Annotated in this window: 55 protein-coding genes, 1 tRNA gene and 1 riboswitch (2 of these 57 running past the window's edge); of the genes, 43 read left to right on the forward strand and 13 right to left on the reverse strand. The window is 63.8% G+C overall.

What is annotated here, in order from left to right:
* Nucleotides 1-217 carry the 5' end (the start) of an aldo/keto reductase gene (locus tag K3557_RS12705; RefSeq protein ID WP_259994274.1) on the reverse strand. 827 nt of this gene lie to the left of the window's left edge, so only the first 217 of its 1044 coding nucleotides appear in the window; the start codon lies at nt 215-217; its stop codon lies off the left edge, out of view.
* A 122-nt stretch (nt 218-339) separates the two neighbouring features.
* Between K3557_RS12705 and K3557_RS12710 the strand changes: the two genes are divergently transcribed.
* The 5 genes from K3557_RS12710 to K3557_RS12730 all read left to right on the forward strand — a co-directional run bounded on the left by K3557_RS12710 (nt 340) and on the right by K3557_RS12730 (nt 4594).
* The gene (locus tag K3557_RS12710; protein WP_259994276.1) at nt 340-741 is read left to right on the forward strand and encodes a rhodanese-like domain-containing protein; all 402 of its coding nucleotides are present in this window, start codon (nt 340-342) and stop codon (nt 739-741) included.
* A gap of 21 nt (nt 742-762) precedes the next feature.
* Nucleotides 763-1554 (forward strand): alpha/beta fold hydrolase, encoded by a 792-nt coding sequence (locus tag K3557_RS12715; RefSeq protein WP_259994278.1) that lies wholly within the window; start codon nt 763-765, stop codon nt 1552-1554.
* 95 nt (nt 1555-1649) lie between these two features.
* Nucleotides 1650-2444 (forward strand): hypothetical protein, encoded by a 795-nt coding sequence (locus K3557_RS12720; protein ID WP_259994280.1) that lies wholly within the window; start codon nt 1650-1652, stop codon nt 2442-2444.
* 211 nt (nt 2445-2655) lie between these two features.
* Nucleotides 2656-3261, forward strand: coding sequence for a YceI family protein (locus K3557_RS12725; RefSeq protein WP_259994282.1), 606 nt, complete (start codon nt 2656-2658; stop codon nt 3259-3261).
* Nucleotides 3262-3370: 109 nt separating this feature from the next.
* Complete coding sequence (locus K3557_RS12730) at nt 3371-4594, forward strand: MFS transporter (protein ID WP_259986313.1); 1224 nt, start codon at nt 3371-3373, stop codon at nt 4592-4594.
* A gap of 140 nt (nt 4595-4734) precedes the next feature.
* Here K3557_RS12730 and K3557_RS12735 read toward each other — a convergent pair whose 3' ends face one another.
* Together K3557_RS12735 and K3557_RS12740 are read right to left on the reverse strand one after the other, a co-directional pair.
* Nucleotides 4735-6447 carry a flotillin family protein gene (locus tag K3557_RS12735; protein ID WP_259994284.1) on the reverse strand — a complete coding sequence of 571 codons (1713 nt, stop codon included), beginning with the start codon at nt 6445-6447 and terminating at the stop codon, nt 4735-4737.
* A gap of 59 nt (nt 6448-6506) precedes the next feature.
* On the reverse strand, nt 6507-7250 hold the full coding sequence (locus K3557_RS12740; protein WP_259994286.1) for a YqiJ family protein: 744 nt from the start codon (nt 7248-7250) through the stop codon (nt 6507-6509).
* 233 nt (nt 7251-7483) lie between these two features.
* On the opposite strand from K3557_RS12740, the gene metG reads away from it, so the two are divergent.
* From metG to glpD, 12 genes are all read left to right on the forward strand, one after another.
* Nucleotides 7484-9202, forward strand: coding sequence for a methionine--tRNA ligase (gene metG / locus K3557_RS12745; RefSeq protein ID WP_259994288.1), 1719 nt, complete (start codon nt 7484-7486; stop codon nt 9200-9202).
* A gap of 367 nt (nt 9203-9569) precedes the next feature.
* Nucleotides 9570-9749 (forward strand): hemin uptake protein HemP, encoded by a 180-nt coding sequence (gene hemP, locus K3557_RS12750; protein WP_259986339.1) that lies wholly within the window; start codon nt 9570-9572, stop codon nt 9747-9749.
* 10 nt (nt 9750-9759) lie between these two features.
* A complete protein-coding gene (locus K3557_RS12755; RefSeq protein WP_259994290.1) occupies nt 9760-10239 on the forward strand; it encodes a hypothetical protein in 480 nt (159 codons plus the stop codon).
* A 28-nt stretch (nt 10240-10267) separates the two neighbouring features.
* The gene (locus K3557_RS12760) at nt 10268-11536 is read left to right on the forward strand and encodes an imelysin family protein (RefSeq protein ID WP_259994292.1); all 1269 of its coding nucleotides are present in this window, start codon (nt 10268-10270) and stop codon (nt 11534-11536) included.
* Between the two features lie 90 nt (nt 11537-11626).
* Nucleotides 11627-12640 (forward strand): porin, encoded by a 1014-nt coding sequence (locus K3557_RS12765; RefSeq protein ID WP_259994294.1) that lies wholly within the window; start codon nt 11627-11629, stop codon nt 12638-12640.
* 212 nt (nt 12641-12852) lie between these two features.
* Nucleotides 12853-13146, forward strand: coding sequence for a bacterioferritin-associated ferredoxin (locus K3557_RS12770; protein ID WP_129371629.1), 294 nt, complete (start codon nt 12853-12855; stop codon nt 13144-13146).
* A complete protein-coding gene (bfr, locus tag K3557_RS12775; protein ID WP_259986352.1) occupies nt 13094-13582 on the forward strand; it encodes a bacterioferritin in 489 nt (162 codons plus the stop codon). The genes K3557_RS12770 and bfr overlap by 53 nt, the downstream gene beginning before the upstream one ends.
* Nucleotides 13539-15101, forward strand: coding sequence for a di-heme oxidoredictase family protein (locus K3557_RS12780; protein WP_259994296.1), 1563 nt, complete (start codon nt 13539-13541; stop codon nt 15099-15101). The genes bfr and K3557_RS12780 overlap by 44 nt, the downstream gene beginning before the upstream one ends.
* Complete coding sequence (locus K3557_RS12785; protein WP_259994298.1) at nt 15101-16120, forward strand: imelysin family protein; 1020 nt, start codon at nt 15101-15103, stop codon at nt 16118-16120. The genes K3557_RS12780 and K3557_RS12785 overlap by 1 nt, the downstream gene beginning before the upstream one ends.
* A gap of 1 nt (nt 16121) precedes the next feature.
* Nucleotides 16122-17201 carry a DUF1513 domain-containing protein gene (locus K3557_RS12790; protein ID WP_259994299.1) on the forward strand — a complete coding sequence of 360 codons (1080 nt, stop codon included), beginning with the start codon at nt 16122-16124 and terminating at the stop codon, nt 17199-17201.
* Nucleotides 17202-17340: 139 nt separating this feature from the next.
* A complete protein-coding gene (locus K3557_RS12795) occupies nt 17341-18126 on the forward strand; it encodes a DeoR/GlpR family DNA-binding transcription regulator (RefSeq protein WP_259986359.1) in 786 nt (261 codons plus the stop codon).
* Nucleotides 18119-19696, forward strand: a complete 1578-nt coding sequence (glpD, locus tag K3557_RS12800) for a glycerol-3-phosphate dehydrogenase (RefSeq protein ID WP_259994301.1) — start codon at nt 18119-18121, stop codon at nt 19694-19696. The genes K3557_RS12795 and glpD overlap by 8 nt, the downstream gene beginning before the upstream one ends.
* 189 nt (nt 19697-19885) lie before the next feature.
* Here the strand turns inward: glpD and cobO are convergent, their stop codons facing one another.
* Entirely contained in the window at nt 19886-20521 is a 636-nt protein-coding gene (gene cobO / locus K3557_RS12805; protein WP_259986376.1) for a cob(I)yrinic acid a,c-diamide adenosyltransferase, read from the reverse strand.
* A gap of 51 nt (nt 20522-20572) precedes the next feature.
* Nucleotides 20573-20777: riboswitch (cobalamin riboswitch) on the forward strand.
* A gap of 95 nt (nt 20778-20872) precedes the next feature.
* Here cobO and K3557_RS12810 point away from each other — a divergent pair.
* The 7 genes from K3557_RS12810 (at nt 20873) to cobJ (ending at nt 29007) form a co-directional block, all read left to right on the forward strand.
* Nucleotides 20873-21283 (forward strand): DUF1636 domain-containing protein, encoded by a 411-nt coding sequence (locus tag K3557_RS12810; protein WP_259994304.1) that lies wholly within the window; start codon nt 20873-20875, stop codon nt 21281-21283.
* A 2-nt stretch (nt 21284-21285) separates the two neighbouring features.
* On the forward strand, nt 21286-22320 hold the full coding sequence (cobW, locus tag K3557_RS12815; RefSeq protein ID WP_259994305.1) for a cobalamin biosynthesis protein CobW: 1035 nt from the start codon (nt 21286-21288) through the stop codon (nt 22318-22320).
* Between the two features lie 157 nt (nt 22321-22477).
* On the forward strand, nt 22478-25723 hold the full coding sequence (gene cobN, locus K3557_RS12820; RefSeq protein WP_259994306.1) for a cobaltochelatase subunit CobN: 3246 nt from the start codon (nt 22478-22480) through the stop codon (nt 25721-25723).
* Entirely contained in the window at nt 25720-26883 is a 1164-nt protein-coding gene (gene cobG, locus K3557_RS12825; RefSeq protein ID WP_259994307.1) for a precorrin-3B synthase, read from the forward strand. Before cobN ends, cobG begins: the two co-directional genes overlap by 4 nt.
* Nucleotide 26884: 1 nt before the next feature.
* Nucleotides 26885-27514: a precorrin-8X methylmutase gene (locus K3557_RS12830; protein WP_259994308.1), complete on the forward strand. Its 630-nt coding sequence runs from the start codon at nt 26885-26887 to the stop codon at nt 27512-27514.
* Nucleotides 27515-27517: 3 nt separating this feature from the next.
* Complete coding sequence (locus K3557_RS12835) at nt 27518-28246, forward strand: precorrin-2 C(20)-methyltransferase (RefSeq protein ID WP_259994311.1); 729 nt, start codon at nt 27518-27520, stop codon at nt 28244-28246.
* Nucleotides 28243-29007, forward strand: coding sequence for a precorrin-3B C(17)-methyltransferase (gene cobJ / locus K3557_RS12840; protein WP_259994313.1), 765 nt, complete (start codon nt 28243-28245; stop codon nt 29005-29007). The genes K3557_RS12835 and cobJ overlap by 4 nt, the downstream gene beginning before the upstream one ends.
* Here cobJ and K3557_RS12845 read toward each other — a convergent pair.
* Nucleotides 29004-29744 (reverse strand): cobalt-precorrin-6A reductase, encoded by a 741-nt coding sequence (locus tag K3557_RS12845; protein ID WP_259994314.1) that lies wholly within the window; start codon nt 29742-29744, stop codon nt 29004-29006. The two genes, cobJ and K3557_RS12845, sit on opposite strands and share 4 nt — an antisense overlap.
* On the opposite strand from K3557_RS12845, the gene cbiE reads away from it, so the two are divergent.
* Genes cbiE through cobF form a run of 6 tightly spaced genes read left to right on the forward strand, consistent with a single transcriptional unit; the run spans nt 29743 to nt 34926 of the window.
* Nucleotides 29743-30927, forward strand: a complete 1185-nt coding sequence (gene cbiE / locus K3557_RS12850; RefSeq protein ID WP_259994317.1) for a precorrin-6y C5,15-methyltransferase (decarboxylating) subunit CbiE — start codon at nt 29743-29745, stop codon at nt 30925-30927. The genes K3557_RS12845 and cbiE overlap by 2 nt on opposite strands.
* Nucleotides 30924-31301 (forward strand): cobalamin biosynthesis protein, encoded by a 378-nt coding sequence (locus K3557_RS12855; RefSeq protein WP_259994319.1) that lies wholly within the window; start codon nt 30924-30926, stop codon nt 31299-31301. Before cbiE ends, K3557_RS12855 begins: the two co-directional genes overlap by 4 nt.
* Entirely contained in the window at nt 31298-32092 is a 795-nt protein-coding gene (gene cobM / locus K3557_RS12860; RefSeq protein ID WP_102854223.1) for a precorrin-4 C(11)-methyltransferase, read from the forward strand. The genes K3557_RS12855 and cobM overlap by 4 nt, the downstream gene beginning before the upstream one ends.
* A gap of 16 nt (nt 32093-32108) precedes the next feature.
* Nucleotides 32109-33428 carry a cobyrinate a,c-diamide synthase gene (locus tag K3557_RS12865; protein ID WP_259994328.1) on the forward strand — a complete coding sequence of 440 codons (1320 nt, stop codon included), beginning with the start codon at nt 32109-32111 and terminating at the stop codon, nt 33426-33428.
* Entirely contained in the window at nt 33425-34147 is a 723-nt protein-coding gene (cobA, locus tag K3557_RS12870; protein WP_259986407.1) for a uroporphyrinogen-III C-methyltransferase, read from the forward strand. Before K3557_RS12865 ends, cobA begins: the two co-directional genes overlap by 4 nt.
* Nucleotides 34148-34173: 26 nt before the next feature.
* The gene (gene cobF, locus K3557_RS12875) at nt 34174-34926 is read left to right on the forward strand and encodes a precorrin-6A synthase (deacetylating) (protein WP_259999633.1); all 753 of its coding nucleotides are present in this window, start codon (nt 34174-34176) and stop codon (nt 34924-34926) included.
* 56 nt (nt 34927-34982) lie between these two features.
* Here cobF and K3557_RS12880 read toward each other — a convergent pair.
* Nucleotides 34983-35072 (reverse strand) — tRNA-Ser (locus tag K3557_RS12880).
* A 240-nt stretch (nt 35073-35312) separates the two neighbouring features.
* On the opposite strand from K3557_RS12880, the gene K3557_RS12885 reads away from it, so the two are divergent.
* The 7 genes from K3557_RS12885 (at nt 35313) to K3557_RS12915 (ending at nt 41915) form a co-directional block, all read left to right on the forward strand.
* Nucleotides 35313-36224 carry an SPOR domain-containing protein gene (locus tag K3557_RS12885; RefSeq protein WP_259994329.1) on the forward strand — a complete coding sequence of 304 codons (912 nt, stop codon included), beginning with the start codon at nt 35313-35315 and terminating at the stop codon, nt 36222-36224.
* Nucleotides 36208-37422 carry a D-alanyl-D-alanine carboxypeptidase family protein gene (locus tag K3557_RS12890; protein WP_259994330.1) on the forward strand — a complete coding sequence of 405 codons (1215 nt, stop codon included), beginning with the start codon at nt 36208-36210 and terminating at the stop codon, nt 37420-37422. Before K3557_RS12885 ends, K3557_RS12890 begins: the two co-directional genes overlap by 17 nt.
* Entirely contained in the window at nt 37419-38066 is a 648-nt protein-coding gene (tmk, locus tag K3557_RS12895; RefSeq protein ID WP_259994331.1) for a dTMP kinase, read from the forward strand. The genes K3557_RS12890 and tmk overlap by 4 nt, the downstream gene beginning before the upstream one ends.
* Nucleotides 38063-39181 carry a DNA polymerase III subunit delta' gene (locus K3557_RS12900; protein WP_259994333.1) on the forward strand — a complete coding sequence of 373 codons (1119 nt, stop codon included), beginning with the start codon at nt 38063-38065 and terminating at the stop codon, nt 39179-39181. The genes tmk and K3557_RS12900 overlap by 4 nt, the downstream gene beginning before the upstream one ends.
* A gap of 41 nt (nt 39182-39222) precedes the next feature.
* Nucleotides 39223-40032: a TatD family hydrolase gene (locus K3557_RS12905; RefSeq protein ID WP_259994336.1), complete on the forward strand. Its 810-nt coding sequence runs from the start codon at nt 39223-39225 to the stop codon at nt 40030-40032.
* Nucleotides 40032-40829: an MBL fold metallo-hydrolase gene (locus tag K3557_RS12910; RefSeq protein WP_259992646.1), complete on the forward strand. Its 798-nt coding sequence runs from the start codon at nt 40032-40034 to the stop codon at nt 40827-40829. Before K3557_RS12905 ends, K3557_RS12910 begins: the two co-directional genes overlap by 1 nt.
* A gap of 153 nt (nt 40830-40982) precedes the next feature.
* Nucleotides 40983-41915, forward strand: coding sequence for an AEC family transporter (locus tag K3557_RS12915; RefSeq protein WP_259994338.1), 933 nt, complete (start codon nt 40983-40985; stop codon nt 41913-41915).
* Between the two features lie 87 nt (nt 41916-42002).
* On the opposite strand, the gene K3557_RS12920 is transcribed toward K3557_RS12915, so the two are convergent.
* The 3 genes from K3557_RS12920 to K3557_RS12930 all read right to left on the reverse strand — a co-directional run bounded on the left by K3557_RS12920 (nt 42003) and on the right by K3557_RS12930 (nt 44437).
* Entirely contained in the window at nt 42003-42737 is a 735-nt protein-coding gene (locus K3557_RS12920) for an aspartate/glutamate racemase family protein (RefSeq protein ID WP_259994340.1), read from the reverse strand.
* Between the two features lie 9 nt (nt 42738-42746).
* Nucleotides 42747-43439 carry a GntR family transcriptional regulator gene (locus tag K3557_RS12925; RefSeq protein WP_259994342.1) on the reverse strand — a complete coding sequence of 231 codons (693 nt, stop codon included), beginning with the start codon at nt 43437-43439 and terminating at the stop codon, nt 42747-42749.
* 95 nt (nt 43440-43534) lie between these two features.
* Entirely contained in the window at nt 43535-44437 is a 903-nt protein-coding gene (locus K3557_RS12930) for a LysR family transcriptional regulator (protein WP_259994343.1), read from the reverse strand.
* A 102-nt stretch (nt 44438-44539) separates the two neighbouring features.
* Here K3557_RS12930 and K3557_RS12935 point away from each other — a divergent pair, with 102 nt between their 5' ends.
* The 6 genes from K3557_RS12935 (at nt 44540) to K3557_RS12960 (ending at nt 50807) form a co-directional block, all read left to right on the forward strand.
* Nucleotides 44540-45667, forward strand: coding sequence for an enolase C-terminal domain-like protein (locus tag K3557_RS12935; RefSeq protein ID WP_259994345.1), 1128 nt, complete (start codon nt 44540-44542; stop codon nt 45665-45667).
* A complete protein-coding gene (locus K3557_RS12940) occupies nt 45664-46917 on the forward strand; it encodes an FAD-binding oxidoreductase (RefSeq protein ID WP_259994347.1) in 1254 nt (417 codons plus the stop codon). Before K3557_RS12935 ends, K3557_RS12940 begins: the two co-directional genes overlap by 4 nt.
* 49 nt (nt 46918-46966) lie before the next feature.
* Complete coding sequence (locus tag K3557_RS12945) at nt 46967-47941, forward strand: TRAP transporter substrate-binding protein (RefSeq protein WP_259994349.1); 975 nt, start codon at nt 46967-46969, stop codon at nt 47939-47941.
* A gap of 73 nt (nt 47942-48014) precedes the next feature.
* Nucleotides 48015-48548 carry a TRAP transporter small permease gene (locus K3557_RS12950; RefSeq protein ID WP_259994351.1) on the forward strand — a complete coding sequence of 178 codons (534 nt, stop codon included), beginning with the start codon at nt 48015-48017 and terminating at the stop codon, nt 48546-48548.
* A 5-nt stretch (nt 48549-48553) separates the two neighbouring features.
* On the forward strand, nt 48554-49864 hold the full coding sequence (locus tag K3557_RS12955) for a TRAP transporter large permease (RefSeq protein ID WP_259994353.1): 1311 nt from the start codon (nt 48554-48556) through the stop codon (nt 49862-49864).
* 4 nt (nt 49865-49868) lie between these two features.
* A complete protein-coding gene (locus K3557_RS12960) occupies nt 49869-50807 on the forward strand; it encodes a hypothetical protein (protein ID WP_259994355.1) in 939 nt (312 codons plus the stop codon).
* Here K3557_RS12960 and K3557_RS12965 read toward each other — a convergent pair.
* The 4 genes from K3557_RS12965 to K3557_RS12980 form a co-directional block, all read right to left on the reverse strand.
* Nucleotides 50791-51672 carry a hypothetical protein gene (locus K3557_RS12965; protein ID WP_259986450.1) on the reverse strand — a complete coding sequence of 294 codons (882 nt, stop codon included), beginning with the start codon at nt 51670-51672 and terminating at the stop codon, nt 50791-50793. The genes K3557_RS12960 and K3557_RS12965 overlap by 17 nt on opposite strands.
* Nucleotides 51673-51765: 93 nt before the next feature.
* Nucleotides 51766-53136, reverse strand: coding sequence for a hypothetical protein (locus K3557_RS12970; protein WP_259994357.1), 1371 nt, complete (start codon nt 53134-53136; stop codon nt 51766-51768).
* Nucleotides 53137-53279: 143 nt separating this feature from the next.
* Nucleotides 53280-54848: a cyclopropane-fatty-acyl-phospholipid synthase family protein gene (locus K3557_RS12975; RefSeq protein WP_259994359.1), complete on the reverse strand. Its 1569-nt coding sequence runs from the start codon at nt 54846-54848 to the stop codon at nt 53280-53282.
* Nucleotides 54849-54956: 108 nt separating this feature from the next.
* Nucleotides 54957-56247: the 3' portion of a glycosyltransferase family 2 protein gene (locus K3557_RS12980; protein ID WP_259994360.1), read on the reverse strand. It continues 953 nt past the right edge of the window; the window shows 1291 of its 2244 coding nt (coding positions 954-2244); the start codon falls outside the window, past its right edge; its stop codon occupies nt 54957-54959.

A 56247-nucleotide genomic window follows, 5' to 3' on the forward strand; every position in this document is an offset into this window, starting at 1 on the left:
AATTGCCGATGATCCGCTCGCTGTTGCCCAGGGTCTCCGCACTTACCGGGTTCACCGGATACATCTCGGCGGTATCAACAAAGTTCACGCCGCCCTCCAGCGCCCGGCCGATCTGCGCATGGGCCTCGGCCTCCGGCGTCTGGGTGCCGAATGTCATCGTGCCCAGGCACAGTTCGGACACCATCATGCCGGTGCGTCCCAATGGGTTCAGTTTCATGCCGCGCGCTCCCCTGTCCTGGATTTGCCTGCGACCCTAAGGCCCTGCCCGGGAAGTGCAAGCCGCTTGCACATAGGCGGCAAACCGGCCAGCCTCTGTGCAACTTAAGGAAAGGATACCCGATGCCGCAGACCATAACCAAGGGCGTCAAGGCGCTGCTGGCCGAGGCAAACAGGCTGGTGGAAACCATGGCTGTCGAGGAGGCCAAGCAGAAGGTTCTTGACGAGGATTACGTCTTCATCGACCTGCGCGACATCCGCGAGCTGCAGCGCAGCGGCATGATCCCCGGTGCGTTTTCCTGCCCGCGCGGCATGCTGGAATTCTGGATCGACCCGGACAGCCCCTATCACAAACCGGTGTTCAACCAGGACAAAACCTATGTGTTCTACTGCGCCAGCGCCTGGCGCTCAGCCCTCAGCGCCAAAGCCGCGATTGAGATGGGTCTGAAACCGGTGGTGCATCTGGAGGGCGGCTTTACCGAATGGGCCAAACAGGGCGGCCCGGTTGTCCCCCGCGAGGGTTAAGACCTGCCGGGGCCGCATGCAGTGAAACCTGTCATCGAGACCATCCGGCGGCATGGCCGCCCGCCTTTTCCGGTTGCTATGCTGCATGGCGGCCCCGGCGCGGCCGGAGAAATGGCGCCGGTTGCCCAAGAGCTGGCAACCCGCGGCTATGGCGTGCTGGAACTGTTGCAAACGGAAGCATCCATTGCCGGACAGATTTCCGAATTGCGGCAGCAGCTGGAGACCGCCTGTGGCGGCCCGGCGGTTCTGATCGGATTTTCCTGGGGCGCCTGGCTGGCCTGCCTGCTGGCAGCCCGGCATCCGGCGCGGGTCTCGAAACTGGTGCTGATTGGCAGCGGGCCGTTTTCGGATGAATTTGCCGCAGGCATACAGGCAGCCCGGCAGTCCCGGCTGCCGCCAGCGGAATGGCAGGAGCTGAGCGCATTGTTCCGCGGTTCCGGTCTCGATACCCCCGAGGGCCTGGAGCGCGCGCTGGAGCTGCTTGAAAAAGCCGAGGCCTATGCGCCTGCCGGGCTTCGCCCTGCGCCCATCGCCTTTGACCGCAGCATTTTCGAAGGCGTCTGGCCGGAAGCGGCCCGGATGCGGCGCTCTGGCGGACTCCTGCGCGCGGTTGCAAAAATCCGCTGCCCGGTCACAGCCCTTCACGGTGATCATGACCCCCACCCGGCAACAGGCGTGGAACTGCCGCTGCGGGGCGTCCTCCCGGATTTCACCTTTCGTCTGCTGCAGCGCTGCGGCCACAAGCCCTGGATTGAACGGCATGCCAGAGCCGACTTCTTCCAGGCGCTTGAGGACACGCTTGCCCTGGCCTGACGGCATCTGCACCGGCCCGCCGCAAGCCTGGCCCGCCGCAAGCCCGGCCTGGCTCAGCGCTTGAGAACAAAGTAAGAACGTGGCATACTGTTCTCATGCCGACTCACCTGCTCACCCGCCGCCGCCACAGATCCCGCCCGGCCCTGTCCGTGATGGAGGGGGTTGCGCTGGAGCATGGCCGCGTGCACGAGGCCTGCGGCCCTGCCCGCGGCAGTTTTGCGCTGTGGCTGGCCGCCGCCGCGCAGGACATCGCGCCGGGGCCGGTCCTGTGGCTGCCGCCGCCGCAGGGCGGCAAGCAGCTGAACCCGGACGGGATAGCGGAATTTGCCAGCCCCGCCCGCTTCCTGTTCGTACAGGCCGCCCGGGCCGAGGATCAGCTTTGGGCCATGGAGGAAGCCTTGCGCAGCGGTGCTGCGGCGCTGGTGGTGGCAGAACTGGCTGAGCCGCCCGCCATCACCCCGGTGCGGCGGCTGCATCTGGCGGCAGAGGCAGGCGGGCGCTTCGGCCCGGCGCCGTTGGGCCTGCTGCTGACCCCCGGCACAGGCGGCGCCCAGGGCATCGAAAGCCGCTGGCACCTGGCGCCTGCCCATCCCCCTTTGCCCCATGATCTCTTGCCCCCTGACGTGCCTGCACACAGCCCCCCGCCCGGCCCGGCCGGCGATGGCGCAGCAAAGACCCGGAAGTGCTGGACCTTGCAGCGCCTGCGCGCCCGCACCCTGCCGCCCCGCGGCTGGCAGATCACCCAGGCCGCTGGCAGCTGCCTGCTCCGCTCTGCTTCGTGCCGCCCTGCCACCCGCACCGCAGCCCCGTACGCCCAAGACGAGCCCCAGTGCCTTGACGATGCCCTCCCGCGCCCGCAGGCGGGCCTGGCTGCGCCAGCACCGCCTTAGCGGCCTTGGGCCCGGCACCGGGCTATGCCCGGTGCCGGGCCCAACAGGCAGAGGCTTTTGCCAAAAAGCTGATGCCTGGCGGGAGCCCGCCGCCGCGTCACAGGCTCCCCCCGCGAAAGTGAGCAGCCTGCGGCGGAAAATCCGGATAAGCTCAAGGTGCGGCATCGGAAACGCCATGTAAAAGCGCTATGCAACCGGAGAAGAAGCCCCCATGAGCAATCACAGGATGCACCGGCGGAGCCTGATCGCCTGCCTTGCGGCCAGCCTGCTGGCCCCGCAAAGGCTGCCCGCAGCGATCCTGCCTTACCACCTCATTCCCGATGCCACCGACGTGCGCTTCACCTTCCGGCTCAGCGGCCAGCCGCAACAGGGGCGGATCCCGGTCCGCGCCGCCCGCATCCGGATCGATCCGCAGAACCTGGCCCGCAGCCAGGCCGATATCACGCTTGACGCCAGCCGCGCCCGGACCGGGCTGATCTTTGCCACCGAGGCGCTGAAAAGCCCCGGCGTGCTCAACACCGCGCGCTTCCCGGAAATCCGTTTCCGCTCCACCGGCGTCCGCCTCGGGCCTGACGGACGGCTTTCAGGCGGCGCGCAGATCGGCGGCGAACTGACCCTGCGCGGAACCACCCGGCCGCTGACCTTGCAGGCGGCGCTCTACCGCCGGCCCGGCACCGCCGCCAGCGATCTGCGCGAACTCGACGTGCATCTCAGCGGCAGTCTCAGCCGCGCGGCCTTTGGCGCCACCGGTTATCCGGATCTGGTCGCCGACCGGGTCACCCTCGCCATCAAGGCCCGGATCCGCCAGGCGGGCTGACCCCCGGGGCCGCGCCCGGTGCCGAAAAACACCGCCGCGCAAGAATACGACACCGCAATGACGGAAACCGGCTGGCAATGCCGCCGCAGCCTGTCATGGTCGGGCCGTTATGCGCCTGATCATCTCCTTTGCCGCCCTGTTTCTTTCTGTCATCCTGCTGCAGCTGTCGACCGGAGGCGTCGGCCCGCTCGATGCTATCTCGGGCCTGACGCTGAATTTCACCAAGGAGCAGATCGGCCTGCTCGGCTCGGCCCATTTCTTTGGCTTCTTCATCGGCTGCTGGTGGGCGCCGCGGCTGATGGGCAATGTCGGCCATTCCCGCGCCTTTGCGGTCTGCACAGCACTGGGGGCGATGGGGCTCTTGGGTCATACGCTGACGGAAAATCCCTATGCCTGGGCAGCGATGCGGATTGCCTCCGGCCTTTGCGTGGCCGGCGCCTATACGGTGATCGAGGCCTGGCTCAACGCCAAGGTCACCAACGAGAACCGCGGCCGCGCCATGGGCACCTACCGGATTGCCGATATGAGCGCCTCGCTGGCGGCGCAGCTGATCATCGCGGTGCTGCCGCCAGCGGTCTATATCTCCTACAACCTGCTGGCCGTGATTTGCTGTGCGGCGCTGCTGCCCCTGACCCTGACCAAGGCCAGCCAGCCGGAAACCCCCGATGCGCCGCGGCTGCGCCCCAAGCTGGCCTGGCGCTGTTCGCCGCTGGCGGTGGCGGGGGTGATCGTGGCGGCACTCAGCTCGGCTTCGTTCCGGATGGTCGGCCCGGTCTATGGCCAGGAGGTCGGCCTGGAAATCGGCCAGATCGCCTTTTTCCTCGCCGCCTTTGTGCTGGGCGGCGCGCTGGCGCAATACCCGATGGGCTGGCTGGCCGACAAATACGACCGCCGCTGGGTGCTGATCTGGCTTTCCGTGGCTGCCATCGTCAGCTGCGCTGTCACCATGGCTGCCAGCGGCACCGGCACCCTGGGGGTGATGCTGGCGGCGGGGTTCTTCGGCTTCACCACCTTCCCGATCTTTTCGGTTTCCGCCGCGCACGCCAACGACTTTGCAACATCGGAAGAGCGGGTGGAACTGGCAGCAGCGCTGATGTTCTTCTTTGCCCTGGGCGCCATTGCCAGCCCCTATGTCTCCTCAACGCTGATCAGCTTTTACGGGCCGCCTGCCCTGTTTGCCTATGTGGCCTGCGGCCATGTGCTGCTGATCGCCTTTGGCCTTAGCCGGATGAAAGTGCGCCCGACCCCCGAAGAACGCACCAATTATGTCTATGCGCCGCGTACGTCCTTTACTATCGGCCGCCTGCTGAAACGCTCGCGCGGGAGGCAGTGAAACAGGTCAGCATCTCTGCCTGATTGTTTCGCGCGCGAAACATTCCGGCAGCAGCATTGACCCTTTAAGGATCTGTTTACGCTTAAGAAAAAGGGGCCGGAAAACTCCGGCCCCTTTTGATGTTCCAGGAAGCTGAATAATCAGCTCTCAGCCGCGGCGTCATTTGGCGCCGGACCTGCCGCAGCGCCATTCAGCCGCGGCACATCAGAACCTTCAACCGCCTCCGGCTCAACACCCAGCGCCTGGCTGGCCACACCGCTGACACCGTTTTCCATCGACAGGCCCAGCTCCTCGCCCAGCTTCTTCAGCGCGGGCATCTGCACCGCCATGCCCATGATCGAGTCGAGCGCCTGATTGACCACCGGTTTCTCGGCGCCGGTGCCGGCCCCAGCCGCCGCATAAGGCGCACTGCCGCCGATACCGCTGACCTGGTGGATCTTGATCGAGTCGATCTTCTCGGCCGGTTTCACCATCTCGGAGATGATCGCAGGCATCGCCTCGATCCGCGCCATGTCGATCTTCATCCGGATCAGCTCAGCCGACAGCGCGTTCTCGGATTCAACAATTGCGCGTTTGCCTTCTGCCTCCGCCAGCATGTCGTTCTTCTTGGCCTCGGCCCGGATGTTGAGCGCATCAGCCTCGGCCTGGGCTTCCTCACGGCGCGCTTCGGCACGGTCCGCAGCCGCGTCTTTTTCGGCCTGGGCCGCCAGACGGATACCGGTTGCCTGACGCTCGGCTTCGCGGGTGGCTTCGATCAGCGTGATCTGCTTCTGGCGCTCGGCCTCGGCCACTTCACGGGCGGTTGCCACCGCCTCGGTTGCCTTGGTGGCCTCGGCCCGCGCCAGATCCGCCGACGCACGGGCGCGGCTCTCTTCCTCGGATTTCTGCTGAATGATGATCTGGCGTTCCTGTTCTGCAACCTCCAGCTCGCGCTCCTTGGTGATTTCGGCGTCGCGGATCTTGCGCTCCCGTTCGATCTCGGCAGAGCGGATGGCCTCTTCACGTGCGATCCGCGCACGCTCGCTCTCGCGCATCGAATCCTCGCGCCGCTGCGCCACTTCGGACTCCTGCGCGGCCTTCATGGTTTCGATCTGCTGCAGCTGCGAGATCTTGGCCTGCTCTTCATCCTGTTCAATGGTCAGACGCTGACGCTCAGCCTCCATCGCGGCGCGGCGCACCGAGACCTGGGTATCCGCGTCGATTTGCGCGCGCTCCTTTTTGGACTGGGCAATCACCTCGGCCAGTTTGCGCATACCCACGGCGTTAAAGGCGTTGTTTTCGTCCAGCGCTTCAAACGGTGTCTGGTCCAATGCGGTGAGCGAGACAGACTCCAGCGACAATCCGTTTTTCAACAGGTCCTCAGACACCGCATTCTGCACCTCCTGCACAAAATCGGCGCGTTTTTCATGCAGCCCGTCCATGGTCATCTGCGCAGCCACAGCACGCAGGCCGTCGATCAGCTTGCCCTCGATCATCTCGCGCAGCTGTTCGACGTCAAAGGTGCGGTCGCCCAGGGTTTGCGCGGCGCGGGCAATGCCCTCAGCCGTTGCCATCACCGAGACGTAGAATTCCACCCCCACATCCACCCGCATCCGGTCCTGGGTGATCAGCGCGGCATCACCGTCCCGCTTCACTTCCAGGCGCAGGGTTTTCATGTTGACGGGGCTGACCTCATGCAGCAGCGGCACAACGATGGTGCCCCCGTCCATGATGACCTTTTTGCCGCCAGCACCGGTTTTCACCAGGCTGATTTCACGGGTGGCCCGGCGGTAGAGACGGCCAAGGACCAGGCCGAAGATGAGAAGAAAGATAAGAATGCTCGCCACGACGATGAGCAGGAATTGAAATTCCATGCGGAATACTCCCTTGGATAACTGGATTTGTAAGTTTTGGTTTCGATTGTTCGGACAAGTCAGTCCGAGAGAGGGATCAGCACAAACCGGTCCTTGCGGCGGTCGCGCATCACCAGCACTTCGGTGCCCTGCGACAGTTCCTCGCCCGAAGCAAAAGGTTCGGCGCGCAGGTAATGGGCATTGCCATAGCCATCAGTGACACGCACCTCGGCCGGGCGGCCCTGCGCGGCGGTGCCTTGGGTGATCACCCCGCGGCGGCGGCCCAGGCTGCGCACAGACAGCACCTCGGTCTCGGTCTGCGGCAGCAGCCGGGCAAACATCCCGCCAAAGCCGCGTGCGAACCACAGGCCAAAGGCGCCGACAGGCAGCCCCGCCATCCAGGCCGGTGCGGCAAAGCCCAGATATGACATCAGCACCATCTGCAGGCCAATACCGCTGAGGCCAAAGCCCATCAGCAAGGCCGCGAGCCAGATCAGCGCCGGCATCCGCCCCAGCCCCAGCCAGGACGCCAGACCGCCCGAGGCATCAGCTGCACCGGCGCTGTCCGGCGCGTCCACACCGTCCAGATCCGCAAGGTCAACGCCTCCCAGATCTCCAAGATCACCCAGATCACCCAGGTCGCCGGCATCCGGAAACGCCCCGATGTCCGCGCCATCCGCCGCGTCCAGCCCTGCGTCGCCATCGCTGCCGATCAGACTGCCGCCCAGCAAAAGCGCCAGCAGCTCCAGAACTGCCAGTCCGCCCAACAGGGCCAGGGCAAGGGTGAACGGCGCAAATGCGCCATCGAGAAGAAAGTCAAACACCTATGGGCGGCTCCTAATTGTATGCACTGGTATACAATGCAGATGGTAACGCCCTCGTGAACTTTCAAGGGTTTGAAACAGATTTTCGCAACCAATGAGTGCGCCAGCCCCCTGTTCAGTTCAAGCGGGAACTGCCGCTGGTTCTCCAATTTTCAGGGAAAACCGCAGCCGGGGTTTCCGCCGCCTGCGCCATGCGGTAGACGGGCGTTTGACGCATTACCTGGATGGATAGCATGGCACGCATTCTGATCACCTCCGCGATCCCTTACATCAACGGGATCAAGCATCTGGGCAACCTGGTCGGCTCGCAGCTGCCGGCCGACCTTTATGCCCGGTTCCAGCGCGGACGCGGCAATGAGGTGATGTTCCTCTGCGCCACCGACGAGCACGGCACCCCGGCTGAGCTGGCCGCCGCCAAGGCGGACAAGCCTGTCGCGGAATTCTGCGCCGAAATGCACGCCGTCCAGTCGGAGATCGCCAAGGGCTTTGCGCTGTCGTTCGATCACTTCGGCCGCTCCTCCAGCCCGCAGAACCACGCGCTGACCCAGCATTTCGCAGGCAAGCTGGCCGAGGCCGGGCTGATCCGCGAAGTGACCGAAAAACAAGTCTACTCCCACGCCGACAGCCGCTTCCTGCCTGACCGTTATATCGAGGGCACCTGCCCCAATTGCGGCTATGAGCGCGCCCGCGGCGACCAGTGCGAGGAATGCACCAAGCAGCTGGACCCCACCGACCTGATCAACCCCCGTTCCGCCGTGTCCGGCTCCACCGATCTGGAAGTGCGCGAGACCAAGCACCTGTATCTGTGCCAATCGCAGCTGAAGGACCAGCTGGACGCCTGGATCGACAGCAAACACGACTGGCCGATCCTGACCACCTCGATTGCTAAGAAGTGGCTGCATGACGGCGATGGGTTGCAGGACCGCGGCATCACCCGCGATCTGGACTGGGGCGTGCCGGTCAAAAAGGGCGGCGCGGACTGGCCGGGCATGGAAGGCAAGGTCTTCTATGTCTGGTTTGATGCACCGATCGAATATATCGCCGCTGCTGGCGAATGGGCCGAGGCCAATGGCAAGACCGACGCCGACTGGCAGCGCTGGTGGCGCACCGACAAGGGCGCCGACGATGTGAAATACGTCCAGTTCATGGGCAAGGATAACGTCCCCTTCCACACCCTCTCCTTCCCGGCCACTATTCTGGGTTCCGGCGAGCCGTGGAAGATGGTCGACCACCTCAAATCCTTCAACTACCTGAACTATGACGGCGGCCAGTTCTCCACCTCTCAGGGGCGCGGTGTGTTTATGGATCAGGCGCTGGAGATCCTGCCCGCGGACTACTGGCGCTGGTGGCTGCTGTCCCACGCGCCGGAAAGCAGCGATTCCGAGTTCACCTGGGAGAATTTCCAGCAATCTGTGAACAAGGATCTGGCCGACGTGCTGGGCAACTTTGTCAGCCGCATCACCAAGTTCTGCCGCTCCAAGTTCGGCGAGGAAGTTCCCGCAGCCGGCGAATACGGCGAGCAGGAACAGGCGCTGATTGCTGAACTCACCACCCGCATCCGCGCCTATGAAGGCCACATGGAGGCGATGGAGGTCCGCAAATCGGCGCAGGAGCTGCGGGCGATCTGGGTTGCGGGCAATGAATACCTGCAATCCGCAGCACCCTGGTCGGTGTTCAAAACCGACCCCGACCGCGCCGCCGCACAGGTGCGTCTGGGCCTGAACCTGATCCGGCTTTACGCGGTGCTGTCGGCCCCCTTCATCCCCCAGGCCTCAGACACGCTGATGGCAGCAATGAACTCGGACGACCGCAACTGGCCCGAAGATGCGGCGGCTGCCCTGTCCGCCCTGCCCGCAGGCCACAGCTTCACCGTGCCCGAGGTGCTGTTTGCCAAGATCACCGACGAGCAGCGCGAAGACTGGCAGGCGCGTTTTTCCGGCACCCGCACCTAATCCGTTGCACATGGAATTCTGAAAGGCCGCCCATTGGGCGGCCTTTTCTGTTCCTCTATCTTCTTCTGTCATCGCAAAAATTATTCCCTACTAAAAAACTCGGATTGACATAGCTGAGTAAATAAATCAGGTATACGGCATTCCAGCCAGCCTGACTCGGTTCAGGCGAGCCCGAGTGACATTTAATCAACCGAGATCGCCCCATGCCGACCAGAGACAACCGCCAACGCGGCCCGCAGACCCAAGAGCTGGAGCCCGAGGACATGCGCCAATTGTGGCCGCAGGTTTTTGCGCCCTCCGGCGCTCTGTCCGGTTTTTGTCTGGAATGGCTTCTGGACCGGGCGGAATTCAGCAATGGGCGGAAGATATGAACCAGATTGCCTCCAAGCCGGTGCCGGCCAACGCCACCACCGCAACCACCGAAGTGTTCCCCACCTACCACGCCGAGGACCTGACCCGCGGCGGCGTGCAGGCCCGTATTCTGCTGAACGGGCAGATCTATTCGCTGCGCATCACCCGCGCAGGCAAGCTGATCCTGACCAAGTGAGCGGACGGCCATGAGCACTGCGCACCCTTCCCCCCGCGGCGGCGTGACCGTCGGCACCCTGTCCGAGCTGCCGCCGCTGGAGGCCGGCGCGGTGATCTATCTGCGCCATTGGTTTTCCGGCGCCGAGACCCGCGACCAGATGCGCCGGGACTTCGAGGTGAATTTCGGACCCGAAATGGCCGAAGCCGCGTTTGAGGCTTTTGGCTATCTCTGCAACTTCTGCGCCACCCATGGCCGCCGCCCGCTGGTGCGCCACGGCATGACCTGCAAATGCCTGGGCGCGGATGAAAACTGCTTTGCCAATCTTCTGGCCTGTGCTGCCGAAGGCCAGCAGGACGATGCACAAATCATTGCCTCGCTGATCGTCACCCCGCGCAAGGCGTCCGAGCTGACCCGGCTGGCATCTGACTGCGGCCTGCTGCTGCAGCAGATCATGGCGCCGCGCCCGCCGCTGCAACCGGCCCGGCCCGCAACCGCCACCCTCCACTGAATTCACTACATAACTAAGGACTTAGCTGATGAAATCCCTGTTTCTCACGGGCACTGCCCTTGCCGGTCTCGCCTTTGGCGCCACCGCTGCCCTTGCCGCCGACAAGGCCGCGGTGCTGACCAACTATGCCAATATCGCCGAGGCCAAATACCAGGACAGCCTGGCCACCGCGCAGGTGCTGAAAGCCGCTGTTGACGCGCTGGTCGCACATCCGTCGGCTGAGAACCTGGAAGCCGCCCGCGCCGCCTGGATCGCCGCCCGCGTGCCCTATCAGCAGTCCGAAGTCTTCCGGTTCGGCAACGCCATTGTCGATGACTGGGAAGGCAAGGTGAACGCCTGGCCGCTGGACGAAGGCCTGATCGACTATGTGGACGCCTCTTATGGCGGCCCGACCGACGAGAACACCCTGGCATCGCTGAACATCATCGCCAATCCCAGCTTCGAGCTGTCCGGCAAAGCCATTGACGCGGCCAAGATCACACCTGAGCTGCTGGAAGGCGCCCTGCATGAGGCCGACGGGGTCGAAGCCAACGTGGCCACCGGCTACCACGCCATCGAGTTCCTGCTGTGGGGCCAGGACCTGAAGGGCACTGAACACGGCGCCGGCGACCGCCCCTGGACCGACTACGCTGCGGGCGATGCCTGCACCGGCGGCAATTGCGACCGCCGCGGCGAATACCTGCAGGCAGCGACCGAGCTGCTGATCAATGACCTGGAATGGATCGCCGCACAGTGGGGCGCCGAGGGCGAAGCCCGCACCACGCTGCTGGGCGATGAAAACGCCGGCATCACCGCGATGCTGACCGGCATGGGCTCGCTGTCTTATGGCGAGCAGGCGGGCGAACGGATGCGTCTGGGCCTGATGCTGAACGACCCGGAGGAAGAACATGATTGCTTCTCCGACAACACCCACAACAGCCACTACTACGACGGCTTGGGCGTGCAGAACGTCTATCTGGGCGAATATGTCCGGGTGAACGGCGAGCTGGTCTCGGGCGCATCGCTGGCCGATCTGGTGGCCGCCAAGGACGCGGATCTGGACATCGAGATGCGCAGCAAGCTGGCGGGCACCATGCAGGCCCTTGGCCGGATCAAAACCGCAGCCGAAGCAGGCCTGTCCTACGACCAGATGCTGGCCCAGGGCAACAAAGCCGGCGAAGCGCTGGTGATGGGCGGCGTCAACGGTCTGATCGACCAGACCCGCTCGATCGAAAGGGTAGTGACCACGCTTGATCTGGGCGGCGTTGCCATCGAAGGCTCTGACAGCCTTGACAATCCCTCGGCAGTCTTCGAATAACGTCTAACAACGTAATAACATAACAGAATCAAAATGAAGGGACCTGGCCGCCATCAGCGGCCAGGTCCCTCGACAGAAAGAAGAACCCCCATGAAAATCAAACCCTCCGCGGCGCTGGCTCTCAGCGCGCCCGTTTTTCTGTGCGCAAACGCCGCCCTGGCCCAGGGCTTCAGCTGGGAAGGCGAGATCGAGATCGCCAATGAAAGCGTGCTGTCTTCCGATGACGCCGCTGCCGAGATCCGAGACACCTTTGCCGTGATCACCGCTTCCGGCGCCTATACATTCGGCAATGGTGTGGAACTTTTTGCCACCGTCACCGCCGAGTCGCTGACCGACGCTGCCGATGACCGCACCTTTGATGACATGGGCGTCTATATCGAAGAACTCGGCGTTTCCTTTGGTATCGGCAGCGCCACCACCGTCTCAGTTGGTAAACTGCACCCGGTGTTCGGTACCGCCTGGGATGACGCCGCAGGCTATTTCGGCAGTTCCATCGCCGAAGACTACGAGCTGGTCGAACAGATCGGTATCCTGGCGGACGTAGAGCTGAACGGCGCGGGCACCCTGTCCTTCGGTGTGTTCTACGCTGATGATTCCGGCCTCAGCCGTTCTGTCGGTTATGACCGCGGCCGCACCGCCACGGCTGACGGCGGCGCCGGCAACACCGGCGAGCTGGACAACTTTGCCATTCAGTGGACGCAGGAAACCGGCAATACCCGCTACCACATCGGCGCCCGCCACCTAAGCGCAGGCGCCGGCGACGTAGATGACGAACAGGGTTTTGTCGCAGGCCTCGCCCATGCCTTTGACGGCGGTTTCGGCCTCTACGGCGAAGTGGCCTCCTTCTCGAACGCTGGCGGCTCGGCGGATGATGCGCTGTATGCCACCCTGACCGGCGCCTACACCATCGGCAACGTGACCCTGTCCGGCGGGCTGGTGCATCGCGATCTGGACAGCGCAGGCGAGACCGACCTGATCACCATCGGCGCAGATTACGAATTTGAAAACGGCTTCACATTGGGCGGCGGCCTGGCCCGCGTCGATGAGGCCGGCACCAAAAGCACCGTCTTTGGCGTGAACCTGATCATCCCGCTTGGTGCGTGAGATTTCCCTCGGTGACGTTTGGCATCCCCTGAACAGAACCACATCTTGGGGCCGCGAATTGCGGCCCCTTTTTTTACCCGTCCGGATCCCGCCCGCGGCATATACCCAAGCATTTTACTCTGGATACCCCTTGAAACCCCAGTAATTCTGTCGGATATATTTTCCAACGGAATCACTTGGCCTTTGCGCCACCGGGCAAGGACGCGAGCAGCATGATCGTTTGCCACTGCACACAGATCTCGGACCACGACATCCGCGCAGCCATCGACTGGATGCGAAATGCCGATCCCGAAACGATAATCACCCCTGGCAAGATCTATCACGCCTTGGGGAAAACCGCTGATTGCGGCGGCTGCATGCCGCTTTTCCTCGACACCATGCGCGCGAATGCTAATCTGGAAGTCCCTGCGCAGCTTCAGAATTTAGGCGCAGGCCGAATTCAGGAGAGTGAATATGCAGGGCGACGCCAAGGTCATCGACTATCTCAACAAAGCATTGCGACATGAGCTGACAGCGGTCAGCCAGTACTGGCTGCATTACCGGCTGCAGGACGATTGGGGCCTGGGCAGCATGGCCAAGAAAAGCCGCGAGGAAAGCATCGAAGAGATGCAGCACGCTGACAAATTGATTGAAAGGATTTTGTTCCTCGGCGGTCACCCGAACCTGCAGAAGCTTGACCCGCTGCGGATCGGCCAGACCCCGAAAGAAACCCTCGAATGCGACCTTGCCGCCGAAGTGGACGCCCGCGCGCTTTACAAGGAAGCCCGCGATGCCTGCAACAAAGCGGGTGACTACGTCACGCAAAAGCTGTTTGAAGACTTGATGGCGGATGAAGAAGGCCACATTGATTTCCTCGAAACGCAGCTTGAACTGCACGACCGGATCGGCGCCGAAAACTATGCCCAGCTCAACGCCACAAAGATGGCAGAGATCGAAGACTAAACTGTTTCTGGCTGCCGCATTTGCGGCGGCCACCCCCGTTGCGGCGCTGGATCTGGCCAGCCAGTATCAGGCAGAACCGCATCTTTCCCCCCTTCCCCGCACTGACGCCGAGCGCGCCCGGATTGAGGCCGTCACCGCTCCGGCCACGGATTTTTCCGCGCCGGAACACTTCGAGAACCTGCCCGCTGGTGCCGCCACTGTGCGGGCACGGGAAGATGACGAGGCGTTCTCCCAGCACTCTGCCAACCTCAGCTTTGAGCAGGAGCTGGAGTTCAAACTGGGCAACGGGCTGTTCAAGAAGATCTGGGTGTTCTCGCCCGCGTCCACCCTGGCCTCCGACGGGCTTGGGCCGCTGTATAACGCCCGTTCCTGCCAGCGCTGCCACCTGAAGGACGGCCGCGGCCATGTGCCGGAACAGCCGGATTACACCTCCACCACCATGTTCCTGCGGGTTTCCATACCCGGCCCGGTTCCCGCGGAATTGCAGGAAGTCCATGACTACATCGGCACCGCGCCCGATCCGCACTATGGCAGCCAGCTGCAGGATTTCTCCGCCCCCGGCATCGCGCCGGAGTACAAGCTGCAAGTGGAGTACGAGGAATTCGAAGTTGCCTTGAGCGGCGGTGAAACGGCCACCCTGCGCCGTCCCAGCTACACGGCTGCAAACCTCGGCTACGGCCCGCTGGCCGAAGGCGCCATGCTCAGCCCCCGCGTCGCCCCGCCGATGATCGGCCTTGGCCTCTTGGAGGCGATCCCCGCCGCCGATATCCTTGCCCATGCAGATGAGGGTGACACAGACGGCGACGGCATTTCAGGCCGCGCCAATCTGGTCTGGTCGCGTGAATTCAACCGGGTCATGCTGGGCCGCTTTGGTCTGAAGGCCGGAATGCCGACCGTTCACGAACAATCCGCCGGCGCGTTTTCCGGCGATATCGGCATCTCCACCCCGCTGTTCCCGGCCCATGCGGGCGAGTGCACCGAATTGCAAACCGCATGCCGGATCGCCCCGCATGGCGGCGGTGATTCCCGTGAAACCGAAATCGACCAGCCGAACATGGATCTGGTCACCTTCTACAGCCGCAACCTCGGCGTTCCCGCAAGGCGCAACACCGGCGACGCTCAGGTGCTGCGCGGAAAACAGGTATTCTACGGCACCGGCTGTGCGTCCTGCCACGTGCCGAAATACGTGACCCACCGGCTGCAGGACCGCCCCGAGCAGAGTTTCCAACTGATCTGGCCCTACAGCGACCTGTTGCTGCACGACATGGGTGAAGGCCTGGCCGACAACCGCCCCGAGGCCCGCGCGACGGGTCGCGAATGGCGCACCGCGCCGTTGTGGGGGATTGGCCTGACGCAGCAGGTCTCGCCGCGCGCCACCTTCCTGCATGACGGCCGCGCCCGCACCCTGCTGGAGGCCATCCTGTGGCACGGCGGCGAGGCAGAGGCGGCCAAAACCGGCGTGGTGGAGCTGCCGCCGGAAGACCGCGCCGCCCTGATCGCCTTTCTGGAGAGCCTCTGATGCGCGTCCCTACCCCCTCTCTTGCTCCGTCCCTCGTCCTGGCCTTTGCACTCGCCGCAGCCCCTGTTGCCGCGTCGGAGCTGTCCAGCAGCATTACCGATCAGCTGATCCTCCCCGCCTTTCAGGAGCTTGCAGAGGACGCCGAAGCTCTGGCGGAAACGGCCAAGACGGACTGCGATCCGCAATCCGCCCCCTTGCGCGCGGCCTATGGCGCCGCCTTCGATGCCTGGATCGCCGCCAGCCATTACCGCTTTGGCCCAACCGAAACAGACAGCCGCGCCTTTGCGCTGGCTTTCTGGCCCGACAGCCGCAGCAAAACGCCCAAGGCGCTAGGCAATCTGATCCGCAGCGAAGACCCGGACATCTCTGACCCGGCGCAATTCGCCAGCCACTCCATCGCGGCCCGCGGCTTTTATGCGCTGGAATACCTGCTGTATGATCCGCAGCTCTCCGCCGCGGGCAGCGATGATTACCGATGTGCATTGACCCGTGCCATCAGCATCGACATCGCGGCCACGGCTCAATCCATCAACACGGACTGGGAACAGAACTACGCCGCCGAAATGCACAGCCCCGCGGACCGCTACCAAAGTGACGAGGAAATCACTCAGGAACTGCTCAAGGCGCTCAGCACAGGGCTGCAAGTACTGGACGACATGCGCCTGGGCCGCCCGCTCGGCACCTTTGACCGCCCGCGCCCCAACCGCGCCGAGGCCCGCCGTTCGGGGCGCAGCCTACGCCATGTGCTGGTTTCGCTGAACGCGCTGGAGCCATTGGCCCTGGCGCTGACAGACAGCCGCGCGGATCTGCAATCCAAGATCACTGCCGGTTTTGCTAAAGCCCGCAAGAAGGCCGGGACCCTGAACGATCCGGTCTTTGCCGGCGTGGCGGATCCCGCCAGCCGCTTCCGCATCGAATCCCTGCAGCAGGAGATCATAAACCTGCGCGCGCTGGTGTCCGGGGAACTGGGTCCGGCCCTGGGTGTTGCGGCTGGCTTCAATTCCCTGGACGGCGATTGATATGGCCACCCGCCGCGGATTTTTGGCCGGTCTTCTGGCCACAGGCCTGGCCCCGCAGGCCAGTTGGGCCAACGCCGGCAGCCCCGCTTTTCTGTCTGCCGGCAAGGACGCCAGCGGCACCTTCCTGCTAGCGGGTCTTACAGAAAACGGCGAAATCCTGTTCCGCCACCCTTTGCCGGCCCGCGGCCATGCCGCCGCGGCGCATCCGGTCCGGCCCGAAGCCGTGGCATTCGCCCGCCGCCCCGGCCGCTTTGCCGATGTGATTGACTGCCGCACGGGCACCGCCCTCGCCCGGCTGGAGCCGCCTGCGGGGCATCATTTCTATGGCCACGGCACATTCTCCCCCGATGGCAGCCGCCTGTTCACCACCGAAAACGATTTCGGGAATGCACGCGGTGTGATCGGCGTTTGGGATGCAACGGACGGCTACAAGCGCATTGCCGCCTTCGCCTCCGGCGGCATTGGCCCGCACGATATGCTGCTGCGCCGGGACGCGCCGGGACTGGTCATCGCCAATGGCGGCATTGAGACCCACCCCGATAGCGGCCGCGCCAAACTGAACCTTCCGGACATGCGCCCGAACCTCAGTTACTTGGGCTTTGACGGCACCCTGCAGGCGCAAATGGAACTGCCGCAAGAGCTGCATCTGAATTCCATCCGTCACCTTGCCATGCGTGCCGACGGCACCGTTGGTTTTGCCATGCAATGGCAGGGGGATCCGGGCGAAGCCCTGCCTATCGTGGGCCTGCACCAGCCCGGCAGCACGCCCCGCCTGATGGCCGATGGCGACCCGCGGGTGCTGAACCTCAATGGCTATGGCGGCTCCATCGCTTTCTCAGCGGACGGAGCGCAGATCGGTGTCACCTCTCCGCGCGGCGGGGTGCTGCAGGTGATGGATACCGGAACCGGGGATCTGCTGCAGGAGCACCGCATGACGGATGTCTGCGGCCTTGTAATGTCCGATGCCGGCTTTACCGCAAGCACCGGCAGCGGGCAGTTTTTCGGGGTTTCAGCATCCGGCAAACACCCGCTGCACCGGTCGGATCTGGCCTGGGACAATCACCTGATCCCGCTCACCTGAGAAGACACAGCCTGGCAGCAGTCCCGGCGTGTCCGCAACCGCGTGCCGTTTCGTTTTGTGTATCGTCGAACTCATAACGAAAACACAAGGTGACATTCCATCCGTACTCCGCTATGGAATCGCGGTGAAAGGAAAGCAAATGGATGCCACGGCCCGTCAGAACGAAATCATCACCTTGCTGAACCGGCAGGACCGGGTCGAGGTTGACGACCTGTCCCAGCGCTTTGGCGTATCTTTACAGACGGTCCGCGCAGACCTGCGCGACCTGTCTGCGCGCGGCGCCTTGTCCCGCGTGCATGGCGGTGCCGTCCGGATAAGCTCTGCCGCCAGCCAGGGATACGAGGACCGGCGCAAACTGAACGCAGGCAACAAGCTGGCGATGGCGGCGCTGGCGGCTGAGCTGATCCCAGACAATTGCTCCCTCACCCTCAACATCGGCACCTCAACCGAGCAGGTGGCGCGGGCGCTTTCCGGCCACAGCGGCCTCACTGTGATTTCCAACAATATCAACATTATCAACCTGATGATGGGCGGCCAGGCCAAGGAATTGATCCTGGCCGGCGGCACAGTGCGGCAAAGCGACGGCGCTATTGTGGGCGAGGACGCGGTTGAATTCCTGTCCCGCTACAAGGTCGATTTCGCCGTCATCGGCGCCTCGGCTCTGGATCCCGACGGCGCCGTGATGGACCACGACGCCCGCGAGGTTTCGGTTGCCCGCGCGATCCTGAAAAACGCCCGCCAGCGTGTGCTGGTCTGCGACGGCAGCAAGTTCGCCCGCTCTGCTCCGGTGCGGATCTGCGATGTGGCAGAGCTGGACGTGGTGATCACCGACCGCCCCGTTCCCAATGAGTTTGCCGAGGCGGCGCAGGCCGCAGGCACCCGGATCCTGACCGCAGGACAAAACGAAAGCAGCGAAAATGACTGACACGCCTGTTACGGACCTTTTCATCATCGGCGGCGGCATCAACGGCTGCGGCATCGCCCGCGACGCGGCGGGCCGCGGCCTGTCGGTGACACTGGCAGAGATGAACGATCTGGCCTCCGCCACCTCCTCTGCCTCGACCAAACTGTTCCACGGCGGCTTGCGCTATCTGGAATACTTTGAATTCCGCCTGGTGCGTGAGGCGCTGATCGAACGCGAGGTGCTGCTGAAGGCGATGCCGCACATCTCCTGGCCGATGCGGTTTGTGCTGCCGTTCCACAAGGACATGCGCTTTGACAGCGAAACACCGACGTCGAAACTGCTTACCACCTTCATGCCCTGGACCCGCGGCCGCCGCCCCGCCTGGCTGATCCGGCTGGGGCTGTTTCTGTATGACAGCCTGGGCAAACGCGGCATCCTGCCTGGCACGGCGAAACTGGACCTGTCGCACGATCCCGCAGGCAGGCCGCTGAAGGACAAGTTTCAGACCGCGTTCGAATACTCCGACTGCTGGATTGAGGACGCCCGTCTTGTGGTGCTGAACGCCCGCGATGCACAGGCGCGCGGCGCCGAAATCCTAACCCGGACCGAGGTTCTGTCAGCCCAGCGCCACTCTGATCACTGGGTTGTCACCGTGAAGGATCACGCCACTGGCGAGGAGAAGGAACACCGGGCCAAGATGCTGGTCAATGCAGGCGGACCCTGGGTTGCCGACGTGCTGAAGCAAAAACTGGGCCAGAACAGCCGCGAAAACGTCCGCCTGGTGCGCGGCAGCCATATCGTGGTGCCAAAACTGTTCGACCATGACCGCTGCTATTTCTTTCAGGGCACCGACGGGCGGATCATTTTTGCCATTCCTTACGAGCAGGATTTCACCCTGATCGGCACAACGGACGCCGACCATCCGGATCCGGTGACCAAACCGCATTGCACGGAGGCCGAGCAGGATTATCTAATTGATTTTGCATCTCAATACTTCGAACAGCCACTGAAGCGCGCGGATATCGCCTGGACCTATTCCGGCGTCCGCCCGCTGTATGACGACGGGGCCAGTTCGGCCACCGCGGCCACCCGCGAATATGTGCTGACGCTGGATCAAGCACAGGCGCCGCTGCTGAATGTCTTTGGCGGCAAGATCACCACCTACCGCAAGCTGGCCGAGGCCGCGCTGGCGAAAATCGGCAAGGTTTTCCCGCAATTGCCGTCGGACTGGACCGCAGGCGTGGCCCTGCCCGGCGGTGATTTTGCGGTGGCGGATGTGGAGACGCTAAAAGCCAAGCTGGCAGCGGACTATCCGTTCCTGAGCGCCTATTGGGCCGCCCGGCTGATCCGCGCCTACGGGCTGGAGTCCTGGGAGGTGCTGGGCGATACCAAATCCGCCGCTGATCTGGGCCAGGATTTCGGCGCAACAATCACCGCACGGGAACTCGACTGGGCAATTGCCCGCGAGTGGGTGCGTTCAGGCGACGACTACCTGTGGCGCCGCACTAAATTGGGTTTGCGCCTGGATGAAGGCCAGCGCGCAGCGGTCGATGCCTATATCAGCGAGAAGGCCGCCCGGCTGGCAGCTTAATTCCGCATGCGCTAACAGTCCGGACTTCAAAGGCCGGGGCACTCCCGCCCCTTTTCAATGAACCAGAGGTTCCCTGAAAAGCGTTGGGCCGGGCGGGGGCGCTGCCGAAGGCAGCGCCCCCGCCCCCCGGCGATTTGCGAAGCAAAGCGCAAAACCTCAAGCCCGCTCAATACTGCAGCCTGAAAGGGATTAAAACTCCACCCCCTTCTGCGCTTTCACACCGGCGCGGAACGGGTGCTTGATCTGCCCCATCTCGGTCACCAGATCGGCAATCTCGATCAGCTCTTCCTTGGCGTTGCGGCCTGTCAGAACCACATGGGTCATCGGCGGTTTCTGCTCCACCAGGAACTCAAGCACCTCCTCAAGATCCAGATAGTCATAGCGCAGCGCGATGTTGATCTCATCCAGCAGCACCATGGTGTTGCGCTCATCCAGGATCATCTCCTTGGCCTTCTCCCAGCCCTTCTGCGCGGCGGCAATGTCGCGGGCCTTGTCCTGTGTCTCCCAGGTAAAGCCTTCGCCCATCGCGTAGAACTGGCAGAGATCGCTGAAGTTCTCCTCGATCAGCGTGCGTTCGCCGGTCTGCCAGGCGCCCTTTATGAACTGAACCACGGCGGACGGCATCCCATGCGCGATGCAGCGCATGATCATCCCGAACCCGGAGGAGGATTTGCCCTTGCCCGGTCCGGTGTGGACGATAATCAGTCCCTTCTCGCCCTCCTTGGTCTTCATCATCCGGTCGCGCGCGGCCTTTTTCTTGGCCATCTTGGACGTATGACGGGCGGCTTCTTCTTCTGAGATGCCGGTTTCAGACTTTTCGCTCATTGGGGGCTCTCCAGCTGTTTGACCCATGTCTTGACAAAGAAGGGCACGATAGCGCAAGGGGGTTCAGCTGGTTCCTGTGAAAACAGGCGAAGAGGGAATGTGAAGGCTTTCGGGCCGAAGCACAGCCGCCCCCGCGACCGTGACCGGATGAGGCCGCCATGCCACTGGGTGATCCCCGGGAAGGCAGGATGGCCGGCAAGGCCCTGCGCCTTGGCATCCGCAAGCCGGGAGACCTGCCAGCGAAGGAGAGATCAACGGGCAGACGGGGTGTTCTGCGACCGGGTAAGGGGCTCGCACGACTGGCCCCTTTTCGGCCATCCCGCACGCCCTGCCGCGACAGGAGACGCGCCAATGGCTGACGACATGGCAGGCCAATCTGCCAGCACCCCGGGACCGGTCACGCTGACCGTATGCCTCACCTGCCGCCGCGAGGGCACCGACCCCGAGGCCGCCCGCCCCGGTGCCATCCTGCACGCAGCCCTGGAAGAGGCCGGAATGCCCGAAGGCGTCCGTCTGCGTGGCGTCGAATGCCTGTCGTCGTGCAAGCGCGGCTGCGCTGTTGCACTGATCGGCGGCGCGGAACGCTGGACCTATGTCTACGGCGACCTCGACCCGGACCAGCATGTCCCCGAAATTCTGGAAGGCGCGGCGGCTTATGCCGGCACCGCTGACGGCGTCGTACCCTGGCGCCAGCGCCCGCAAACCTTCCGCAAGCAATCTGTTGCCCGCATCCCGCCGGCCAAGTTCTTCTCCGAGGAGTAATCATGAGCGATCTCAACAAGATCCCCGTCACTGTCATCACCGGCTTTCTGGGCGCTGGCAAAACCACGCTGATCCGCCACCTGATGCAAAACCCGCAGGGCAAGCGTCTGGCCGTGGTCGTGAACGAATTCGGCACCGCCGGTGTGGACGGCGACATCCTGAAATCCTGCGCCGATGACAACTGCCCGGCGGAAAACATCATGGAGCTGGCCAACGGCTGCATCTGCTGCACCGTGGCCGATGACTTCATCCCCACCATCGAACAGCTGATGGCCCTGCCCGAAAAACCGGACCATATCGTGATTGAGACCTCCGGCCTGGCCCTGCCGAAACCGCTGCTGAAAGCCTTTGACTGGCCCGCAATCCGCTCCCGCATCACCGTCGACGGGGTGATTGCCCTGGCGGACGCCGAGGCCGTGGCCAAGGGCCAGTTCGCCCCCGATCTGGACGCCGTGCAGGCCCAGCGCGAGGCGGACGACAGCATCGACCATGAAACGCCCCTGTCCGAAGTGTTCGAAGACCAGATCTCCTGCGCTGACATCGTTCTGCTGTCCAAGGCCGATCTGGCCGGCGACGAAGGCGTCGAAAAAGCCCGCGCGGTGATCGAGGCCGAAGCGCCGCGCAAGCTGCCGATCCTGCCGATGAGCGAAGGCGTCATCGACCCGCGCATCATCCTGGGCCTGGGCGCCGCTGCCGAGGATGATCTGGACGCCCGCCCCAGCCACCACGACGGCCACCACGACCACGAGCATGACGATTTTGAAAGCATCGTTGTCGAAATGGGCGAAGTATCCGACCCGGAAGCGCTGCAAAATGCCATCGTGAAACTCGCCCGCGAGCGCAACATCCTGCGCGTCAAAGGCTATGTGGCGGTGGAAGGAAAGCCGATGCGGATGCTGGTACAAGCCGTGGGCGAGCGCCTGCGCGCCCAATACGATCAGCCCTGGGGCGCGCAGCCGCGCAAAACCGCCCTGGTGGTCATTGCCGAGCATGACGACATCGACGCCCCGGCCATCCGCGCCGCACTGGGCGCCTGAAGCTATGCGGGTTTGGCGCATCATTTCAGATGACACCGCCCGGCCGCAGGCCGGGCTGCGCCCGACCCTCCCCACGGGAGGGCGCATTCGCACCCTCCCAGGCTTGGGCGCAGCCCTCAGAGCGCCCGCCGCCTGCCAGACAACAAAGGCCTGATCCATGCACGTCGTCTTCCGCGAAAGCCACGGCCTTGATGAGACCGATACCCCGCAGGATCTCGGGCAGACGCCCGGCGATCTTGTGGTGCTGTCGTTTTCCGACAGCGACCTCGGCGCTTTTGCGGCGGGCTGGCATCGCGCGGACGGCAGGCTGCCCTCCTTGCGCGTCGCCAATCTGGTCGCGCTCAAGCACCCGCTCTCGGTCGACGTCTACGCGGAACAGACACTTGAAGGCGCCAAAGGCATCCTGGTCCGCCTGATCGGCGGTGAAAGCTATTGGCCTTATGGCCTCGCCACCCTGCAGGACCTCGCCCGCCGCAAGGGCATTGCCCTGGCGATCCTGCCTGCTGACGGGCGCGAGGATGCAAGGCTGGATGAGCTGTCCACCCTGCCCGTCTCCACCCTGCGCCGCCTGCAGGCCTTGTGCGACGCCGGCGGCGCCGTTGCCGCCCAGGCCGCCCTCGCCCAGCTGTCGCTCGCTGCGGGCCTCTATGCCGGCCCTGTGCTGGGCCTCAAATCCATGCCGCAGCATGGGCTTTATGACCCGGCCAAAGGCGTGCTGGCGGATCTGCCCGCGCAAGACAAACCGCTGGTGCTGGTCAGCTTCTACCGCTCCTACCTCACCGCCGCCGACACCGGTCCAGTCGATGCGCTGATTGCTGAGCTGCGCGCCCGCGGATACGCCGCCTATGGCCTCTTTGCCGCCAGCCTCAAGGCCCCCGCCGCCGCTGACTGGCTGCGCGAAACTCTCCCCGCGCTGTCCCCTGCCGCCATCATCAACGCCACCGCGTTTTCGGCCCAAGGCACCGACGGCAGCGCCTCGCCGCTCAGCACCACCGGCTGCCCGGTGTTCCAGGTCGCCCTCTCCACCGCCCGCCGCAAAGACTGGGCCGAGGCCGACCGGGGGTTGTCGCCCGCCGACCTCGCCATGCATGTCGTGCTGCCCGAAGTCGACGGTCGCATCTTCGCAGGCGTTGTCAGCTTCAAATCCCCGGGCCGGAAAGACCCGGACCTGCAGTATTCCCGCTTTGCCCACCGCGCCGATGCGGATCGCGTCAAAGCCGCTGTTGACCGCGTCGACGGCTGGCTGCGCCTTGGCACACTGCCCAACGCAGACAAACGCCTTGCCCTGATCCTCTCCACCTATCCCGGCCGCGACCACAACCTTGCCCATGCCGTCGGCCTCGACGCGCTGGCCTCTTGTGACGAGATCCTGCGCGAATTGTGGGACCAGGGCTATACGGTTGAGCCGCAGGAAAACACCGGCCTGCGGCTGATGGATGAGACCCTCAGCGTCCCACTGGAAGACTACCGCGCAGCCCTCGCCAGCCTGCCGCAAGACCTGCAAAACACCCTGACAGAGGCCTGGGGCGCCCCGGACGAAGACGCAGACTGCCGTGATGGTGCCTTTCATTTCAAGGCCCTGCGCGCAGGCAAGGCCCTGATCGCGCTGCAACCCGAACGCGGCGAAGTCAAAACCCGCGTCGATGATTACCACGATCTCGACCGCACCCCGCGCCACGCCTATGTAGCGTTTTACCTGTGGCTGCGCACCCAGTCCGATGCCCTTGTCCACATCGGTGCCCATGGCACGCTGGAATGGCTGCCGGGCAAGGCGGTGGCGCTGTCGGGCGCTTGCTGGCCCGAGGTTCTGACCGGCCCGCTGCCTGTCGCCTACCCCTTCATCGTCAACGATCCGGGCGAAGCCGCCCAGGCCAAGCGCCGCATCGGCGCCATCACCCTCGGCCACCTGCCGCCACCCTTGGCGCAGACCAGCCTGCCCGACGGGATGGCCCGGCTGGAAAGCCTGCTGGATGAGTATTCCACCGCCGACGGCCTGGACCCGGCCCGCCGCGACCGGCTGATCGGTGACATCCGCGCCGAGGCGCAAGGCACCGGCGTCGAGGCTGACCTTGGCCTCACCCCCGGCACCTCCCCCGCCGAGGCGATCACCCGCATCGACGCCTTTGTTTGCGACATCAAGGAAAGCCAGTACGGAGAGGGGCTGCATATCTTCGGCACCGGCCAATGCGGGGCTGAGGAACGCGCAGGGCTGATCACCGCCCTCGATGGCCGGATCGTGACGCCCGGCCCCTCCGGCTCGCCATTCCGGGGCCGCTCGGACGTGATCCCAACAGGGCGCAACCTTTTTACCACCGACCCGCGGGCGGTGCCGTCGCGGGCGGCGCATGCGCAAGGGGTCAAACTGGCGGAAGAGCTGCTGCGCCGCCACCTTCAGGACCACGGCGACTGGCCCAAGGGCCTGGTGATCGACCTCTGGGGCTCCGCCACCATGCGCACCGCCGGCGAGGAATTTGCCATGGCGCTGCACCTCGCAGGGCTCGCCCCGAAATGGGACGAAAACTCCGAGCGCGTCTCCGGCTTCGACGTGCTGCCGCTCTCGATGCTGCACCGCCCGCGCATCGACGTGACACTGCGCGTCTCCGGCCTGTTCCGCGACGTGTTCCCGGGGCTGGCGCAGATGTTCGAAACTGCTGCCGCCGCCCTCGCCCAGCGCGAGGAAGCGCAAACGGACAACCCCTATCTCACCGAGATCCCCCGCGTTTTTGGTCCAAAACCGGGCCAGTACGGCCTCTCGATGAACCCGCATCTGGACGACTACTCAGACGAGGCCCGCGCTGCCGCAGGCGAGGCCTGGCTCAACGCCTCCTCCCACGCCATCGACGCCAAGGGCACCATCACCGATGCCCGCGAAGCGCTGGAAACAAGACTGCATAGCGCCGACAGTTTTGTTCACCTGCAGGACCTGCCGGAAACCGACCTGCTGGTCGCGTCGGACTATGCCGCGCATGAGGCTGGATTTGCCGCCGCCATGGCCCGCATCGGCCAGACAGCGCCCGCCCTCTACCACATGGACGCGACCCGCCCGGACAAGCCGCAGGCGCGCAGCTTGGGCGAAGAAATCGCCCGCGTCACCCGCGCCCGCGCCGCCAACCCGGACTGGGCGACCTCAATGATGAACCACGGCTTCCGTGGCGGCGCCGAGATCGCCGCCACGCTGGACCACATGGCCGCCTTTGCGCATCTGGCACAGGTGGTGCAGCCGCATCTGTTTGACCTCTATTTCGAGGCCACGCTGGGCCGCGACGATCTGGTGGCGTTCATGGAGCGCGAAAACCCCGCCGCTCTTCAGGCGATGCGCGACCGCTTCCGTGCCCTGTTCGACGCGGGCCTCTGGAGCACCCGGCGCAACTCGATCATGGCCGGTCTGGAGGGCGCCGCATGAGTGCTGCACCCGAACCCAAAGTCTACGGCTGGTGCCCCGGTGCCTTGCGCCCGATGATGTCCGGCGACGGTCTGGTGGTGCGGGTGCGCGCGCCAATGGGTAAACTTTCCGCAACCCAGGCGCGCGGTGTGGCAAGACTTTCGCAAGAGTTCGGCAACGGCCTGCTGGATATTTCCGCCCGCGCCAACCTGCAGATGCGCGGCATCCGCGAAGACGGTCACGCAGAGCTGATCGAAGCCTTGCGCGATCTTGGCCTGATCGACCCGGACGCTCGCGCCGAAGCCCGCCGCAATGTCCTCCTCGCCCCGTTCTGGGCAACGGGTGACGACACCCACGCCATCGCCACTGATCTCAGCGCCGCACTGACCGCCGCCGCAGACCTCAGCCTGCCCGGGAAATTCGGCTTTGCCGTCGACTGCGGCGCGGCGCCGGTCCTGCAGGACACCGCCGCCGACATCCGCGTTGAGCGCATAGGCGAGACCCTCATCCTGCGCGCCGACGGTTCTGAGACCGGCCTGCCCGTCACACGTGAATCCGCCGTTGCCGAAGCCCTCGCCCTTGCCCGCTGGTTCCTGAAACAAGGCGGCGCGCCCGAGGGCCGTGGCAGGATGCGCCGTCTCATCGCGCGCCGCGGGCCGCCGGCGGCGCATGCCGCGCCGGTGGCAGGGGCCGAATTCACCGCAAAACCAGGCGCTGTCCCCGCGGGGACACTTGCTGCTTTGGAGTTCGGCCAGATGCCCGCCGCCACATTGGCAGACCTTGCAGATCACGGCGAAATCCGCCTCACCCCCTGGCGCGCGCTGCTGGTGGAAGGCGCCGCCAGCCTGCCGCCCCTGCCCGGCCTGATCCTGGATGCAACGGATCCGCGCCTGCAAGTCATCGCCTGCACCGGCGCACCCGGCTGCCTGCAGGCGCTGTCTTCCACCCGCGATCTCGCTCGGGACTTAGCGCCGCATATCCCCGCGGGGACAAAGCTGCATATCTCCGGCTGCGCCAAGGGCTGTGCCTGTCCCGGTCCGGCGCCGCTCACCCTGACCGCAACGGCCCAAGACGACTTCTCCCTGATCCGCCATGGCACCGCCGCGGATCAGCCGCTAAAGACCCACCTGAGCGCCGATGCCTTGCGCGCCGCTCCCGAACTTCTGACAGAGGGCAGCTGACATGCGCCACACCTATGAAACCAACGGCGCCGCGATCTACGCCGAAAGCTTTGCCACCATCCGCCGCGAAGCCGATCTGGCGCGCTTCAACAAGGACGAGGAAAGCGTCGTCGTCCGCATGATCCACGCCGCTGGCATGGTGGGGCTGGAAGAGCATGTGCGGTTTTCCGACGGCATGGCCGAGACCGCCCGTGCGGCCCTTGCGAGTGGCGCGCCGATCCTCTGCGACGCCTATATGGTCAGCGAAGGCATCACCCGCCCGCGCCTGCCCGCGGACAATGAGGTGATCTGCACCCTGCGCGACCCGAAAGTGCCGGATATGGCCAAGGAAATGTCCAACACCCGCTCCGCTGCCGCGCTGGAACTGTGGCGCCCGAAACTGGAAGGCGCGGTTGTGGCCATCGGCAACGCCCCTACCGCGCTGTTCCATCTGCTGAATATGCTGCAAGACCCCGCCTGCCCCCGCCCCGCCGCAATCATCGGCTGCCCCGTGGGTTTTGTCGGTGCTATGGAATCCAAGGATGCGCTGATGCAGGACCTGCCGGTGCCGTCAATGATCGTCAAAGGCCGTCTTGGCGGCTCCGCCATCACCGTCGCCGCCGTCAATGCGCTGGCGAGCTGGAAAGAGTAACCCATGACCGTTTCCAAGGGTAAAGTCATCTGCGCCGGGCTTGGTCCCGGTGATCCCGATCTGATGAGCGTGCGGTCGCACCGGATGATCTCCGGCGCGCGCCACATTGCCTATTTCCGCAAAGCAGGGCGTCAAGGCCAAGCCCGTGCCATCGTCGAGGGCATGCTGGCCGACGGCGTCACCGAACACGCGATGGAATACCCGGTCACCACCGAGATCCATTTCTCCGACCCTGAGTACAACCGGGTGCTGGCGGAGTTCTATGACCAATGGGCAGATACTCTGGCCGAGATTGCCAAAGGCGAGGACGTGGTGGTGCTCTGTGAGGGCGACCCGTTCCTCTATGGCTCCTACATGCATCTTTATACCCGCCTGCAGGGACGGGCCGCGCAGGAGATTATCCCCGGCATCACTGGCATGTCCGGCTGCTGGACCGCCTCTGGCCAGCCGATCACCTGGGGCGATGATGTGCTGACAGTGGCGATGGCCACTCTCAGCGAGGATGAATTGGCCAAACGCGCGGCGGAAACCGACGCGCTGGTCGTCATGAAGATCGGCCGCAACCTGCCCAAACTGCGCCGCGCGCTGGAACACGCGGGCCGCGCCGAAGACGCCTGGCTGGTTGAACGCGGCACCATGCCCGGCCAGACCGTGCAGAAGCTGTCGGAGATCGACGGCGAGGTGCCCTATTTCTCCATCGTATTGGTTCACGGACAGGGGCGCCGGCCATGAAACTATCGAAAAACGGTTGGGTGGTGATTGCGGGGCTTGGCCCCGGCAACGAGGCATTGTTGACGCAGGAAGTGCGCGACGTCATTGATGAGGCCACGGATATCGTTGGCTATATCCCCTACGTGAAGCGCATCGCGCCGCGCGAGGGGCTGACCCTGCACGCCACTGACAACCGGGTCGAAGTGGACCGCGCCACCCATGCGTTGGAAATGGCGGCTGAAGGCAAGCGCGTTGTGGTGGTGTCCTCTGGTGATCCCGGGGTGTTTGCCATGGCCTCTGCCGTGTTCGAAGCACTTGAAAACAATGCAGAAAGCCGCCCCGAATGGCTGGATCTGGAGATCAAGGTGCTGCCCGGCATCACCGCAATGCTGGCCGCCGCTGCCGCCATCGGGGCGCCATTAGGGCATGATTTTGCGGCCATCAACCTCAGCGACAACCTCAAGCCCTGGAGCCTGATTGAAAAGCGCCTGCAGCTGGTCGGCGAGGCCGGTCTGGCGATGGCGTTTTACAATCCGCGCTCGAAGTCGCGGCCGCATCAGTTTGCCCGCGCGCTGGAGATCCTGCGCGAGGCCTGCGGTGCGGAGACGCTGATCACCTTTGCCCGTGATGTGACCAAGCCGGGACAGGAGCTGCTGACGGTGCCGTTGAAGGATGCCACACCTGAGATGGCCGATATGCGCACTGTGGTGATTGTCGGCAACCGCGACACGCGGCGGGTGGGCAACTACGTCTATACGCCCCGCTATGCGGCTGAGGATTAATCTGCGGGATGCGACAGCCAGGCCATCACCTCTGCGACGCTGCCCAAAATGGGGCGTTTGGGCACCTGCGGTCTGCCGATCATGATGACCGGCAGGCCAAGGTTCCGTGCAGCGGTGAGTTTGGCTGCGGCGCCCGCGCCGCCCGCGTTCTTGGCGACCACATGGGTAATGCCGTGGCGCTGCATCAGAGCAGTATCCCCCGCCGCGTCAAACGGTCCGCGGGCGATCTCGACCGTGGTGTGCGGCAGCGGCAGATTGGCCTCCGGCGCATCTACCAGGCGCAGCAGGTAGTGATGCTGGGGTTTCACTGCGAACTGGGTCAGGTTCTGCTTGCCGATGGCCAGAAACACCCGTGCCGCGGTGTCGGGCAAAGCATTGACGGCTTCATCAATAGTCCCGGCGTGAACCCAAGTGTCGCCCTCCCCCGCCTGCCAGGCCGGGCGTTCAAAGGCGCAGAGGCTCACACCCGCCGCTTCGCAGGCGTGGACCGCATTGGTGCTCATCTGCGCGGCAAACGGGTGGGTGGCATCGACCACATAGCTTATGGCCTCCCTCTTCAGGTAGGCTGCCAGCCCATCGGCGCCGCCAAAACCGCCGACACGGGTGGGCAGCGGCTGGCTGACGGGGTTGGCTGTGCGGCCCGCGTAGGAAAACACCGCATCCGCGCCAGTTTCCGCAAGGGTTTTGGCCAATTGCGAGGCCTCGGTAGTGCCGCCCAGAAGAAGGATGCGTGTCATGTCTGATCCGTGGCTCACAATCATTGGTCTGGGCGAAAATGGACTGGAAGGCTTGGGCTATGCAAGCCGGAAGGCGCTTGCGGAAGCCGAAGTGATCATAGGCGGCCCGCGGCATCTGGAATTGGCCGGCGCCGGCGCCAAAGGCCAGCCCTGGCCGGTGCCGTTTTCCATCGAGCCGGTGCTGGCGCTGCGCGGGAGCAGGGTGGTGGTGCTGGCCTCCGGCGATCCGTTCTGGCATGGCGCTGGTGGCTCGCTGATGCGGGATCTGGAGGCGGGTGAGTGGGTGTCATACCCGGCGCCATCCTGTTTTGCGCTGGCGGCCAACCTTCTGGGCTGGAAGCTGGAAGAAGTGCTGTGCCTGGGGCTGCATGCGGCGCCTTACGCGCGGCTGCTGCCGCTGCTGGGCCGGGGCGTGCGGGTAATCTGCACCCTGCGGGATGGGGCGGCGCCTGCGGAATTGGCGGCCTGGCTGGTTGCGAATGGCCAGCCGGATGCGCGGCTGCATGTGATGGAGCGGCTTGGCGGCCCCAAGGAAAGGCTGTTCCATGCCACTGCCGAAGCTTGGGACCTGCCTCCGGGGGAGGCTCCGGTCCTTATGGCCATCGAGGCCATGCGGCCCGGGCTGCCCCAGGCTGCGGGGCTAGCGGATAGTCTTTTTGCCAGCGACGGGCAGATCACCAAGCGGCCCATCCGGGCGCTGACACTATCGGCGCTGGCACCGCGTGCGGGAGAGCTGTTGTGGGATATTGGCGGCGGGTCTGGCTCGGTCTCCGTCGAGTGGTGTCTGGCCGCACCGGGTGCGCGGGCGATCACTTTTGAGCCGCGTGAGAGCCGGTTGGAGAATATACGCGCCAATGCCGCTGCATTCGGTCTGGATCACCGGATGAGGGCGGTCCCCGGCAAAGCCCCGGATGTGCTGCAGGGCCATCCCCTGCCCGATTGCGTGTTTATCGGCGGCGGCGGGTCGCAGGCGCTGCTGGATTATCTGTGGGAGATCCTGCCCGAGGGCACCCGGCTGGTGGCCAATGGTGTCACGCTGGAAACGGAAACGCTGCTGATGCAGGCCCATGCGGCGCGCGGCGGGCATCTGCTGAAGGCTGAGATCGCCGAGGCCGGCCCTTTGGGAACCATGCGCGACTGGCGACGGGCGCGGCCCGTTATTCAGTGGAGCGTCACCCGATGAAAGTGGCGGGGATCGGCTTTCGCGAGGCTGCCACGGCAGCGGATCTGCAGGCGGCGCTGGCGCTGACCGGTGAGCATGTGGATGCGTTGGCTTCGGTTGCAGAGAAAGCCGGTGCGCCTGTCATGCAAGCGTTTGCGCAAACCATCGGCCTGCCGGTGATTGCATTGCAGGAAGCAGATATTGCCGGGGAGCAGACGCTGACCTGTTCGCCCCGGATCAAGGCGCGGTTCGGCACCGGGTCGCTGGCGGAAGCCGCGGCGCTGGCCGGGGCGCGCCATGGGGTGCCGGGCGCCAAATCGCGCCTTCTCGCCCCCAGAGTTGTCACCGCGGATGGGCTTGCCACCGCGGCCATAGCAGAAAGACTTGAGCCATGACCGTTCACTTCATTGGCGCCGGACCGGGCGCTGCCGATCTTCTGACCTTACGCGGGCGCGATATCCTCGCGGCCTGCCCGGTATGCCTTTATGCGGGTTCGCTGGTGCCGGAGGAGATCCTGAGCCACTGCCCAAAGGACGCCAAGGTAGTAAACACGGCGGCGATGGATCTGGACGCCATCGTGGGTGAAATCAAGGCCGCCCATGAAGCAGGTCAGGACGTGGCGCGGCTGCATTCCGGCGATCTGTCGGTGTGGTCCGCAATGGGCGAGCAGATCCGGCGGTTGAAGGCCGAGGGCATTCCGGTCAGCGTTACCCCCGGCGTGCCGTCGTTTGCGGCTGCCGCAGCCGCGCTTGGCACCGAGCTGACACTGCCGGGCCTTGGCCAGTCGGTGGTGCTGACACGGACACCGGGGCGGGCGTCTTCGATGCCTGCGGGCGAGTCGCTGGAGAATTTCGCCCGCACCGGCACCACGCTGGCCATTCACCTGTCGATCGGCAATCTGGATCATGTGGTGGAGAGCCTGACGCCGCATTACGGGGCTGATTGCCCGGTGGCGGTGGTCTACCGCGCCAGCTGGCCGGATCAGCAGATCATCCGCGCCACTTTGGACACCCTGAAGGCATCGCTGGACGAGAAGATTTCACGCACCGCGCTGATTCTGGTAGGGCCGGTACTGAAGGGCGAAGGTTTTGACGAAAGCTGCCTTTACTCCACAGAATACGACCGCCGCTACCGGCCGCAAAGTGCTGAAAGCCCGTGGTCGAGCTGGACCCATGGCGACGATTGATAGAATGGCTGATCCAATGACAGATATGAACCCTCCCGGCCTGATGATCTCCGCACCGTCTTCGGGTACCGGCAAGACCACGGTGATGCTGGGCCTGTTGCGGGCGCTGGCAGAGGACGGGCTGGTGGTGCAACCCTACAAGAGCGGGCCGGACTACATCGACCCGGCCTTCCACCTTGCGGCGGCGGGCAGGCCTAGTTTCAACCTCGACACCTGGGCCATGGATGCAGGCCTGCTGGATGCGGTCACAGGTCAGGCGGCGGGTGCGGAAATCTGCATCGGTGAAGGCTCCATGGGGCTGTACGACGGTGTGGCCACGCGCGGGCAGTCGGGCTTTGGTTCTTCGGCAGAAACCGCCAAGCGCATGGGCTGGCCGGTGGTTCTGGTGGTGGATGTGGGCGGACAAGCGCAATCGGCAGCCGCCACGGCGCTGGGGTTCAAGAACTATGACACCGAAGTGCCCTTTGCCGGGGTCATTCTGAACCGAGTGGCAAGCCCGCGTCATGAGCGGCTGACCCGTCTGGGGATGGAGAAGGCCGGCATCAAGGTGCTGGGATCCCTGCCCCGGCGCGGTGATCTGGCGCTGCCGGAGCGGCATCTGGGACTGATCCAGGCGGTGGAGCATCCCGATCTGGAAGCGGCGATTGCAGGCTATGCAGCGTTCCTGCGCGAGAATGTCGATCTGGAGGCAATCAAGGCTGCAGCCCTGGCCGGTCAGGCACCTGCACTGGCCAGCCTGCCCCAGCCGCCTGCGCAGCGGATTGCGCTGGCGCGGGATGCGGCGTTTTCCTTTACTTACCCGCATCTGCTGACCGGCTGGCGCGCGGCGGGGGCAGAGATCCTGCCGTTCTCGCCGCTGGCGGATGAGGCGCCCGCTGCGGACGCCGATCTGGTCTGGCTGCCTGGCGGCTATCCTGAGCTGCATGGCGGCACGCTGGCGGCGGCGGAGACCTTCCGCGCAGGGCTTCGCAAACATGCTGAAACCAAGCCGGTGCATGGCGAATGCGGCGGCTACATGGCCCTGGGCGAAGCGCTGATCGACAAGGCGGGCAACCGCCACCGGATGCTCGGCCTTCTGGGTCTTGTGACGTCTTACGAGAAGCGCAAATTCCACCTCGGTTACCGCCGGGCGATCCTGCAGGCGGGCATGCCGGGGTTTGACGCGGGCTGCGCCTTACGCGGGCATGAGTTCCACTATTCCACCATTCTGGAAGAACCCGACGCGCCCCTGGCCAACGTCATGGATGCTGACGGCGGGCCGGTGCCCGAGACCGGCTCGATCAAGGGCAATGTCACCGGCACCTTCTTTCACCTGATCACCGGAGAGCAGGCATGAGCGGCTTTGTCAGCTTTGTCTCTTCCGGCCCTGGCGATCCGGAGCTGCTGACCGTGAAGGCGGTCAAACGGCTGGAAGCGGCGGATGCGGTGCTGTTTGACGATCTGTCCTCAGGGCCGATCCTGAGCCACGCGCGCGAAGACGCCGATCTGGTCGGCGTCGGCAAACGGGCGGGCCGCCCCTCGCCCAAACAGGACCATGTGAGCCGGCTTTTGGTGGATTATGCCTCCTCCGGCCTCAATGTGGTGCGGCTGAAGTCGGGCGACGCGGGCGTTTTCGGGCGGCTTGAGGAAGAGATGACAGCGCTGCGCGAGGCAGGCATTGCGTTTGAGATCGTGCCCGGTGTGACCGCAGCCTCGGCGGCGGCGGCGGCGGCAAACATCCCGCTCACCCGGCGCAAGACGGCACGGCGGCTGCAATTCATCACCGGCCATGACGTGACCGGCGGCTTGCCGGATGACCTGAACATGGCAGCCCTTGCAGACGGCGAAGCCACCACGGTTGTGTATATGGGCAAGCGCACCTTTGCCGACCTGTCGGAAAAGCTGATGGAAGCCGGCCTGCCGGACGCCACACCGGCGCTGGTGGCACTTGGCGTCTCGACGCCGGAACAGTCGCTGCACCGCCACACTGTGGGCGCGCTGCCCAGCCTGCTGCGGGAGATGAAAACCTCTGCGCCGGTGCTGATCCTTTACGGCCCGCTGGCAGAGCCGGAATGAGTCCGGACCTTGAGAAAGACACAGCCATGATAGAGCTTAGCCTGATCGGCATCGGCACCGGCAACCCGCAGCACATGACGCTGCAGGCGATCGACGCGCTGAATGCGCAGGACCTGATCCTGATCCCCAACAAGGGTGCGGGCAAGGACGATCTGGCCGGCCTGCGGCGCGCAATCTGCAACCGGGCATTCAAGGGCAGCGGCCCGAAGATCGTCGAGTTCGCCCTGCCGGTCCGCGACGAGGCCACCCAAAGCTACCGCCAGCGGGTGGATGACTGGCACGACGCCATTGCCGGGATCTGGTGGCAGACCATCACCGCCAATCTGCCTGCGGGCGGCAAGGCCGGGTTTCTGGTCTGGGGCGATCCGTCGCTGTATGACAGCACCATGCGGATTGCCGAGCGGCTGAAGACCCAGGCGGACATCAAACTGACAGTGATCCCCGGCATCACCTCGGTCCAGGCGCTGACCGCGGCGCACGCGATTCCCGTGAATGAGATCGGCGCCCCCTTCACCATCACCACCGGGCGGCAACTGCGCGAGGCTGGCTGGCCGGACAGCGCGGATACGCTGGTGGTCATGCTGGACGGGGAATGTTCGTTCCAGTCCATTGATGCGCAGGATGTAGAGATCTTCTGGACCGCCTACGCGGGCATGGAAAACCAGATTTCCGTTGCCGGCCCGCTGGCGGAGGTTGCCGAGCAGATCATTGCAACCCGCGCCAAAGCACGGGCCGAGCATGGCTGGATCATGGATATCTACCTGCTGCGGCAAGGCTAGTCCGCCCCCGGGCTGGCGGCTGGTTTTGCTGCTGGTTTTCTGCTGGGGGAGGCTAGTGGCGGGGAGACAGGGATTCGAACCCTGGGAACGCTCTCACGTTCAACGGTTTTCAAGACCGCCGCATTCGACCACTCTGCCACCTCCCCGGTCCGTTCAGCGGTTTAGGACGCAATACCGGATGAGGCAAGGGGAAATCCACAGCGCAAGGGAAATCTCAGCCCTGCCCCGGCCGCGCGGATTCATGCCGTCCTTGCGGGTTTCCCTTGTGCCGCGGCCCGTCAGGGTTTTCATGGCCGTATGCGCAGGCTATCATGCCGCCAAATCAAGAAGACCGGGCATTCCGGCGGGGGCGCAAAAGCGCCGCGGGCACAGGCAAGGATGAGAGCATGAAAGACACCATGTCGACAGCAAAGACGGCCCCGCGGGTTGCCGCGGCGGTCTTGGGCCTGCTGTTGATGGCAGGCTGTGAAGACGGTCCGAAACTGGCCTTTTTGCAGCCCAAGGCCAAAGCCGAAGGGGGGATTCAGGCCTCCAGCAGCACCAAACTGGTCGAGCGCGACGTGGAAGCCCCTGATGTGTTCCAAGTGACCGAAGCGGGGCTGTGGGACGGGCGTCCGTCGATCGGCGGGGTCTGGGTTGCGCATCCGGACACCAAGGACCCGGAGCGGGTGATCATCCGCAACAATGCCAATGGCCAGTTTGTGATCGGTGCCCTGTTCCGGCGCGAGCGGGAAATACCGGGTCCGCGGCTGCAAGTGTCCTCTGACGCGGCCGCCGCGCTGGGAATGCTGGCAGGCGCCCCGGCTGAGCTGAACGTCACCGCCCTGCGGCGCGAAGAAGTCAGCAACGAGGCCCCCGCTGAGGACCAGACAGCCGAGCTGCCCGCAACCGCCGAAGAAGTTGATGCCGCCCAGGTGCTGGCTGCAGCCGCCGGACAGGAAATCTCGGAAACGCCGCTGGATCCGATTGCCGGAGCTGCTGCCGCGATTGAAGCCTCTGCCCCGGCTGCGCCTGTGCCGGCGGCGCCTGCTGCCGCCCCGGTGGCCAAAACGCAGAATTCCGCGCTGGACAAACCCTACATCCAGATCGGCATCTTCAGCGTTGAAGCCAATGCCAAACGGACAGCCAACATGATGCGCAGCGCCGGCATGGTGCCAGTGGTGCGCGAGCAAGCCTCCAGCGGCAAGGCGTTCTGGCGGGTGCTGGTTGGCCCGGCGCAGAACAAGACTGAACGCAGCCAGCTGTTGAAAAGCGTAAAGGAAACCGGATTTGCGGATGCCTATGCTGTCACCAATTGATCCCGGCGCCAAGCGCCTGGGGCGCACTCTGATCTCGTCTCTGCAGCTGGCATTGGCGGCGGGACTGGCGGTCAGCCTGCCGGCGCTGCCGGCCGCCGCCTTTGATACCAAGGCGCGCGCCGCCTATGTGCTGGACGCAGGCACCGACACGGTGCTTCTGTCCAAGAACGCCGATGTGCCGCTGCCGCCTGCCTCGATGTCCAAGCTGATGACGCTGTATGTGGCGTTTGAGGCCCTGCGCGACGGGCGGCTGACGCTGGACGAGACGCTGCCGGTCAGCGAGCACGCGATGAGCTACAAAGGCTCCACCATGTTCCTGGACACCCAGGACCGGGTGCGGGTTGAGGACCTGTTGCGCGGCATCATCGTGCTGTCCGGCAATGACGCCTGTGTGGTGATCGCCGAGGCGCTGAGCCCGGACGGAACCGAGGCCGGCTTTGCCCGCTATATGACCAAACGCGGCCAGGATCTGGGCATGACCGCCTCGACCTTTGCCAACTCCAACGGCTGGCCTGCCGCCGGGCACCGGATGTCGGTGCATGATCTGGCAATTCTGGCCGAGCGGATGATAGAAGACTTCCCGGAATATTACCCGCTGTTTGCCGAAACCAAGTTCGAATTCGACGGCCGTGCGCCGTCCAACATCCGCAACCGCAATCCGCTGCTGAAGCTGGGCATCGGCGCCGATGGTTTGAAGACAGGCCATACCGAAGAAGCAGGCTATGGCCTGGTCGGCTCTGCCCAGCAGGGCGACCGGCGGGTGATCTTTGTGGTCTCCGGGCTGGACAGCGAGCGCGGGCGCGCAGAGGAGGCCGAGGCCCTGGTTAACTGGTCGTTTCGCCAATTTACCAAAAAAACCGTTGCCCAGGAGGGCATCGCCATCGCCGAAGCCGAAATTTGGCGCGGGGCCGAGCAATCGGTAGGGCTGGTGCCGGCCAAGGATCTGGAGATCCTGCTGCCGTCGCTGTCAGCCAAAACCATTCAAGGCGAAGTTGTCTATAATGGCCCGATCGAGGCGCCGGTCGCGAAGGGCCAGCGCCTGGCAGAGCTGGTGCTGCAGCCCGAGGAATTGCCAGAGGTCCGGCTGCCGCTGGTGGCCGAAGCTGACGTGCCCGCCGGCGGTTTTGTGGTCCGTGTGAAAACCGCCGCGCTGGTGCTGATCAAGCAGTTTCTGACCGGTCCCGAGGGGGCGCTGTGACGGCTGGCGCAGGGCGCGGCCTGTTCATCACCTTTGAAGGCATCGACGGGTCCGGGAAATCAACACAATGCCGCCTGCTGGCGGAATCCCTGCAGGACGCAGGCCGTGACGTGGTGCTGACACGCGAGCCGGGCGGCTCTCCCGGCGCCGAAGAGATCCGCCGCCTGGTGCTGGAAGGCGATCCGGACCGCTGGTCGGCGGAGACCGAGTTGCTGTTGTTCATGGCAGCGCGGCGCGACCATCTGGAGCGCACCATTGAGCCTGCTCTGACGGCGGGCAAGGTGGTAATTTGCGACCGTTTTGCTGACAGCACGCGGATGTATCAGGGGTTGTCCCGCGGTGATTTGCGGGACGCTGTGGACCAGATGCACAAGCTGATGATTAGCCGCGAGCCGGACCTGACTCTGCTCATTGACATGGACCCGGCCACAGGGCTTGCCCGTGCCAAGGGGCGGCAGGGCAAGGAAGAACGGTTCGAGGATTTCGGCATCGGGCTGCAAGAACAGATGCGCGCGGGTTTCCTGGCGCTGGCGCAGGAGTTTGCGGACCGCTTCCGGGTTGTCAATGGCGCCCGCCCGGTGGAGGCCGTTGCCGCAGATGTGCGCCGGCTGGCGGACGCGGCCTTGGAAGGATCCCGGGCATGAGCACCGATGACGACCTGCCGCGCGCAGATCAGGCCGAAGGCGCCCCGCATCCGCGCGAAACCCGGCAGCTGATCGGCCAGGACGCGGCGGAACAGGATTTTCTGACCGCCTACACCTCCGGCCGGCTGCACCACGGCTGGCTGCTGACCGGCCCGCAAGGCGTCGGCAAGGCCACGCTGGCCTGGCGGATAGCCCGTTTTCTGCTGGCCACCCCCCCGGCCGAGGAAGGCCTGTTCGGCGCCCCGCCCCCGCCGCAGACATTGGACATTGATCCCGAACACCCGGTCTCGCACCGTATTCAGGCGCTGGCGGAACCGGGCCTGGCGCCAATCACCCGCTCTTATGACGACAAGGGCAAGCTGCGCGGCCAGATTGTGGTGGACGATATCCGCAAGCTGAACCGCTTCTTCGGCCTGTCGGCCACCGATGGCGGGCGCCGTGTGGTGATTGTCGATGCTGCCGACGACATGAACATCAGTGCGGCCAACGCGCTGCTGAAAATGCTGGAGGAGCCGCCCGCGCGGACGACCATCCTGCTGATCTCGCACCAGCCCTCGCGCCTGCTGCCCACCATCCGTTCGCGCTGCCGCACCCTGCGGCTGGGGCCGCTGTCCGCCCCGGACATGGAGGCCGCATTGGTGCAATCCGGCGTTGAACTGCCTCAGAACATGGAAAATCTCGCCGCTTTGGCCGGCGGTTCCGTGGGCGCGGCGCTGCGGCTGATCAATCTGGGCGGGCTCAGGATCTATGCCGAGCTGGTGCAGATCCTCGCAACGATGCCGCAGCTGGACCGCCAGCGCGCCATTGCACTGGCCGAAGCCGCCGCCCAACGCGGGGCCTCCGCGCGTTTTGAACTGCTGCTTACGCTGACTGAGATGGCGCTGGCCCGGCTGGCGCGTACAGGCGCAACCGGAGCACCGCCAGTGCCGGAAGCAGCACCGCAGGAGGCGGCGATGCTGTCGCGGCTGTCGCCTGACACACGCAAGGCGCGCGCCTGGGCTGACCTCGCAGCAGAAGTGACCGCCCGCGCCCGCCACGGGCAGGCGGTGAACCTTGACCCTGCCGCGCTTGTCCTAGATACGGTTTTCAAGATGCAGGAAACCGCGTCGCGTTGAGGCCGAAATAGCCCCGCGGCACTTACGGCGGCAGAGGATAAATGACCCAAGCGACCCCCCAGATAACGGACAGCCATTGCCACCTGGACTTCCCCGATTTCGAGGGCCGGCTGGATGAGGTGATTGCCAGCGCAGCAGAGGCTGGCGTGACCCGGATGGTGACGATTTGCACCAAGATGAAGAATGAAGCGTCCGTGCGTGCCATTGCCGAGGCACATACGCCGGTGTTCTATGCTGCGGGCACCCACCCGATGAGCGCGGCGGATGAGCCGCTGGTCTCGGTGGATGACCTGGTGGCGCTGGCCAAACACCCCAAATTTGTCGGCATCGGTGAGACCGGGCTGGACTATCACTATACCGCCGACAGCAAGGACGTGCAGCAGGAGTCCTTGCGCATCCATATCGCTGCCGCCCGCGAAACCGGGCTGCCGCTGATCATCCACGCCCGCGCGGCGGATGACGACATGGCCCGCATTCTGGGCGAGGAGATGAAGAACGGCGCATATTCTTGCGTGATGCACTGCTTCTCTTCCTCGGCCGAGCTGGCCAGGGCAGCACTGGATCTGGGGTTCTACATGTCGATGTCCGGCATCGCCGCCTTCCCCAAAAGCCAGGAGCTGCGCGATATCTTTGCCACCGCCCCGGTGGAGCGCATTCTGGTCGAGACCGACGCCCCCTATCTGGCGCCGCCGCCCTACCGCGGCAAACGCAATGAACCGGCCTATTCCGCCTTTACCGCCAAGGCGGGTGCCGAGGTTTTCGGCATGGATTACGCCGATTTTGCCGCGCAGACGCAGGCGAATTTCGACCGGCTGTTCTGGAAGGCTGCCCAGTATGAGGCCGCCGCCTGATGGCTGAGATGCGGTTCACCATCCTCGGCTCGGGGTCCTCGGGCGGGGTGCCGCGGATCGGCGGCCATTGGGGCGACTGCGACCCCAAGAACCCGAAGAACCGGCGCCAGCGGTGTTCAATGCTAGTAGAGCGTGTTGATGAGGGCGGCACCACATCCGTGCTGATCGACACCACCCCCGACATGCGCAGCCAACTGCTGAATGCAGAGGTCAGCCGCCTGGACGCCGTGGTTTACACACACTCCCACGCCGACCATCTGCATGGCATCGACGATCTGCGCATGGTCTATTTCAACATGCGCCAGCGCATCCCTGTCTATGCCGATGGCGCCACTCAGAACGACCTTTTGAACCGCTTCGGCTATGCCTTTGCGCAGCCGGACGGATCACCCTATCCGCCGATCCTGGACCTGAAGACCATTGACGGACCTTTCAGCGTGAATGGCCCTGGCGGCGAAATCACTTTCCGCCCGTTTGAAGTCGATCATGGCTCGATCGACGCGCTGGGGTTCCGGATCGGCGGGTTGGCCTATTTGCCGGATGTGTCCAGAATTCCCGACGCCGCCTTGCCGGAGCTGGAGGCGCTGGATATCTGGATCCTGGACGGGCTGCGGCGCACCCCGCATCCTACGCACTTCAGCTATTCCGAAGCGCTGGAGTGGTTCGCGAAGATGTCCCCCAAACGCGGCATCATCACCAACATGCATATCGACATGGATTACGCCACGGTCGAAGCCGAGACTCCGGACCACATCACCCCGGCCTATGACGGCATGGTGATCCGGGTTGAGCTATAGCGCAATGCCCAGGTCTGCCGCCGTGCGCCCCGGCCCGCTGGGCAGACCGCAGACTTCATCTTTGCAAAAATACTCCCGCCGGAGGCATCTGCGGCCAGAAGCCAGACACTGTCCCCTAAACGGCAGTATCTTTTTCCTTCAAAGGACAGGCTGATGTTTCAAAGCCTGATCGACGTCATCCTGCCGGTTTTCCTGGTAGTCGGCGCGGGTTATGCCGCCACCGCACGGGGAGTGCTGAGCGAAGCGCACATCGAAGGTGTGATGAAGTTTGCGCAGGGCTTTGCCATTCCCTGCCTGCTGTTCAAGGCGATGGCGGAACTGGACCTGTCTGCCAGTTTCGACCCGCGGCTTCTGGGGAGCTTTTATACCGGCGCCTTTACCTGCTTCCTGATTGGCGTATTCGGTGCGCGGATCCTGTTCAAACGGGAGTGGGAGGACTGCATTGCCATCGGGTTCTGCTGCCTGTTCTCCAATTCGGTGCTGTTGGGCCTGCCAATCACCGAGCGCGCCTTTGGGCCGGAAAACCTGACCGGAAACTACGCGATCATCGCCTTCCATTCGCCGTTCTGTTACGGCGTCGGCATCACCGTGATGGAGATCGTGCGCAATCACGGCGCGGGCGGGATCAGGACCGTCTCGGCTGTGCTGAACGCAATGTTCCGCAATGTGCTGATCCTGGGCATCGCGCTGGGGTTTGCGGTGAACCTTTCGGGGCTGGCCATCCCGATGGTTGTAAGTGAAGCCCTGTCGCTGATTATTCGCGCGGCCCTGCCCTGCGCGTTGTTTGCCCTTGGCGGCGTGCTGGTGAAATACCGTCCCGAGGGCGATCTGCGGGCGATCCTGTTTGTCTGCTTCACCTCTTTGATGATCCATCCGGCGATCGTCTGGGTGCTGGGTTCGGCTCTGGCTTTGCCGCAGGATCTGTTCCGCTCGGGCGTGTTGAACGCGGCGATGGCGACCGGGTTCAATGGTTACATCTTTGCCAATATGTACGGGCGGGCCAAACGGGTTGCGGCGTCTTCGGTACTGATTGCCACCGGGGCAAGCATCCTGACCGTTTGGTTCTGGCTTCTGGTGCTGAGTTGACAGCCGCAGCGCAGCAGCGTTGCGCCCGGCAGCAGCCGGGCAGCGCCCGCCGTCACAGTGTCGGCGGGCGCTCGCGCCGGTGACAGGTCACCAGCGCGGGTCGTCCAATTCCAGCGGGAAGCCTTTGGGCAGCAGGCCGGCCTGGAACCAGTTGATGAAGGAGTGGATAGAGAACACCGGCAGCCCGGTGGCCTTCCTCACATCGCGGGCATAGGGCACCATATTGGTGCATTCCAGCACGATGGCGCCCAGATCGGGCATGTCCGCAACCATCGCACGGGCGGCGTCGATCATGTCCAGGCGGCAGGCTGCAAAGTCGATTTCCGGCGCGTCGCCCAGGATGTCGCGGGTAAAACAACGCAGACCGTCAGTGCCTGCGATGGGCGTATCCGGTGCAACACCAGCGGCCTCAAGATGCGCAGGCGTCAGCGTGGCCTTGGAAATCGTCAGGATGCCGCAGCGCTTGCCTGCGGGCAGAAGGGTCTGCACCATCGGCACCTGCATCAGCGAAGATGTCGCCACCGGCACCCCCAGCGCCTGTTTCACCTCGTCCTGGATCAGCGCCAGGAAGCCGCAGTTGGTGGTGATGCCGTCGGCGCCCATAGCGATCAGATCGCGGCCCGCATCCACAAACAGATCAACCAGTTCCTTGGGGTTGCCACGCACCACGTTTTCGGGATTGGCGCCGCGCACTACCTTGTAATGCACCGGAAAGTCCCAGGTCATTGCATTGCCCATATCGCCATGGATGCGGGGAAAGCGCGTTTCCAGCATCAGGATGCCAACCGCGGCGCCAAAGACTGTTTTTCCGCCTCGTTCCATGAGGACCCCCTATTCGTCTGGCACGTAGAGCTGGGAAAAGGCGATGCGGACAGCTTCCGTCGCCTCCTCGCGCCGTTTTTCGATATGGCTGCGCATGGCCGTTGTGGCAGCATCAGTATTGCGGGCAGCGATGCCTTCGACGATCTGGCGATGAGCCGAGATATCGCCCGGCGCCTTGCCCCCTGCCCGGTCGTGCATGCGCTTGAGGTCAATGAGGCGGATATAGCGGATCCGGCCATTGAGATTGTTGAGGATCCGCTGCAGCTCGCTGTTGCCCGAAAGCTGCGCCAGCCGGGCGTGAAAGCTTTCATCCATCGCCAGGAGCGCCTCCGGATCGGTGGCGCTTTCATATTCCGGCTCCATCCGGTTGAGGTAGTCCGCCAGCGCCGCGATGTCGTCATCCGGGGCGCGGGTGCAGGCAAAGCGCACCGCCTCGCATTCCACCGCCACACGGGCCTCATACAGGTCCATGATGTAGCTGGGGGTCAGCGGGCGGCAGAAGAAGCCGCGGTTGTTCTGGAAGGTCAGAAACCCTTCGGCCACCAGCCGGTTCAGCGCCTCGCGCAGCGGCGTGCGGCTGGCGCCAAGCACCTCGGACAAGGCGCTTTCGTTGATCCGCTGGTCGGGCTTGAAGGCAAAATCCGCCGCCATCCGGCGCAACGCCTCGTAAACCCTGTCCACATTGCTTTCGCGTTTGGCCATGTTCCCGCCATTCGTTCATTTCGCGGTGCAAGGTACGGCGGCACCCGTTCCTTGGCAATATTGAATTCGAAACTGCATACAGTTTTGAAGGCGGATCAAGGACCGTTTTCCGAATAGGGCGCCAGCTCCTGTTTCAATAGCGCCAGGAAATCCTGCCCCACTGCTGACAGCGGGCGCGACTTGGAGGTGATCACCGCCATGTCCATCATGATCCGCGGCCGGAACGGGCGGGAGATAAAGCCGCCGCCGCTCTCGAAATTCAGCACAAAGGGGTCCAGGATCGAGACCCCCATGCCTTCCTGCACAAAGCTGAGGAGGTTCTTGAACAAATGCGAATGCACACGGGTTTTCAACGGGATACCGGCCTGCTGAAACACCTCGCGGGTGCGGCGATGGGTCATGTGATCGGGGCCCATGACGATGAACGGCACGCCTTCCAACAGTTCCGGCGTCAGCACGTCATGTTCCGCCAGCGGGCTGTCCGCGGGCATCGCCAGCAGGGTTTCGACGTTGATAGGATGCGCCTCCAGCCCGTCGTGGATCAGCGGCATTTCGCAAACACCGATTTCGAAAAGGCCCGCAATCACCCATTCCTGGATCTTCAGCGAATACTGCGCCTGAAAGGAGATCGACAGATCCGGCCTTGTGCGGGCGAAGCGGGCGATCAGCGCAGGCATGAAACCGAAGGACAAGGAGTGCTGCGAAGCGACCTGCAGCTGCCCTGCCTGTTTGTTCTGCAGGTCGGTTACCGCCTGCGCCACATGATCAAAACCACGCACCACGGTATCGACCTCCTGAAACAGGACGCCTGCTTCGGGTGTCGGGATCAGACGGCCTTTGCTGCGCTCGAACAGTTTGAGGCGGGTCTGGCGTTCGAGCTGGTACAGCAGGTTGGAAATACCGGGCTGCGAGATGCCCAGCTGCTCGGCCGCGCCGGTGACGGTGCCGGTTTCGACAATCGCGTGGAATGCCTGCAACTGGCGGAAGCGGAGGGACATCGGCAGTACATCATTTTTTATGATAGTATATCGAGTTCTTTGTATTGGTAATGATGATCAAGTCAAGGCAAACTTTGCCCAGCTTTTGGGAGGAAGAGCAAAGTGCTGGAACAAAAGATTGCCGGGATGGATCTGTGGCATCTCGCGCTGCCGGTGATGTCGCGCCGCGACCATGGGATCGGCTCTGTCGAGGGCTCTTGCGAGGTTGTGATCGTTCGGCTGCGCAGCGAAAGCGGCGCCGAAGGGTTTGGCGAGGCGTCGACTTGGTCGGTGTTCACCGGCACGCCCGAGGCGAGCCTGGCAGCGCTGGACCGCTACATCCGCCCGCTGGTTGAGGGCCGCCGGGTGGCGGACCGCGCCGCGATCATGGAGGATGCAGCCAAAGCCGTCGCCCATTGCACCGAGGCCAAGGCGGCGCTGGAAAGCGCCCTGCTGGACCTGACCGGGCGGATCACCGGGCCGCCGGTCTGGGCGCTGCTGGGCGGCAAGTGCCGCGATACCCTTCCGCTGAGCTGTTCGATTGCCGATCCGGATTTTGCCAAGGACATTGACCTGCTGCACCGGCTGCGCGCTGACAAGGTGGGACTGATCAAGCTGAAGACCGGATTCAAGGATCACGCGTTCGACATCATGCGGCTGGAGCGGATTGCCAAGGATTTCCCGGAATTCCGGGTGCGGGTGGACTATAATCAGGGCCTGAGCATTGAAGATGCGCCGCGCCAGGTGCGCGATGTGGCCCTGTTCAAGCCGGATTTCATCGAGCAGCCGGTGCGGTTCCATCATTTTGGCATGATGGCCAAATTGCGCGGGATGATTGATGTGCCGCTTTTGGCGGATGAAAGTGTATTCGGCCCCGAGGACATGGTGCGCGCCGCCCGCGAGGGCATCTGCGACGGCGTCTCGGTCAAGATCATGAAATCGGGCGGGCTGACCCGCGGCCAGACCGTGGCGCGGATTGCCGCGGCAAACGGGCTGTCGGCCTATGGCGGCGATATGTTCGAGGCGGGTCTGGCGCATCTGGCGGGCACCCACATGATTGCGGCCACGCCGGAGATCAGGCTAGGCTGCGAGTTCTATCAAGCAAGCTACTTCCTGAAGGAAGACATTCTGGAAACCCCCTTCCAGGTGGTGGACGGGCAGGTTGTGGTACCGGATGGGCCAGGGCTGGGCATCAAACCTGACGTGGGTAAGCTGGACCGCTATGCGGTGTCCAAGAAGGCCGCGGCATGACGGCGGAGAAGAAAACCGTTGCCATCATCGGTGCCGGCATTGTCGGCGTCTCGGCTGCGATCGAGCTGCAACGCGACGGCCATGATGTGGTGCTGATCGACGGCAAGGGACCGGGTGAAGGCACCAGCCACGGCAACGGCGGCATTCTGGCCTCCTGCTCGATCGTGCCGGTCACCGGCCCGGGGCTGTGGAAGAAGGCGCCGAAGATGCTGCTGGACCCGAACCAGCCCTTGTTCATGCGTTGGGGATACCTGCCCAGGCTGGCGCCCTGGCTGATGAAATACATGAGCCATGCCAATGCAGACGACACCACGCGCATTGCCGCTGCGCTGGCGCCCATCGTCGGGGATTCGCTGGCGGACCATCAGGCGCTGGCGGCAGGGACCGGGGCGGAACGGCACCTGAAGCCGTCCGATTACCTGTTCCTCTACAATGACCGGGCGCATTTCGGAGAGGATGCCTTTGGCTGGGGTTTGCGCAAGACGCACGGCTTTAACTGGGACGAGTTGGAGGGTGCGGATGTCCGGGCCTATGATGATATCTATGCGCCGGAGCTTGGCTTTGCCGCGCGGCTGAAGGATCACGGCATCATCTCGGATCCCGGCCAGTATGTGAAGGACCTGGCGGCACATGTGGTTGCCAATGGCGGCCAGTTGATCCAGGCTTTTGTTACTGATGCGGCCCGCGAGAACGGGCAAGTGACCGGCGTGCGGGCGGGCGGTGAGACCATTGCTTGCGATGCCGTTGTTGTTGCCACCGGGGTCTGGTCCAAGCCGCTGGCAGAGAGATTGGGAATTTCCGTACCACTGGAAGCAGAACGCGGCTATCATCTTGAATTATGGGAGCCTTCGGCGATGCCAAAGGCGCCTGTCATGGTGGCAGCGGCCAAATGCGTGGTGACCCCGATGAAGGGACGGATCCGGATTGCGGGCATTGTGGAATTCGGCGGGCTGGAGGCCGGACCGTCAAAAGCCCCGCTGGAGCTGCTGCGCAGAAACGCGCGGCGCATCCTGCCCGGTGTCACCTGGAAACACGAAGAGGAATGGCTGGGCTACCGCCCGGCGCCTGCAGATTCGATCCCGGTGATCGGCGAAGTGCCTGGCCTGTCCGGCGCCTTTGTGGGCTTTGGCCATCATCATATCGGCCTTACCGGCGGGCCAAAAACTGGCCGCCTGTTGGCGCAGATGATTTCGGGCCGCACCCCGAACATGGACATAAGCGCCTATGACCCGGCGCGCTATGCGATTTGAAACCAACCAGTGCCCCATAAGGGGCCGAAACTGAAACAGGGAGAAGACCATGAAGAAACTGACCAGACTGCTGGCCGCCACCGCGTTGACGGCGGCTGCCGCCCTGCCCGCCGCGGCGGAAACCTGGGACATGCCGATGGCCTATTCGGCCTCCAACTTCCACTCGGCCACCGGCGCCGAGTTTGCTGAATGCGTGACCACCGGCACCGGCGGCGAAGTTGAGATCAAGACGCATCCGTCGGGCTCGCTGTTCAAAGGTGCTGACATCAAACGCGCGGTGCAGACCGGCCAGGCACCGATCGGAGAGCGGCTGCTGTCCGGCCATCAAAATGAGAACGCGCTGTTCGGCTTTGACTCGATCCCGTTCCTGGCGACCTCCTTTGATGACAGCGACAAGCTGTGGAAAGCCGCCAAACCTGCAATCGAGAACCTGCTGGCCGAGCAGAACCTGACACTGCTTTATGCCGTGCCGTGGCCGCCGCAGGGGCTGTATTTCAAGAACGAGGTGAATTCGGTTGCCGAGATGAAGGGCATCAAGTTCCGCTCCTACAACAATGCCACCTCGCGGCTGGCCGAGCTGACGGGCATGCTGCCGGTGACCATTGAGGCGGCTGAAATCAGCCAGGCCTTTGCCACTGGTGTTGCGGAATCCATGGTCTCGTCCGGCTCCACCGGTTACGACCGCAAAGTTTGGGAAAGCCTGAGCTATTTCTACGAGGTGGACGCCTGGCTGCCGCGCAACTACGTGTTTGTGAACACTGAAATCTGGAACGGCACATCCGCGGCCAATCAGAACGTGATCCAGGGCTGCGCCAAACTCGCCGAATACGCAGGCAACTGGCGCGCCAAGGAATACACCGGGTTCACCCTGCAGGGGCTGCGCGATGGCGGCATGAATGTGGGTCCGGCATCCGATCAGATGGCGGGCGAGCTGAAGGAAATCGGCGTCACCATGACCAATGAATGGCTGGAAGCCGCAGGTGACGAAGGCAAGGCCATCGTCGACGCCTTCCGCGCCGAATAATCAGACCGATTGAGACGGGCGGCGCAGCAGGTGCCGCCCGTATTCACATAATAAAAATGCCGATGGGGATGATATGACTGTGCTCAGGGGGCTGCGCTCCGGACTCGATTTTTTGTACTTTGCGGCGGGGGTGCTGGCCGCCCTCTGCCTGATTGCCATTTTAGGCCTGATCGTTGTCCAGATGCTGGCCCGCTGGACCGGTGAGGTCTTTCCCGGCGCGCCGGATTATGCCGGTTACGCGATGGCGGCGGCGTCGTTCTTAGCCTTTGCCAATGCGCTGAACCGCGGCAGCCATATCCGGGTGTCCATTCTGCTGAATGCAGTGCCCGATGGCTTCCGCCGGGGGCTGGAGATCTGGTGCTTTGGCATCGGTACTGCGGTGATGTGGTATTTCACCTATTACGCCTATCGCTTTGTCTACTGGAGCTGGAAGTTCAACGACGTGAGCCAGGGCCAGGACCGCACACCGCTGTGGATACCGCAAAGCGTGATGCTGTTCGGCGGGGCTGTTCTGGCCGTCGCCCTTACCGATCATCTGATCCATGTGATCTTTCGCGGCAGCCACCGCATCACCCGGGATCTGGACGACCAGAGCCACGCGGAGTAAGCCCCATGGAAAATATCTCAGTTATCATTCTGTTTCTCTTTGTGCTGTTCACCCTTCTGGGCAGCGGCGTCTGGGTTGGCCTGGCGCTGATGGGCGTGGCCTGGGTCGGCATGGAGCTGTTCACCACCCGCCCCGTCGGCGACGTCATGCTGACCACCATCTGGTCGGCCTCCTCCAGCTGGACCCTGACGGCGCTGCCGATGTTCATCTGGATGGGGGAAATCCTGTACCGGACACGGCTATCCGAGGATATGTTCAAAGGGCTGGCACCCTGGATGGCGCCCTTGCCCGGCGGGCTGGTGCATACCAATATCGTCGGTTGCACGGTGTTTGCCGCGGTCTCCGGCTCGTCTGCGGCAACGCTGACCACCGTGGGCAAGATGTCGATCCCGGAACTGCGCAAGCGCAACTATCCCGAACCCATGGTGATCGGCACGCTGACAGGTGCTGCAACGCTGGGCCTGATGATCCCGCCGTCGCTGACGCTGATTGTCTATGGCGTCACTATCAATGAATCGATCACCAAGCTGTTCTTTGCCGGCATTCTGCCCGGCCTGGTGCTGGCAGCGATGTTCATGGGCTATGTGGCGATTTACTCCAAAGTCGGCAAGGACTGGAACCCAACCCCCGAAGCCAAGCTGAGCTTTGCCGAGAAGGTGAAGAACTCCCGCTTTCTGGCGCCGGTGATTGCGCTGATCATCGTGGTGATCGGGTCAATGTACCTTGGCATTGCCACCGCGACCGAGGCGGCGGCATTCGGGGTCATCGGTTCGCTGCTGCTGGCGTTGGGCCAAGGCTCGCTGAACTGGAAAACCTTCACCGACAGCCTGATGGGCGCCACCCGCACCAGCGCGATGATTGCGCTGATCCTGGCGGGGGCGGCATTCCTTTCCCTGTCGATGGGGTTCACCGGCCTGCCGCGCGGGCTGGCGGATCTGATTGCCGGCTGGGAGCTGTCGCGCCTGGAACTGCTGATGGTGCTGCTGGTGTTCTACATCGTGCTGGGCTGCTTCCTGGATGGCATCTCCTCGGTGGTGCTGACCATGGCGGTGGTCGAGCCGATGATCCGGCAGGCGGGCATTGACCTCATCTGGTTCGGCATCTTCATCGTGGTGGTTGTGGAAATGGCGCAGATCACCCCGCCGATCGGCTTCAACCTGTTTGTGATGCAGGGGATGACCCACCACGAGATGAGCTATATCGCCCGTGCCGCGATTCCGATGTTCCTGATCATGGTGCTGATGGTGTTTGTGCTGATCGCCTTCCCGGAACTGGCGACCTATCTGCCGAACAACCTGCGGCCAGGGCCGGTCTAGCCCCATGCTGCGCGCGCTTGCCTTTGCCGCCCGGCATGGGCGGGCCGCGCTGGTGCTGGGGCTATTGGCCGGGTTGCTGCTGCCCGATCTTGCCGCGACGCTTCAGCCCTGGCTGCCGGAAATGGTGGCCGGGCTTTTGTTTTTGAACGCCTACAGGATCGGCTTGCGCAAGGCTGCCGGCGGGTTGGCGGACGGGATTGGCACCGTCAAAGCCGTTGCGCTGCTGCAAGTGGGGCTGCCGCTGCTGGCCTTGGGGCTGGCGTCATTGTTCGGCGTGGCGCAGACGCCCGCCGCCGTGGCGCTGATCCTGATGCTAAGCGCGCCGTCTGTGACCGGCAGCCCCAATATCACCGCGCTGATGGGGCATGCACCGGAACCCGCCTTCCGCCTGCTGATCCTTGGCACCGCGCTGATGCCGCTGACAGTCATTCCGGTATTTCTGCTGGCCCCCGGCCTGGGAGGCCTTGGGGATGTGCTGCGCGCGGCAGGGCGGCTCATTGGCGTGATTGGAATCACCGTGATCTGCGCCTTCCTGCTGCGCCGCCTGACCCTGCCGAAACTGCGCGAGGATCAGGCCAAGGCTATCGAGGGGCTGACCGTGATCGCGCTGGCAGTGATCGTTGTTGGCCTGATGGCGGCGCTGGGGCCTGCGTTGCGCACCACGCCTGTGCTGGTGCTGCAATGGCTGGGCTTTGCGCTGGCTGCCAACCTCGGCCTGCAGGCGCTGGCCTTCGCAGTGATGCGCCGCCGTGCGGGCAGTAGTGCCGTGCCTGTATCCGTTGTTGCCGGCAACCGGAACTTCGCTCTGTTTTTGATCGCCCTGCCCGCAGCCACAACCGATCCGCTGCTGATCTTTCTGGGCTGCTACCAGATCCCGATGTATCTGACCGCGATCCTGATGAAACCGCTATACGGGCACGCAGCTCTCAGGACAGAAATGTAACGCCAGACATCCGGCGGATCAGCTCGGCATCAGCCTGGTAGCTTTCACTCATCTCATCCACCAGCGCCTGCGACCAGCCCGGCAGATCGATTTCCTCTTCGATTGCCTCCTCCTCGTGGAAGTAGCTGAGGAACAGCGCGCGCACCCGTTCACGCTGGTCTTCCGACAGGCCGGGGCGGTTTGCCAGATAGGTCTCCAGCCGCTCATATCCCGCCTCCGAGATAATGCCGCGGGTAATGTCCAGTTCGCCGGCAAAACGGAAACCGTCACCCAGCCCCGTCACCTGCCCCAAAATGTTGGGCCAGATCACCGGCGTTTCCTCGTTGCACCAGACCGTGATGCGGCAGCCGGGGTTGCTGTCCTGAATATCTGCAACAACGTCCGACCAGCGCAGATTCAGGAAATCCGTGCCTGCGGAAAACTTCTCCCAGGTCCGGCTGGACTGGGATTTGAACACCGGTCCGATCAGCGTAGCCGGATTGCGCAGGCCCAGGAAAAATTCGCACGGATTGCCCGGGAAGACTGTTCTCAGCGCCGCGGTATTGCTGCCCGCATTGCGATAGAGCCGCCCGCCGCTGAGCATCCAGCCCGGCACCCCGAGAAAGCCGGAGTTGGTCAGGATGATCCGCGAAACACTCTGATCCTTGACCATGCCGTCCAGCAGCGCCGCGCGTTCCTGATCGGTGACGGTGTCCTGGTTTTGCTTGCGCAGCATTTGATTGAGCGCTGCCAAATAGGTGCCCGGTCGGCGGATCATCACGCCCTGTTCCAGAAGCCGCTGCGCATCCTTACGCAGCGACCAGGTCAGCTGGCCGTTGTCTGTGTTTGGCGCCCCAACGTGGAAAGCAAGGGTTACGTCCCGCATGTCAGTTCCTGCCTGGTTCATCGTCCTGTCCGGCCTTCGCCCTTTCCCTGCTCAGCGTTTGGTCCCGGCGCGCGGCCCGGCGGATTTCACATGTCATAACCGCGCCTTCATACGGCGGAAGAACCGGTCATCCCGTTGGCGCAAAATATACTCGCAGGCTTGTTTCGCAAGGCGCGGATGGCCGCGGTCCAAAGCCAGATTGGCCAGCTCCCGCTGAAACCGGGGGAATTCGTGGCGTTTGCGCAGCAGGAGGTGGAACTGGTGCGGTGTCAGGCCGCCGGAAATGGCACCGCGGGCAATCTCCTGCAGGACCCCCATCTGCTGCAGCGAAGAACCCAGCCGGTGGCCCAGCAGCGGGCAGCGCCAGAAGGTGACATTTGCCCCGGAAAACCGCGCCGCATGGGCCGCATCCGGCGCCACGTAGGGGTCGAACATGATATGCACGTCGCCTGCCGCCTGGCTGGCCAGGGAGGCATCCCCGAAGGGTCCGGAAAAATCCCTGTCCCACACCTTCTTGTAGCGCATTTCCCAAGGCACCAGCGCCTTGTCGAGGGTGGATTGCGGGCTGATCGCAAACACCGTCGATCCGGGCGCCGCCGCCGCAAAGGCCGCCGCCGCATAGCCCCCCATTGAAGCGCCGTAAAACACCACGCGGGAAAACTGCGCAAAGAAACCGCTGTCGCGCAACGCCTCGAACTTGGCGGTGACCTCCTGGTGGCGGAACCAGGTCCAGCCGTTGGCCATCACCCCCAGCATCGACCAGCCCTGCGCCTCGATGAAGCTAAAGCCCCAGGGCCGCCGGTCATCGCGTTTGGTCATGGCAATATCAAGGTTGTCGAAGGTCACCACCAGCGTTTCGCCACGCGGCATGAACAAAAAGGAATGCTCTTCCAGCTCGTCAAAGAAGCCTTCCTTGCCGGCCAGCTGGCGGGCAACCTTGGACCACTCACCCGAGGGCGGCAGCACCGCCTGCGGCTCGGCAGAGAGGATTGCCAGGCCGTTCTTGCCAGTCTCAGGCGGCACCAGCGTATTGCAGCTGCCATAGGCCTTGAGAAACGGGTAGCTGCCCGACCCTTTGCGGATTTCAATCACCAGACGGCTAAGCGGATGCAGCGCGCGGTCCAGCATGGGCGCGGCGTTCTGGATCTTGTGGCGTGCGCCAAAGCCGTTCAGCGCCAGGATCACGTCATAGCTGCCCAGATCACGCGGCCGGCTTACAACGCGGATCGCGTCCCGGTCCACGCCGCCCTGTTCAAGCCGCGCCTGCCAGGCTTGCAGCTGCGCCGCATCGGGCTGTTTGGCCTGCCCCTTGCGATCGCAGGAGACCAGATCGATGGTGCAGCCGTAGCGCTGATACAAAAGGATGCACAGTTCCGGCGCCTGGCCGTTGATATCGGCAACCGTGCGAACGTCGTCGGCATCCAGTGCCGGCAGAACGCCTTTGAAATCAAAACCTTCACTCATCATCCGTCTTCAACTGCCCTTCTGGGACCCCCCGGCACCGGACCAACCCGTGCCGGCAACCATCTGCCCGTGGAAACCAGCGCAATTCCACAACCCTCCTTTGCGCTGCTTTATCCGAAAAGGATTAAGGATCCGGTTACCGGTCACGCCTCTTGTCCGGCACGGGCCAGAACTGTGGAGTATTTGCCGTGCTTCGCCAGCACCTTGACGGTGCCGAAGCTTTTCATGGCGCCGATGCCGCCGGACCCCTTGCGGATATCCAGAACAATCCCGCCGCCGGGGCTGATCTGCTTGCTGAACAGATCCTGGTAGGTGGCTACGGGATAGTGGAACCCGCAAGACGCCAGGCTGATCACCAGATCAAAGGCACCAAGCGCTGCGGTGTCTTCGGTCTTGGGGTTGATGGTGGTGATTTTTTCAGCAGGCACGCCGTTCTTTTCCAGAAACGCGCGGGCGGTTTCCAGGCTGGTATAGCCTGCGCCCTCCCCCTCAAACCCGAAATGACGGCTGTTGCCCTCTTCGATATCAATCAGCGTGATGCTGCAGCCATAGCGGCGGTGCAGCAGCAGGCTGGCAAAGGCATACCCGCAGCCGATATCCGCGGCCCGTCCGGGCGCAATGGGATCGGTGGCCTTCAGGAAGAAATCGCATTCCCGTTCCGCGATCCGGATCGATTCATGCAGGATGTGATCCCGCTGCGACCGGGCTTCTGCCAGCAGCAGCTTTTCGTCACCTGCCATCCAGTCCTTGATGGTCTGGCCTGAGCTGGCCAGTTCCGAGCGTTGCAGCAGGATATTGGCGACGTCCTGGTCGCTGAACATAGAGTAATCCAGTGCTGCCGGGTCGATTTTTTCCACGGGTATCTCTTCCGGTTCAGGGGCCGGTTGCAGCAGGTGGCGGGTTTTTTCCGCATCAATCCCATGCTGGGCCAGCAAGTCATGGACATAGCAGCCTTCGGCGGGCACGCCGCCGTATTTGGCCGCGATATTGCGAAAGCGGCGGCCCCAGAAATGGATCGACAGCGTATCGTCGCGGATATGGCCGCGTGCCTGGTTCGGACGGTTCGGGTTCAGCACCACCCCGGCCCGTTTGAACGGCACGGGATAAATCACATGGCCTGGCCGCGAATTCTTAACCTCTCCGGTTTCCTGTAGAAACCAGGTGAGCGCGTCCGGCCCCCAAACACCCCAGGGCAAAAGCGAAACATGAACCCCCTGCCCGCTGTCCTTAAGCGCTTGCAGTTCGGCCTGTTTTTCGGCGCTGTACCAGGGCGGAACAGGGTATTCATCGCTGGTGAAGCGCAGCATCGCCGCCAGGGTCTTGGAGGTTTTGGGCAGCCGCAGAACCCCATTGTTGACCATCGGTTTGTCGTCTGAGATCCAGCCATGGAAATGCTTGCCTTTGATGTTCCAGGGCTGGCAGCAATAGGCATCGGTATCGGCCCAGATGTAATTGGTCTTGCGCAGCAAATGCAGGCGGAAGACATCGGCATGATAGGCCGGGCTGCCGGTGCGGGCGTGGCGGATGATGCGGTCGGCAGGCAGGATCTCATTGGCATCCGCCACTTGCACCCCGTCTGGCACGCCCTTGACCTCGTCATAGGTGAATAGCACCACCTCGTGGCCGTGATCCAGAAAGGACTGAAGGCAAAGCTGCTCCAGCCAGCTGAGTTCTGGACCCACCCATAGTGACGCAATGGCCGGAAGTGCCATGATGACTGCCCCTCAAAAAACTAATTAATGCAGCTGTTTATCAGCGCTTCTTTGTTAACGGAATTTAGCCCGCGGCCCGGAGTCCTGTCAATGTGCAGGCCACCGGGATCAATGGTTGGTTTCGCCCCGCTCAACCGTGAACCAGAAATCGCTGCCCGGCTCCTTTTCGGCGATCTCGTCAGGGATAACTCCGGGGCCGCTTAGAAAGACATTGGCGCCGAAATGCGCGTGCATCCGCGACAGCTTGCACAGTTTACCGCTGGTCAGCTCCTGAAACAGCTCCAGCATGTCATCGCGGAGTTTCAATTCCTCGATCTTTTCGCGGTGTTTGCGGCTGGCGTATTCATGTGCCGTGGCAATATCCGGGTCTGCCAGCAGCCGCGCCATCTCCGCTTCCAGCGCCGGGATCATGCGCTGGATTGAGCGTTCCTCCTCGGCGTTGTTGTTCATCCGGAACCAATAAGACAGACCCTGATCGCGGTCCACGTGGTTCACCCGGCCGCGGTCGCGCTTGACCAGAAAGCTTTCGGCGCTGCGCACGGCGTAATGATTGAGCTGCACCAGGTCATAGCCATAAGTATCCATCGACGAACGCCAGCCGTTGCGGAACATCTCGCGCGGCATGTCCTGGCCGGAGCCGTTGACCCAGCGGATGTCCTCCCACAGCTGCGGCTTCAACCCCTTGGGGCGATGAACCCCCAGTTTCTTGAAGATACCGGTGTTGCGGAACAGGGTCTTGAAACCCCAGGCCTGGTGCGGTTTGCGGGTCACTTCAAAGGCACAGCGGGTGAATTCCCGGGTGATCAGATCGCCGGTGAAATCGCGCACGTCATTGTTGCCGAACAGCCGCCAGGTCATTGCGATCATATTGGCATCGCCCACGGCCTCAAACAGGTCCGGCAGCCGGCCATCGCCGCATTTGATGTTGATGAACTCATCCACATCCATGCAGACCAGCCAGTCGGCCTCCCGGATCACCGGCTCTTCCTCCGCCGCCTGCAAGGCTGCGTGCTGCGGCTTCAGATCCGTATTGCGGAACGGGTTTTCGCGGTGCTGGACGATGCCCTTATCCTGCAGCAGCTGCAGCATTGTGTCGGTGCCATCGGTGCAGTCGTTGGTGTAGACGATAAAATCATCCACCCCGATTGCACGGTGGTAGGCCAGCCATTCCAGAATGAACGGCCCTTCGTTTTTCATGGTGGTGACGACAGTGGTCTTGGGCTTGCCACGGCGCCGCTTAATCGCATCCTCCGGAGGGATACGCACAGGCTTGGCGTTGAAATAGCCCGTGGCCAGCGCCAGCAGCTCCGGCGTTTCCACCAGGCTGGTCTTCGGCACGATCTTGGACACCGTGTCGGTTGGATGCCGCAGGGCCATGCAGCGGTAGAACCGCAGATCC

Origin of the sequence: Leisingera sp. M523 (assembly GCF_025141335.1) — a bacterium.
GTDB lineage: Bacteria > Pseudomonadota > Alphaproteobacteria > Rhodobacterales > Rhodobacteraceae > Leisingera.

What these genes read in the sequence shown, in the direction of transcription:
- K3557_RS12920 (WP_259994340.1), bottom strand. Translation starts at nt 42,737, where the DNA reads ATGGAACGAGGCGGAAAAACAGTCTTTGGCGCCGCGGTTGGCATCCTG.
- K3557_RS12765 (WP_259994294.1), top strand. Translation starts at nt 11,627, where the DNA reads ATGAAAATCAAACCCTCCGCGGCGCTGGCTCTCAGCGCGCCCGTTTTT.
- cbiE (WP_259994317.1), top strand. Translation starts at nt 29,743, where the DNA reads ATGTCTGATCCGTGGCTCACAATCATTGGTCTGGGCGAAAATGGACTG.
- K3557_RS12790 (WP_259994299.1), top strand. Translation starts at nt 16,122, where the DNA reads ATGGCCACCCGCCGCGGATTTTTGGCCGGTCTTCTGGCCACAGGCCTG.
- K3557_RS12940 (WP_259994347.1), top strand. Translation starts at nt 45,664, where the DNA reads ATGACGGCGGAGAAGAAAACCGTTGCCATCATCGGTGCCGGCATTGTC.
- cobW (WP_259994305.1), top strand. Translation starts at nt 21,286, where the DNA reads ATGAGCGATCTCAACAAGATCCCCGTCACTGTCATCACCGGCTTTCTG.
- K3557_RS12785 (WP_259994298.1), top strand. Translation starts at nt 15,101, where the DNA reads ATGCGCGTCCCTACCCCCTCTCTTGCTCCGTCCCTCGTCCTGGCCTTT.
- cobA (WP_259986407.1), top strand. Translation starts at nt 33,425, where the DNA reads ATGAGCGGCTTTGTCAGCTTTGTCTCTTCCGGCCCTGGCGATCCGGAG.
- hemP (WP_259986339.1), top strand. Translation starts at nt 9,570, where the DNA reads ATGAACCAGATTGCCTCCAAGCCGGTGCCGGCCAACGCCACCACCGCA.
- cobF (WP_259999633.1), top strand. Translation starts at nt 34,174, where the DNA reads ATGATAGAGCTTAGCCTGATCGGCATCGGCACCGGCAACCCGCAGCAC.
- metG (WP_259994288.1), top strand. Translation starts at nt 7,484, where the DNA reads ATGGCACGCATTCTGATCACCTCCGCGATCCCTTACATCAACGGGATC.
- glpD (WP_259994301.1), top strand. Translation starts at nt 18,119, where the DNA reads ATGACTGACACGCCTGTTACGGACCTTTTCATCATCGGCGGCGGCATC.
- K3557_RS12780 (WP_259994296.1), top strand. Translation starts at nt 13,539, where the DNA reads ATGCCCAGCTCAACGCCACAAAGATGGCAGAGATCGAAGACTAAACTG.
- K3557_RS12770 (WP_129371629.1), top strand. Translation starts at nt 12,853, where the DNA reads ATGATCGTTTGCCACTGCACACAGATCTCGGACCACGACATCCGCGCA.
- K3557_RS12975 (WP_259994359.1), bottom strand. Translation starts at nt 54,848, where the DNA reads ATGGCACTTCCGGCCATTGCGTCACTATGGGTGGGTCCAGAACTCAGC.
- K3557_RS12720 (WP_259994280.1), top strand. Translation starts at nt 1,650, where the DNA reads ATGCCGACTCACCTGCTCACCCGCCGCCGCCACAGATCCCGCCCGGCC.
- bfr (WP_259986352.1), top strand. Translation starts at nt 13,094, where the DNA reads ATGCAGGGCGACGCCAAGGTCATCGACTATCTCAACAAAGCATTGCGA.
- K3557_RS12795 (WP_259986359.1), top strand. Translation starts at nt 17,341, where the DNA reads ATGGATGCCACGGCCCGTCAGAACGAAATCATCACCTTGCTGAACCGG.
- K3557_RS12810 (WP_259994304.1), top strand. Translation starts at nt 20,873, where the DNA reads ATGGCTGACGACATGGCAGGCCAATCTGCCAGCACCCCGGGACCGGTC.
- K3557_RS12735 (WP_259994284.1), bottom strand. Translation starts at nt 6,447, where the DNA reads ATGGAATTTCAATTCCTGCTCATCGTCGTGGCGAGCATTCTTATCTTT.
- K3557_RS12900 (WP_259994333.1), top strand. Translation starts at nt 38,063, where the DNA reads ATGAGCACCGATGACGACCTGCCGCGCGCAGATCAGGCCGAAGGCGCC.
- K3557_RS12835 (WP_259994311.1), top strand. Translation starts at nt 27,518, where the DNA reads ATGACCGTTTCCAAGGGTAAAGTCATCTGCGCCGGGCTTGGTCCCGGT.
- K3557_RS12925 (WP_259994342.1), bottom strand. Translation starts at nt 43,439, where the DNA reads ATGGCCAAACGCGAAAGCAATGTGGACAGGGTTTACGAGGCGTTGCGC.
- K3557_RS12950 (WP_259994351.1), top strand. Translation starts at nt 48,015, where the DNA reads ATGACTGTGCTCAGGGGGCTGCGCTCCGGACTCGATTTTTTGTACTTT.
- K3557_RS12710 (WP_259994276.1), top strand. Translation starts at nt 340, where the DNA reads ATGCCGCAGACCATAACCAAGGGCGTCAAGGCGCTGCTGGCCGAGGCA.
- K3557_RS12915 (WP_259994338.1), top strand. Translation starts at nt 40,983, where the DNA reads ATGTTTCAAAGCCTGATCGACGTCATCCTGCCGGTTTTCCTGGTAGTC.
- K3557_RS12970 (WP_259994357.1), bottom strand. Translation starts at nt 53,136, where the DNA reads ATGAGTGAAGGTTTTGATTTCAAAGGCGTTCTGCCGGCACTGGATGCC.
- K3557_RS12865 (WP_259994328.1), top strand. Translation starts at nt 32,109, where the DNA reads ATGACAGATATGAACCCTCCCGGCCTGATGATCTCCGCACCGTCTTCG.
- K3557_RS12945 (WP_259994349.1), top strand. Translation starts at nt 46,967, where the DNA reads ATGAAGAAACTGACCAGACTGCTGGCCGCCACCGCGTTGACGGCGGCT.
- K3557_RS12855 (WP_259994319.1), top strand. Translation starts at nt 30,924, where the DNA reads ATGAAAGTGGCGGGGATCGGCTTTCGCGAGGCTGCCACGGCAGCGGAT.
- K3557_RS12845 (WP_259994314.1), bottom strand. Translation starts at nt 29,744, where the DNA reads ATGACACGCATCCTTCTTCTGGGCGGCACTACCGAGGCCTCGCAATTG.
- K3557_RS12725 (WP_259994282.1), top strand. Translation starts at nt 2,656, where the DNA reads ATGAGCAATCACAGGATGCACCGGCGGAGCCTGATCGCCTGCCTTGCG.
- K3557_RS12955 (WP_259994353.1), top strand. Translation starts at nt 48,554, where the DNA reads ATGGAAAATATCTCAGTTATCATTCTGTTTCTCTTTGTGCTGTTCACC.
- K3557_RS12965 (WP_259986450.1), bottom strand. Translation starts at nt 51,672, where the DNA reads ATGCGGGACGTAACCCTTGCTTTCCACGTTGGGGCGCCAAACACAGAC.
- K3557_RS12755 (WP_259994290.1), top strand. Translation starts at nt 9,760, where the DNA reads ATGAGCACTGCGCACCCTTCCCCCCGCGGCGGCGTGACCGTCGGCACC.
- K3557_RS12930 (WP_259994343.1), bottom strand. Translation starts at nt 44,437, where the DNA reads ATGTCCCTCCGCTTCCGCCAGTTGCAGGCATTCCACGCGATTGTCGAA.
- cobJ (WP_259994313.1), top strand. Translation starts at nt 28,243, where the DNA reads ATGAAACTATCGAAAAACGGTTGGGTGGTGATTGCGGGGCTTGGCCCC.
- cobN (WP_259994306.1), top strand. Translation starts at nt 22,478, where the DNA reads ATGCACGTCGTCTTCCGCGAAAGCCACGGCCTTGATGAGACCGATACC.
- K3557_RS12905 (WP_259994336.1), top strand. Translation starts at nt 39,223, where the DNA reads ATGACCCAAGCGACCCCCCAGATAACGGACAGCCATTGCCACCTGGAC.
- K3557_RS12760 (WP_259994292.1), top strand. Translation starts at nt 10,268, where the DNA reads ATGAAATCCCTGTTTCTCACGGGCACTGCCCTTGCCGGTCTCGCCTTT.
- K3557_RS12960 (WP_259994355.1), top strand. Translation starts at nt 49,869, where the DNA reads ATGCTGCGCGCGCTTGCCTTTGCCGCCCGGCATGGGCGGGCCGCGCTG.
- cobG (WP_259994307.1), top strand. Translation starts at nt 25,720, where the DNA reads ATGAGTGCTGCACCCGAACCCAAAGTCTACGGCTGGTGCCCCGGTGCC.
- K3557_RS12885 (WP_259994329.1), top strand. Translation starts at nt 35,313, where the DNA reads ATGAAAGACACCATGTCGACAGCAAAGACGGCCCCGCGGGTTGCCGCG.
- cobO (WP_259986376.1), bottom strand. Translation starts at nt 20,521, where the DNA reads ATGAGCGAAAAGTCTGAAACCGGCATCTCAGAAGAAGAAGCCGCCCGT.
- K3557_RS12730 (WP_259986313.1), top strand. Translation starts at nt 3,371, where the DNA reads ATGCGCCTGATCATCTCCTTTGCCGCCCTGTTTCTTTCTGTCATCCTG.
- K3557_RS12830 (WP_259994308.1), top strand. Translation starts at nt 26,885, where the DNA reads ATGCGCCACACCTATGAAACCAACGGCGCCGCGATCTACGCCGAAAGC.
- cobM (WP_102854223.1), top strand. Translation starts at nt 31,298, where the DNA reads ATGACCGTTCACTTCATTGGCGCCGGACCGGGCGCTGCCGATCTTCTG.
- K3557_RS12910 (WP_259992646.1), top strand. Translation starts at nt 40,032, where the DNA reads ATGGCTGAGATGCGGTTCACCATCCTCGGCTCGGGGTCCTCGGGCGGG.
- K3557_RS12890 (WP_259994330.1), top strand. Translation starts at nt 36,208, where the DNA reads ATGCTGTCACCAATTGATCCCGGCGCCAAGCGCCTGGGGCGCACTCTG.